This is a genomic window from Cupriavidus sp. 01L45, from assembly GCF_056399885.1.
Window position 1 is genome coordinate 1 of record NZ_JBFTSG010000042.1, and the last position, 57,671, is coordinate 57,671.

44 protein-coding genes (1 of these 44 running past the window's edge) are annotated in these 57,671 nt (G+C 65.6%); 24 read left to right on the forward strand and 20 right to left on the reverse strand.

What is annotated here, in order from left to right; genetic code table 11:
- The first annotated feature begins 157 nt into the window (after positions 1-157).
- The 9 genes from AC1DT6_RS26245 (at position 158) to acs (ending at position 11,816) form a co-directional block, all read left to right on the forward strand.
- Complete coding sequence (locus AC1DT6_RS26245) at positions 158-508, forward strand: hypothetical protein (RefSeq protein WP_441625929.1); 351 nt, start codon at positions 158-160, stop codon at positions 506-508.
- A gap of 538 nt (positions 509-1,046) precedes the next feature.
- Positions 1,047-1,352 (forward strand): DUF485 domain-containing protein, encoded by a 306-nt coding sequence (locus AC1DT6_RS26250; protein ID WP_441625931.1) that lies wholly within the window; start codon positions 1,047-1,049, stop codon positions 1,350-1,352.
- Positions 1,352-3,016, forward strand: a complete 1,665-nt coding sequence (locus tag AC1DT6_RS26255; protein WP_441625933.1) for a cation acetate symporter — start codon at positions 1,352-1,354, stop codon at positions 3,014-3,016. The genes AC1DT6_RS26250 and AC1DT6_RS26255 overlap by 1 nt, the downstream gene beginning before the upstream one ends.
- A 10-nt stretch (positions 3,017-3,026) precedes the next feature.
- Positions 3,027-3,275: a hypothetical protein gene (locus tag AC1DT6_RS26260; protein ID WP_441625935.1), complete on the forward strand. Its 249-nt coding sequence runs from the start codon at positions 3,027-3,029 to the stop codon at positions 3,273-3,275.
- Position 3,276: 1 nt separating this feature from the next.
- Complete coding sequence (locus tag AC1DT6_RS26265) at positions 3,277-6,018, forward strand: ATP-binding protein (protein WP_477111128.1); 2,742 nt, start codon at positions 3,277-3,279, stop codon at positions 6,016-6,018.
- Positions 6,015-6,401, forward strand: a complete 387-nt coding sequence (locus AC1DT6_RS26270) for a response regulator transcription factor (RefSeq protein ID WP_477111129.1) — start codon at positions 6,015-6,017, stop codon at positions 6,399-6,401. The genes AC1DT6_RS26265 and AC1DT6_RS26270 overlap by 4 nt, the downstream gene beginning before the upstream one ends.
- Positions 6,398-8,551, forward strand: a complete 2,154-nt coding sequence (locus AC1DT6_RS26275) for a 3'-5' exonuclease (protein ID WP_477115005.1) — start codon at positions 6,398-6,400, stop codon at positions 8,549-8,551. The genes AC1DT6_RS26270 and AC1DT6_RS26275 overlap by 4 nt, the downstream gene beginning before the upstream one ends.
- Before the next feature lie 14 nt (positions 8,552-8,565).
- Positions 8,566-9,684, forward strand: a complete 1,119-nt coding sequence (locus AC1DT6_RS26280; protein ID WP_441625943.1) for a DUF294 nucleotidyltransferase-like domain-containing protein — start codon at positions 8,566-8,568, stop codon at positions 9,682-9,684.
- Between the two features lie 158 nt (positions 9,685-9,842).
- Positions 9,843-11,816, forward strand: a complete 1,974-nt coding sequence (gene acs / locus AC1DT6_RS26285; protein ID WP_441625945.1) for an acetate--CoA ligase — start codon at positions 9,843-9,845, stop codon at positions 11,814-11,816.
- A 61-nt stretch (positions 11,817-11,877) separates the two neighbouring features.
- Here the strand turns inward: acs and AC1DT6_RS26290 are convergent, their stop codons facing one another.
- Positions 11,878-12,339, reverse strand: coding sequence for a PRC-barrel domain-containing protein (locus AC1DT6_RS26290; protein ID WP_477103993.1), 462 nt, complete (start codon positions 12,337-12,339; stop codon positions 11,878-11,880).
- Between the two features lie 440 nt (positions 12,340-12,779).
- Between AC1DT6_RS26290 and AC1DT6_RS26295 the strand changes: the two genes are divergently transcribed.
- From AC1DT6_RS26295 to AC1DT6_RS26305, 3 genes are all read left to right on the forward strand, one after another.
- Positions 12,780-13,730 carry a DnaJ C-terminal domain-containing protein gene (locus AC1DT6_RS26295; RefSeq protein WP_441625949.1) on the forward strand — a complete coding sequence of 317 codons (951 nt, stop codon included), beginning with the start codon at positions 12,780-12,782 and terminating at the stop codon, positions 13,728-13,730.
- Positions 13,731-13,734: 4 nt separating this feature from the next.
- Positions 13,735-14,052, forward strand: a complete 318-nt coding sequence (locus AC1DT6_RS26300) for a chaperone modulator CbpM (protein ID WP_441625951.1) — start codon at positions 13,735-13,737, stop codon at positions 14,050-14,052.
- A gap of 75 nt (positions 14,053-14,127) precedes the next feature.
- Positions 14,128-15,801 carry a PHA/PHB synthase family protein gene (locus tag AC1DT6_RS26305; RefSeq protein ID WP_441625953.1) on the forward strand — a complete coding sequence of 558 codons (1,674 nt, stop codon included), beginning with the start codon at positions 14,128-14,130 and terminating at the stop codon, positions 15,799-15,801.
- 75 nt (positions 15,802-15,876) lie between these two features.
- Here AC1DT6_RS26305 and AC1DT6_RS26310 read toward each other — a convergent pair whose 3' ends face one another.
- The 5 genes from AC1DT6_RS26310 to AC1DT6_RS26330 form a co-directional block, all read right to left on the reverse strand.
- A complete protein-coding gene (locus tag AC1DT6_RS26310; protein ID WP_441625955.1) occupies positions 15,877-16,029 on the reverse strand; it encodes a hypothetical protein in 153 nt (50 codons plus the stop codon).
- Between the two features lie 291 nt (positions 16,030-16,320).
- On the reverse strand, positions 16,321-17,751 hold the full coding sequence (locus AC1DT6_RS26315; RefSeq protein ID WP_441625957.1) for a C25 family cysteine peptidase: 1,431 nt from the start codon (positions 17,749-17,751) through the stop codon (positions 16,321-16,323).
- Between the two features lie 44 nt (positions 17,752-17,795).
- Positions 17,796-19,118: a hypothetical protein gene (locus tag AC1DT6_RS26320; RefSeq protein WP_441625959.1), complete on the reverse strand. Its 1,323-nt coding sequence runs from the start codon at positions 19,116-19,118 to the stop codon at positions 17,796-17,798.
- An 85-nt stretch (positions 19,119-19,203) separates the two neighbouring features.
- Positions 19,204-22,983, reverse strand: coding sequence for a WD40 repeat domain-containing protein (locus tag AC1DT6_RS26325; protein WP_477111130.1), 3,780 nt, complete (start codon positions 22,981-22,983; stop codon positions 19,204-19,206).
- A 1-nt stretch (position 22,984) separates the two neighbouring features.
- Positions 22,985-25,033, reverse strand: coding sequence for a CHAT domain-containing protein (locus tag AC1DT6_RS26330; protein WP_441625963.1), 2,049 nt, complete (start codon positions 25,031-25,033; stop codon positions 22,985-22,987).
- Positions 25,034-25,531: 498 nt separating this feature from the next.
- On the opposite strand from AC1DT6_RS26330, the gene AC1DT6_RS26335 reads away from it, so the two are divergent.
- Complete coding sequence (locus tag AC1DT6_RS26335) at positions 25,532-25,720, forward strand: hypothetical protein (protein ID WP_441625965.1); 189 nt, start codon at positions 25,532-25,534, stop codon at positions 25,718-25,720.
- Positions 25,721-25,723: 3 nt separating this feature from the next.
- Positions 25,724-25,918, forward strand: a complete 195-nt coding sequence (locus AC1DT6_RS26340; protein ID WP_441625967.1) for a hypothetical protein — start codon at positions 25,724-25,726, stop codon at positions 25,916-25,918.
- 68 nt (positions 25,919-25,986) lie between these two features.
- Here AC1DT6_RS26340 and AC1DT6_RS26345 read toward each other — a convergent pair whose 3' ends face one another.
- A complete protein-coding gene (locus tag AC1DT6_RS26345; RefSeq protein WP_441625969.1) occupies positions 25,987-26,889 on the reverse strand; it encodes an oxidoreductase in 903 nt (300 codons plus the stop codon).
- A 130-nt stretch (positions 26,890-27,019) separates the two neighbouring features.
- Here AC1DT6_RS26345 and AC1DT6_RS26350 point away from each other — a divergent pair, with 130 nt between their 5' ends.
- The gene (locus AC1DT6_RS26350; RefSeq protein WP_441625971.1) at positions 27,020-27,925 is read left to right on the forward strand and encodes a LysR family transcriptional regulator; all 906 of its coding nucleotides are present in this window, start codon (positions 27,020-27,022) and stop codon (positions 27,923-27,925) included.
- 46 nt (positions 27,926-27,971) lie between these two features.
- Here AC1DT6_RS26350 and AC1DT6_RS26355 read toward each other — a convergent pair whose 3' ends face one another.
- The gene (locus tag AC1DT6_RS26355) at positions 27,972-28,850 is read right to left on the reverse strand and encodes a LysR family transcriptional regulator (RefSeq protein ID WP_441625973.1); all 879 of its coding nucleotides are present in this window, start codon (positions 28,848-28,850) and stop codon (positions 27,972-27,974) included.
- A 337-nt stretch (positions 28,851-29,187) separates the two neighbouring features.
- On the opposite strand from AC1DT6_RS26355, the gene AC1DT6_RS26360 reads away from it, so the two are divergent.
- Together AC1DT6_RS26360 and AC1DT6_RS26365 are read left to right on the forward strand one after the other, a co-directional pair.
- A complete protein-coding gene (locus AC1DT6_RS26360) occupies positions 29,188-30,951 on the forward strand; it encodes a sensor domain-containing protein (RefSeq protein ID WP_441625975.1) in 1,764 nt (587 codons plus the stop codon).
- A gap of 70 nt (positions 30,952-31,021) precedes the next feature.
- Positions 31,022-32,596, forward strand: coding sequence for a methyl-accepting chemotaxis protein (locus AC1DT6_RS26365; RefSeq protein WP_441625977.1), 1,575 nt, complete (start codon positions 31,022-31,024; stop codon positions 32,594-32,596).
- A 45-nt stretch (positions 32,597-32,641) separates the two neighbouring features.
- Here AC1DT6_RS26365 and AC1DT6_RS26370 read toward each other — a convergent pair whose 3' ends face one another.
- Complete coding sequence (locus tag AC1DT6_RS26370; RefSeq protein ID WP_441625979.1) at positions 32,642-33,346, reverse strand: Crp/Fnr family transcriptional regulator; 705 nt, start codon at positions 33,344-33,346, stop codon at positions 32,642-32,644.
- 188 nt (positions 33,347-33,534) lie between these two features.
- Here AC1DT6_RS26370 and AC1DT6_RS26375 point away from each other — a divergent pair, with 188 nt between their 5' ends.
- A complete protein-coding gene (locus tag AC1DT6_RS26375) occupies positions 33,535-34,254 on the forward strand; it encodes a Coq4 family protein (protein WP_441625981.1) in 720 nt (239 codons plus the stop codon).
- 49 nt (positions 34,255-34,303) lie between these two features.
- Here AC1DT6_RS26375 and AC1DT6_RS26380 read toward each other — a convergent pair whose 3' ends face one another.
- Positions 34,304-35,725, reverse strand: a complete 1,422-nt coding sequence (locus AC1DT6_RS26380) for an aminotransferase-like domain-containing protein (protein WP_441625983.1) — start codon at positions 35,723-35,725, stop codon at positions 34,304-34,306.
- Between the two features lie 380 nt (positions 35,726-36,105).
- On the opposite strand from AC1DT6_RS26380, the gene AC1DT6_RS26385 reads away from it, so the two are divergent.
- The 5 genes from AC1DT6_RS26385 to AC1DT6_RS26405 all read left to right on the forward strand — a co-directional run bounded on the left by AC1DT6_RS26385 (position 36,106) and on the right by AC1DT6_RS26405 (position 41,182).
- Positions 36,106-37,461, forward strand: coding sequence for an amino acid permease (locus AC1DT6_RS26385; protein WP_441626078.1), 1,356 nt, complete (start codon positions 36,106-36,108; stop codon positions 37,459-37,461).
- Positions 37,461-38,693: an NAD(P)/FAD-dependent oxidoreductase gene (locus AC1DT6_RS26390; RefSeq protein ID WP_441625985.1), complete on the forward strand. Its 1,233-nt coding sequence runs from the start codon at positions 37,461-37,463 to the stop codon at positions 38,691-38,693. The genes AC1DT6_RS26385 and AC1DT6_RS26390 overlap by 1 nt, the downstream gene beginning before the upstream one ends.
- A 78-nt stretch (positions 38,694-38,771) precedes the next feature.
- Positions 38,772-39,926, forward strand: coding sequence for a branched-chain amino acid ABC transporter substrate-binding protein (locus tag AC1DT6_RS26395; RefSeq protein ID WP_441625987.1), 1,155 nt, complete (start codon positions 38,772-38,774; stop codon positions 39,924-39,926).
- A 238-nt stretch (positions 39,927-40,164) separates the two neighbouring features.
- Positions 40,165-40,560 (forward strand): nuclear transport factor 2 family protein, encoded by a 396-nt coding sequence (locus AC1DT6_RS26400; protein WP_045236895.1) that lies wholly within the window; start codon positions 40,165-40,167, stop codon positions 40,558-40,560.
- Between the two features lie 19 nt (positions 40,561-40,579).
- A complete protein-coding gene (locus AC1DT6_RS26405; RefSeq protein WP_441625989.1) occupies positions 40,580-41,182 on the forward strand; it encodes a hypothetical protein in 603 nt (200 codons plus the stop codon).
- Between the two features lie 84 nt (positions 41,183-41,266).
- Here AC1DT6_RS26405 and AC1DT6_RS26410 read toward each other — a convergent pair whose 3' ends face one another.
- The 7 genes from AC1DT6_RS26410 to AC1DT6_RS26440 form a co-directional block, all read right to left on the reverse strand.
- Positions 41,267-41,530 carry a hypothetical protein gene (locus tag AC1DT6_RS26410; RefSeq protein WP_441625991.1) on the reverse strand — a complete coding sequence of 88 codons (264 nt, stop codon included), beginning with the start codon at positions 41,528-41,530 and terminating at the stop codon, positions 41,267-41,269.
- 95 nt (positions 41,531-41,625) lie between these two features.
- Complete coding sequence (locus AC1DT6_RS26415) at positions 41,626-43,188, reverse strand: DHA2 family efflux MFS transporter permease subunit (protein ID WP_441625993.1); 1,563 nt, start codon at positions 43,186-43,188, stop codon at positions 41,626-41,628.
- A gap of 119 nt (positions 43,189-43,307) precedes the next feature.
- A complete protein-coding gene (locus AC1DT6_RS26420) occupies positions 43,308-44,591 on the reverse strand; it encodes an HlyD family secretion protein (RefSeq protein WP_441625995.1) in 1,284 nt (427 codons plus the stop codon).
- A 51-nt stretch (positions 44,592-44,642) separates the two neighbouring features.
- Positions 44,643-46,115 carry an efflux transporter outer membrane subunit gene (locus tag AC1DT6_RS26425; RefSeq protein ID WP_441625997.1) on the reverse strand — a complete coding sequence of 491 codons (1,473 nt, stop codon included), beginning with the start codon at positions 46,113-46,115 and terminating at the stop codon, positions 44,643-44,645.
- A gap of 37 nt (positions 46,116-46,152) precedes the next feature.
- Positions 46,153-46,590: a MarR family winged helix-turn-helix transcriptional regulator gene (locus AC1DT6_RS26430; RefSeq protein ID WP_441625999.1), complete on the reverse strand. Its 438-nt coding sequence runs from the start codon at positions 46,588-46,590 to the stop codon at positions 46,153-46,155.
- Positions 46,591-46,853: 263 nt separating this feature from the next.
- Complete coding sequence (locus tag AC1DT6_RS26435) at positions 46,854-47,084, reverse strand: hypothetical protein (protein WP_477115006.1); 231 nt, start codon at positions 47,082-47,084, stop codon at positions 46,854-46,856.
- A gap of 89 nt (positions 47,085-47,173) precedes the next feature.
- Complete coding sequence (locus AC1DT6_RS26440) at positions 47,174-47,428, reverse strand: hypothetical protein (RefSeq protein WP_441626002.1); 255 nt, start codon at positions 47,426-47,428, stop codon at positions 47,174-47,176.
- A 310-nt stretch (positions 47,429-47,738) separates the two neighbouring features.
- Here AC1DT6_RS26440 and AC1DT6_RS26445 point away from each other — a divergent pair, with 310 nt between their 5' ends.
- Positions 47,739-49,271 carry a CYTH and CHAD domain-containing protein gene (locus tag AC1DT6_RS26445; RefSeq protein ID WP_477115007.1) on the forward strand — a complete coding sequence of 511 codons (1,533 nt, stop codon included), beginning with the start codon at positions 47,739-47,741 and terminating at the stop codon, positions 49,269-49,271.
- Positions 49,272-49,521: 250 nt separating this feature from the next.
- Here AC1DT6_RS26445 and AC1DT6_RS26450 read toward each other — a convergent pair whose 3' ends face one another.
- The 3 genes from AC1DT6_RS26450 to AC1DT6_RS26460 all read right to left on the reverse strand — a co-directional run.
- The gene (locus AC1DT6_RS26450; RefSeq protein ID WP_441626006.1) at positions 49,522-50,160 is read right to left on the reverse strand and encodes an MFS transporter; all 639 of its coding nucleotides are present in this window, start codon (positions 50,158-50,160) and stop codon (positions 49,522-49,524) included.
- A 39-nt stretch (positions 50,161-50,199) separates the two neighbouring features.
- Positions 50,200-52,965 carry a UPF0182 family membrane protein gene (locus AC1DT6_RS26455; RefSeq protein WP_441626008.1) on the reverse strand — a complete coding sequence of 922 codons (2,766 nt, stop codon included), beginning with the start codon at positions 52,963-52,965 and terminating at the stop codon, positions 50,200-50,202.
- Between the two features lie 572 nt (positions 52,966-53,537).
- Positions 53,538-57,671: the 3' portion of an AAA domain-containing protein gene (locus AC1DT6_RS26460; protein WP_441626010.1), read on the reverse strand. 1,395 nt of this gene lie beyond the right edge of the window; 4,134 of the gene's 5,529 nt are visible here — the last part of the coding sequence; its start codon lies off the right edge, out of view; the stop codon is at positions 53,538-53,540.

Consider the following 57,671-nt stretch of genomic DNA (forward strand, 5'->3'; position numbering starts at 1 on the left):
GATTCAATCGTCAACGCGTCACCCAAAAAGGCAGAAGTAAACGCGAGACTCAGACAGTTTACAAGTGCCGCTTCAAGTCCTTGAATGTAAACACTTTTCCGGGGCGCCAGGATCGCTTCGGTGGGTCAACGATGTGTATAACCGCATGGGTAAGGGTATGTCAAAGGAAGTTTGTCGCGCCGTCGTCGTTGTCTATCGAAGTAGTCCGGCCAGCTGGTTCTTTGCTGAAGTGGATGGCAATGACATCTACCGGTTCGGGCCGTTCGAGAGTGAACGCATCGTTAGCGAAATCCTCCCCGTGATCTACCCTGCCGACCTGCAGCGTGAAACCATCACCGCGATGATCGATTGCGACGATGCCACCCTGCTATGCGCGGCGCGCGGAAACATCGCGCCGCCGCCTCCCGGCCCCAGGGCGAATGAAAAGCCGCAGGCGCAGGCATCCGTCTCCTCTGGCTCCGTCTGGCGAGCCTTCTTCAGTCGCCATATCCAGGGCCGGATGGCGTGAGGAACAGTCTCGCGCGCCGTCACGGGAAATTCCCGCGATGGGGGCACGGCCATTCCGCATGACACTACGTGAATGCCGGCACCGCGTCGGTACGCAAGCGGGCATGCCCGCTTGCGATTGCGGGACTTGGCTGATGAACCCATATCGCATTGCTGCCTCTGCCTCGCCAGCGAATGTGTCAGTCCTGCCGGGCAGCTTTGCTGCCGTCGCGCTTCAGCTGGAAACTGTCCGGCAAATGTCCGGAGAATGTCTGAAGAAGAAGTCTGAAATGCCGAAGCGCGGGCGCGCATCAAGCCGTAAGACAACCGGTACGGGACCGTACCGATTCTTATTTCAATCCCGGGCATGATGCCGCCGGTTGCCTTTTGACTTTCCGCGCATACCGGATGCCATGAACGAGACTGCAGCGAAGATCGGCTTTACGTCACTTGCCCATGGGCTGCATGCATATCGCCATTGATTGTTGCCGCTGTTCGACATAAGACTGAAGACAGCGCGTCGCATGCGCACCTCCTGCCCGAAGAACCGGAGATAAGACATGGAAGAAGATCTCGTTCAGCGGATACGGTCCAATCCCAACTATCAGCGGYTGGTATCGACCCGTTCTACCTACGGATGGGTGCTCGCCGGGATGATGATGGTCGTGTATTACGGCTACATTCTCCTGGTTGCCTTCGGCAAGACCCTGCTTTCCACCAGGATCGGCGACGGCGTGATGACCTGGGGTATTCCGATCGGACTCTTTGTGATCGTATTTACCGTGGCCATCACCGGCATCTACGTCTGGCGCGCCAATCGCGAATTCGACGACCTGACGGCTCAGATTCGCAAGGAGGTGCTGTAATGTCGACCCGGAACCGCATCCTGAGCACACTGACGCTGCTTGCCCTGTGCGGGGCGGTCTGGGGAGCCGGCGGCGACCTTGGCCAAATGCAGAAGCAGCCGACCAACTGGACTGCGATCTCCATGTTCGCTGTCTTTGTGGTGTTTACCCTGTTCATCACGAAATGGGCCGCCAGCAAAACCAAGTCCGCCGCGGATTTCTATACGGCCGGCGGCGGCATCACCGGCTTCCAGAACGGCCTGGCAATCGCGGGCGACTATATGTCCGCGGCATCTTTCCTCGGGATATCGGCCGCGGTTTATTCGAACGGCTATGACGGCCTGATTTATTCGATCGGCTTTCTGGTCGGCTGGCCCGTCATCACCTTCCTGATGGCCGAGCGGCTGCGTAACCTCGGCCGCTTCACCTTCGCCGACGTGGCTGCCTATCGCTTCGAGCAGACACCGATCCGCGTATTCGCGGCCTCGGGCACGCTGGTGGTGGTGGCGTTCTACCTGATTGCCCAGATGGTCGGCGCCGGACAGCTGATCAAGCTGCTGTTCGGCCTGGAGTACTGGCTTGCCGTGGTGATCGTCGGCACGCTGATGATGGTTTATGTTCTGTTCGGGGGCATGACGGCGACCACATGGGTCCAGATCATCAAGGCCGGCCTGCTGCTCGCGGGCGCGACGTTCATGGCAGTCATGGTGCTGGCGCAGTTCCATTTCAATCCCGAAGCGCTGTTTGCCAAGGCGGTCGACGTCCATGCCAAGAAGGATGCCATCATGGGTCCCGGCACCTTCATCAAGGATCCGATTTCCGCCATTTCATTCGGCATGGCGCTGATGTTCGGCACGGCAGGGCTGCCGCACATCCTGATGCGGTTCTTTACCGTGCCAAGCGCCAAGGAAGCGCGCAAGTCCGTGTTCTGGGCGACGACATGGATCGCCTACTTCTACCTGCTGACATTCATCATCGGCTTTGGCGCCATCGTGCTGGTCAGCACCAACCCGGTATATAAGGATGCGCTTGGCGGCTTGCTGGGCGGCAACAACATGGCTGCCATCCACCTTGCGAACGCCGTTGGCGGCAATGTGTTCCTCGGTTTTATCTCCGCGGTGGCCTTCGCCACGATTCTTGCCGTGGTCGCCGGGCTGACGCTGTCCGGCGCTACTGCGGTTTCGCATGACCTTTATGCGACCGTGTTCAAGAAAGGCAAGGCGGCCAGCGATAAGGAATTGCGCGTTTCGCGGTATACGACAGTCGCGCTGGGCGTCGTGGCGGTGATTCTCGGGATTGCGTTCGAGAAGCAGAACATCGCGTTCATGGTGTCCCTGGCCTTTGCCGTTGCGGCATCGGCTACCTTCCCCGTGCTGTTCATGGCTGTGCTCTGGAAAGACTGCACGACGCGCGGCGCGACCATCGGCGGCTTTCTCGGCCTGATCACCGCGGTCGGGCTGACCATTGTCTCCAAATCGGTCTGGGTGGATGTATTCGGCTACAAGGATGCGATCTTTCCGTACACATCGCCTGCCTTGTTTTCGATGACCGCAGGCTTTGTCGGCATCTGGCTGTTCTCGATTCTCGACAATAGCGATCGTGCCCGGGTTGACCGCGCAGGGTACGAGGCGCAGAGAGTCCGGTCGGAAACCGGCATTGGCGCGTCGGGCGCTTCCGGCCACTGAAGGACGTGCCGTGTTGCGCCGCAACCTTGTCGGACACCGCCTGATCGCGCTGTTTGCCCTGGGCTGGCTGCTGTTCAACTATCCGCTGCTGGCCCTGTTCAACAACACGCTCACCTGGTTCGGCATCCCGCTGTTGTACGCCTATCTGTTCGCCGCATGGGCGGTGCTTATCGTTCTGCTGGCAGTCACCGCGGAGCAGGAAGCACCGCGAAAAGGAAACCCTCAGTTCGCCCCGCCCGCACCTGCGCCGAGGGACTGACATGCTGCAGGGCTGGGTCGTTGCGCTGGCGTCGTTCACGTACCTTGGCATGCTGTTCGCCATTGCGTATTACGGCGACAAGCGCTCGGACGCGGGCGCCAGCGTCATCAACAACCCATACCTGTATGCGTTGTCGCTGGCCGTGTACGCCACCTCGTGGACATACTACGGCAGCGTCGGCCGCGCCGCCGTCAGCGGCATCGGCTTCTTGCCCATCTACCTCGGCCCTACACTGATGGCGGCGCTATGGTGGACCGTGCTGCGCAAGATCATCCGTATCAGCAAGAACAACCGCATCACGTCGATTGCCGATTTCCTGGCTTCGCGATACGGCAAGAGCGCGCTGCTTGGCGGCCTTGTCACGCTGGTGTCGGTGGTGGGCATCGTGCCTTATATCGCGCTGCAACTAAAGGCCGTCTCGGCGAGCGTGGCGGTACTGGTGCATTCCGCCGACATCGGCATCCGGCGCGGCACGGCAGGGCCGGTGTGGTCGGACACCACGCTGTACCTCGCGCTGATGCTGGCCATATTCACCATCCTGTTCGGCGCCCGCCATATCGATGCTGCGGAGCGCCATGAGGGCATGGTCGCCGCGATTGCGTTTGAATCGCTGGTAAAGCTGGCGGCCTTTCTCTCGGTAGGGATCTTCGTCACCTTTGGCCTGTACGATGGCTTCGGGGATCTGTTCGGGCGCGCGGGCGCGGTTCCCGCGCTGAAGGCGCTCCTGACATTGAATGGCGGTACCGTGACATTCGGCAGCTGGGCCGCGCTGGTATTCCTGTCGATGCTGTCGATCCTGCTCCTGCCGCGCCAGTTCCAGATCGCCGTGGTCGAGAACGTCGACGAGAATCACCTCAGGAAAGCCATCTGGATGCTGCCCTTGTACCTCCTGGCGATCAATCTCTTTGTGTTGCCGATCGCCTTCGCAGGCGTGCTGCGCTTTCCGGGCGGCCAGGTCGACCCGGATATGTTCGTGCTGGCGTTGCCGCTGCAGGAAGGCGCTCCGGCGCTGACGCTCCTTGTGTTCATCGGCGGGCTGTCGGCCGCGACCGGCATGGTCATCGTCGAAACCATCGCGCTCAGCACCATGGTCTGCAATGACCTGGTGATGCCCTTGCTGCTGCGCCTGAAGCCCCTGCGGTTCGGCCATCGCGCCGATATCAGCGCGATGCTGCTCGCGATCCGGCGCGCGGCCATCGTGCTGTTGATGATGCTGGGATACGCCTACTTCCGCCTGGCCGGCGAAGCGTACGCGCTGGTCTCGATCGGCCTGATCTCGTTCGCGGCCGTGGCGCAGTTCGCGCCCGCGATGCTGGGCGCCATCTATTGGAAGAACGGCACGCGGCGCGGCGCGCTGGCTGGCCTCGGCGCAGGCTTCCTGCTCTGGCTGTACACGCTCCTGCTGCCATCGTTCGCGCAGTCCGGCTGGCTGCCGGCCAGTTTTGTCGAATACGGGCCGTTCGGCATCGGGTGGCTGAAGCCGCAGCAACTGTTTGGCCTGGCCGGGCTGGACCCGGTCTCGCATGCGCTGTTCTGGAGCATGCTGGCGAACGTCGGCGGCTATGCCGGCGTGTCGCTCACCAGTCCGCAAAGCGCGGCGGAACGGGTGCAGGCCATCCTGTTCGTGGATGCCTATGCCCACGGCGGCAGCGCACTGGGTTCCCATGTGTGGCGCGGCAGCGCTTCGGCCGAAGCGGTACTTGCGTTGTTGCGGCGCTTCCTTGGCGGCGTACGGGCCGACGAAGCGTACGCGCGGTTCCACCGCGAGCGTGCCGGCGCCAGCCCGCTGGCCGCCGACGCCGCGCTGGTGCATTTCGCGGAAATCCAGCTGGCAGGTGCGATCGGCGCCGCATCGGCGCGCGCGATGATCGCCTCGGCGGTGAATGAAGAGCCGCTCGGCCTGGACGAAGTCATGGCAATACTGGATGAGACCTCGCAAGCGGTCGCCTACAGCCGGCAACTGGAACAGAAATCGCGAGAACTGGAGATGGTATCGGCCGGACTCAAGGCCGCCAACATGCGGCTCACCGAGCTTGATCACATGAAGGACGACTTTATTTCGACAGTGACGCACGAGTTGCGCACCCCGCTTACGTCAATCCGCGCGTTCTCCGAAATTCTTCGCGACCATCCCGATCTTGCCGCTGCCAGGCGCAGCGAATACCTTGACATTGTGATCAAGGAAAGCGAGCGCCTCACACGTCTCATCAACAACGTGCTCGACCTTGCCAAGATCGAATCCGGCAGCACCGAATGGCACCCCGTGCCACTAGACTTGAAACAAGTGATCGAGGATGCGGTAAGCGCCACCCGGCAACTGTTTGCGGACCAGCGCATTCAGCTTGAGCTGCACCTGCCGCCGCAGGTCCCGCTGATACTGGCCGACCCCGACCGGCTGATGCAGGTGATGCTCAACCTGCTGTCGAACGCGGCAAAGTTCTGCGACCGCGCGGACGGCCGGGTCGCGGTGAGCCTGGAGGCGGCGGGCGGCAATTTGCGCGTCGCGGTGCGCGACAACGGTTGCGGCGTGCGCCCGCAGGATCGGGAGCTGATCTTCGACAAGTTCCGCCAGGGCGGCGACAGGCTGGCGGGCAAGCCCCAGGGCACCGGGCTCGGATTGCCGATCAGCCGGGAAATCATCCGCCATTTCGGCGGTGCGCTGTGGCTGGAGACCACGCAGGACAACGGCGCGGTATTCGTATTCACGCTGCCGCTGCCGAACGCACCGGAGACAACGTCATGACCCACAAAGTCCTTATCGCCGACGACGAACCGAACATCGTGATCTCCCTGGAATTCCTGATGCAGCAGAGCGGCTACGAGGTGGGCATCGCGCGCGACGGGGAGGAAGCCCTGGCGCAGATGGCCGCGTTCCAGCCCGATCTTGTCCTGCTCGACATCATGCTGCCGCTGCGCAGCGGCTTCGAGGTCTGCCAGAAGATCCGCGAGAACAAGGCCTGGGATCGGGTCAGGGTGGTCATGCTATCGGCGAAGGGGCGGGACCTTGAGGTGAGCAAGGGCCTCGCGCTGGGCGCCGATGCGTACATCACCAAGCCGTTTTCCACCAAGGAGCTGGTTGAGAAGGTGGGCGCATTGCTCGCGAGCTGTCAGAGAGACCCCGAATGATTCGAACGTGGATCGCCGGGCACCGCTTCGGCGTGACATTGGCGCTGCTCTTCCTGGCGCAGTTGCTGCTCGCCGGCGCGATCCTCCTGCCGCTCGCGATCGACCTGCCGGACGCGCAGCGCACCTGGTTGCGCGCGTTGCTGCTGCAGCGCGGCGCGCTGTGGATTGCCCTCGCGTTGCTGCTGCTGCTTGGCCTGGGCATTGGCCTGAAAGCCCTGTTCGACGCCTACCTGACGCCGGTCGCGCGGCTGGCCGAAGACGCCGCGCTGCTTGCGGCCAACCCCGGTCATCGCATCGCGCCACAGGGCGCGCGCGATGTGCGCATCCTGGTCGACAAGCTTAACCTGCTGGCGGCGTCCCATCAGGCCGTGCACGACGACGTGCAGGCCAGGATCGAGCTGGCGAACCGCGCGCTGGCCGAGGAGAAGAACCGGCTCGCCGCGCTCATGGCGGAGCTTGCGCTGAGCGTGCTGGTCTGCAATATCGAAGGGCGAATATTGCTCTACAACGACAGCGCCAGGCAGTTGCTGGAAGCTGGCCGGGGCGGCGCGCCCGCGGCTGGCATTGCGGCAATCGGCCTGGGCCGCTCCGTGTTCGGCGTGATCGAGCGGGGTCTCATCCTGCACGCGCTGGAACAGCTGCAGCACCAGCTCCGCGAGGGCGGGGCCCGCGGGGCGCGGCCGGTATCCGGATTCGTCGCCACGCTGTCGCAGGGCCAGATCGTGCGCGCGCACATGGCACCCGTGTTCGACAGCGCGCATACCCTCAACGGCTTCGTGCTGACGCTGGAAGACATCACCCGCAACGTCGAGGCCGACAACCGCCGCGACGCGTTGCTGCAGTCGCTCACGCAAGATGCGCGCGCCACGCTGGCGAATCTCCTTACGGCGGTGGAAACCCTCCAGGCGTTCCCGGCAATGAACGCTGAGAAGCGAGCCCAGCTTACCGGCATCATCGACGACGAATCGCAGCGCCTGGTGGGCCAGATCGGCCGTGCCGTGGATCAGCGCGGCGCCGGGATGGACAGCCATCAGGAGCTTGAAGAGATGCGCGGCGCCGACCTGCTCGCGCTGCTGCTGCGGCGGATCGGCAGCCCGTCGCTCAGCGTAGCCGCCAGCGATGCGGTCGACGCCACGCTGTGGCTCAAGGTGGACAGCTATGCCTTGACCCAGGCGCTGGCTTATCTGGCGCAGCGGCTCGCTACCGAAGCCGGCGTCACCGAGTTGCGTTTCGGCCTGTGCCGTGCCGGCCGTCTGGCCTATCTCGACCTTACCTGGCGCGGCGCGCCGCCAACCGCCGACATGCTGCGGGCGTGGGAGAACGCACCATTGCAGGYCGGTGCGGCCCTCTCACTGAGCGCGCTGATGGCGCGTCAGGGCGGCGAGACCGTATGTTCGTCCGGCTCGTCGCCCGACATGGCCCGCTACCGTCTGATGCTGCCGGTCTCCGAGCCGCGGTCGGCGCTGGACAGCCTGCCGGCACAGCAAGGCCGCCCGGAGTTCTACGATTTCGACCTGTTCCACCAGCCGGGACAAAACGCCGAAATCGACCAGTGCCTGCTCGCGCAACTCAGCTACACGGTGTTCGATACCGAGACCACGGGGCTGGAGCCTGCCGCCGGCGATGAAATCATCTCCATCGGCGCCTTGCGCATCGTCAACGGCCGGCTGTTGCAGCGGGAGAGTTTCGAGCAGCTGATCCAGCCGCGGGGCGCGCTGAGCGCCGGGTCGATAGCGGTTCACGGCATCACGCACGCCATGCTCAATGGCCAGCCAATGATCGAAACCGTGTTGCCGCAGTTTCACCGTTTCGCCGCGGATACCGTGCTCGTCGCGCACAATGCCGCGTTCGACATGAAGTTCCTGCAAATGCTGGAGGAAAGAACCGGCACCGCCTTCACGCAACCCGTCCTCGATACGCTGCTGTTATCGCAGGTGATCCACCCCCATCAGACCGAGCACACACTGGAAGCGATCGCCAGCCGTCTCGGCGTGGCGGTGATTGGCCGCCATACCGCCCTGGGAGACGCGATCGTCACTGGCGAGGTCTTTCTCAAGATGACCCCGCTGCTCGCGGAAAAAGGCATTGTCACCCTGAAGGATGCCCGCGATGCCGCGCAACAGACCCTTTACGCGCGGCTCCGGTACTGAGGAACGTACAACCCATGAATGAGCCGCCCACGATCCATCCCGACGCCGTTTTCGACCCGCCCGATGCCCAGGCGGGCGCATTCATGCGAGACATGGAGGGCGCCCGCCGCCGCATCGCCGGCGCGCAGGACGGAGGCGGGCTGCAGCGGGCCGCCGCGGAGATCCGGGCGCTCTGGCATCGCGTGGCGGGCGAGACGGAAGCGGAGCCGCTTACGCGGCTGATCTCGACGCTGAACGATGCGTTGACACGGCGCGTGATAGACCTGGCCTGTGCGGGGCAGCAGTTGCAGGACGTACGCTGGTGCTGGATCGCGCTCGGCAGCGAAGGCCGCCAGGAACAGACGCTGTCGAGCGACCAGGACAACGGGCTCATCCTGGCTGGCAGCGGCGGCGCCCAGGCACTGCGCCAACGGATGCTGCCGCTGGCGCTACGCATCAACGAAGCGCTCGACGCCTGCGGGTTCCCGCTGTGCACCGGGCAAATCATGGCAAGCAATCCGCAGTGGTGCCTCGACCTGCACGAATGGCGGGAGCGCTTCGCGAGCTGGATCATCGAAGGCGATCCGCGGGCGCTGCTCAACGCCACCATCTTCTTCGACCTGAGGCCGCTTCATGGCGCGCACGATCTGGCACAGGCGTTGATCGACTGGCTCGCGGACATGGCGCCGGACAACCCGCGCTTTCTGTACCAGATGACCGAGAATGCGCTGCGGCGCAAAGCGCCGCTCGGCCTGCTGCGCGACTTCGCGGTGGCCAGGAGCGGGAAGTTCGCCGGTACGATCGATCTGAAACAGGATGCCGCCACGCTGTTCGTCGACGCGGCCCGCATCTACGGCCTGGCTTGCCGCGCCCGCGCCAGCAATACGGCCGATCGCCTCCGGCGCGCCGGCGAGGCGCGGCGCCTGGAGCCACAGGATGTGCAAGCGTGGATCGGCGCGTTCAATGGCATCCAGACGTTGCGCCTGAAGACACAGCAGCGCTGTTTCGCACGCGGCTCGGCCATGCACAATCGTGTGGACCCGAACGAACTGGACGCGGGCGAGCGGCGCGCCTTGCGCGACGCCTTGCGCCAGGCCCGCGCACTGCAGAAACACCTGGCGCTGGACTACCTCGGTTTTCGCCAGGGAATCTGATCCCGCCGGCACCGGGTACGGCAGCGTACCGACGTCCGGGCCGATTGCGCGCACCGTTTGCTGAATGCCTTGATCCACTTGTCGCAGGATGCCCGAACCCGCGGCGCGAGCAAGCGGATGGCGTGGCCCTATGCCCAACCTGCGCGCAGGAGTACGAAATGCAATCCATTGAATCGGTTCTCCAGGAACACCGCCTCTTTCCGCCGCCCGCTGATCTGGCGGCCCATGCGGCCATCTCAGGCATGGACGCGTACAAGACGCTGTTCGCTGAATCCGAACGCGACTACGACGGCTTCTGGGGGCGTCTCGCGCGCCAGGCGCTGACCTGGAAGACGCCGTTCTCCAAAGTGCTCGACGAGTCGAACGCACCTTTTTACACCTGGTTCGAGGATGGCGAGCTGAATGCCTCGTATAACTGCCTGGATCGCCATGTCGAGTCCGGCAGCGGCAACCGCATTGCCATTGTCTTCGAGGCCGACGATGGCACCGTGGCCGCCGTCACCTACCAGGACCTGCTGCAACGTGTGTGCCGCTTCGCGAATGCGCTCAGGAAGCGGGGCGTGAAGAAGGGCGACCGCGTGGTGATCTACCTGCCGATGTCGGTGGAAGGCGTGGTTGCCATGCAGGCGTGCGCGCGGATCGGCGCGACGCATTCGATTGTATTCGGCGGCTTCTCGGCAAAATCGCTGCACGAACGCCTTGTGGATGTGGGCGCCGTTGCACTTGTCACCGCGGATGAACAGATGCGCGGCGGCAAGGCACTACCGCTGAAGAATATCGCGGACGAAGCCCTGGCGCAGGGCGGCTGCGACGCGGTGAAGAGCGTGATCGTGTACAAACGCACGGGGGGCAAGGTGCAGTGGAACGCGGATCGCGACCTGTGGATGCACGAATTGACGCAGGCCGAAGCGGGCACCTGCGAGCCGGAGTGGGTCGGCGCCGAGCATCCGCTCTTTATCCTGTATACCTCCGGGTCGACCGGCAGGCCCAAGGGGGTCCAGCACAGCACCGGCGGCTTCTTGCTGTGGGCCGCGCAGACCATGAAGTGGACCTTCGACTGGAAGCCCGCGGATGTGTTCTGGTGTACCGCCGACATTGGCTGGATCACCGGCCACAGCTATATCGCCTATGGCCCGCTCGCGGTCGGCGGCACCCAGGTGATGTTCGAAGGCGTGCCGACTTACCCGAACGCGGGCCGCTTCTGGGACATGATCGCCAGGCACAAGGTCACGGTCTTCTACACCGCGCCAACGGCGATTCGTTCACTCATCAAGGCCGCGGCGGTCGACGCAAAGGTGCACCCGTCGAACTACGACCTGTCGTCGCTGCGCATCCTCGGCACCGTCGGCGAGCCAATCAATCCGGAAGGGTGGATCTGGTACTACACCAACGTCGGAGGATCACGCTGCCCGATTGTCGATACCTGGTGGCAGACCGAGACCGGCGGCCACATGATCTCGCCGCTGCCGGGCGCGACCCCGCTTGTGCCGGGCTCGTGCACGCTGCCGCTGCCAGGCATCATGGCGGCGGTCGTCGATGAAACCGGGCAGGACGTGCCTGCCGGCCAGGGCGGGATCCTGGTCATCAAGCGGCCGTGGCCCGCGATGCTGCGCACCATCTGGGGCGACCCGGAGCGCTATCGGACCAGCTACTTCCCGGAAGAGCTGGGCGGCAAGCTGTACCTTGCCGGCGATGGCGCGGTGCGCGATCCCGAGACGGGCTACTTCACCATCATGGGCCGCATCGACGATGTGCTCAATGTGTCCGGCCACCGGCTCGGCACGATGGAGATCGAGTCGGCACTGGCCGCGAACGCGCTGGTTGCCGAGGCTGCCGTGGTCGGGCGGCCGGACGAGGTCACAGGCGAAACCGTGATCGCGTTCGTGGTGTTGAAGGGAGCGCGCCCGGAGGGCGAGGCGGCGGAGAAGATCGCCAACGAGCTGCGCGCGTGGGTGAGCAAGGAGATCGGGCCGATTGCGAAACCCAAGGACATCCGGTTCGGCGACAACCTGCCCAAGACGCGTTCGGGCAAGATCATGCGCCGCCTGCTGCGCTCGCTGGCGAAGGGCGAAGAGATTACTCAAGACATATCGACGCTGGAGAATCCGGCGATCCTCGATCAGCTCCGCTGAGCCGGAGCGGCGCCGCCGCACGTCGCTTCGGGCTACCCCAGACGGTGGGAGACGCACGCGCTCAGCGCTGCGTCTCCCGCTCGTACCGGTCCTGCTCCCAGTACGGCGGCCGGCCATAGTATTCGTGGATGCTGGTGGCCCACTGCGGGTCCGCCATGCTTGGCCAATGGTCCTTGTCGAAACCGGGCGCGGCCTCCAGCACTTCCTTGTCGATGCCCAGCACGAAGCTCTTGCGCTGGATGTCGAGCGTCAGCGCGGACCAGGGGACGGCGAAGAGCTTTTCGCCCATGCCCAGGAAGCCGCCAAAGGACAGCACCGCATAGGCGATACGCCCGCCGGGCACGTCCAGCATGATGTGGTCGACCTTGCCGAGCTTGTCGCCGCCCGGGCCGATCACCGGGTTGCCTTCCAGCGTATCGGCAGCCATCAGGAAAGGCCCGGGCCCCGCGCCGTTCTTCTCGATGTTGCCGACGATGGCGGCACGCGGGCCGCTGCTGATGTGGTCAAGTTCATACGGATTCATGATTGGACTCCAGGGAGGGTGGTCATGCCATGCGCCAGACATTGGCCCGCGCATCCGCGCAGCCGCCGATCGCACCCGGCATTCGATAGACCGAGACTGACATCGACCGGCCATGGTGTCGGTACGATGGCGGACACGCAGATGTCTTTATTGGCACTTCGCGTGGGTTGGCCTCATGCGCGCATTGTCGCCAGCATGGCGCAGACAGCCGCCGCCATCAGCATGGTCACGACCATGCTCGGCACGGAGATCACGCCGTTGATGACGGCGCTCCAGTACAAGGCTTGCCACCAACATAGCCGGTTCCCGGACGCTTTCCCTCCCGCTCACCCGCGGCGTGCGTCTTGAGAGGCGCACGCCGCCCCCTTTGCCTATACTCAGTGACAAGTTGTTCGCAAGCGCCGTGCGCGTCCCGCACGCGAGCCGCCGGAGGGCCACTCATGGAGTTCAAGGACTACTACGCGATGCTGGGCGTGGAGCGCACGGCCACGCAGGATGACATCAAGCGTGCCTACCGCAAGCTCGCGCGCAAGTATCACCCTGACGTCAGCAAGGAGCCGGATGCGGAAGCCCGGTTCAAGGACGTGGCCGAAGCGTACGAGGCGCTGAAAGACGCGGAAAAGCGCGCGGCCTACGACGACGTGGGGGCGCGCTACAAGCACGGCCGCGAGTTCACTCCGCCGCCGGGATGGGATAGCGGCTTCGAGTTCAGCGGCGGCGATGCCGGTCGCGACCCGGAGATGGATCACAGCGATTTCTTCGAATCGCTGTTCGGGGCGAGGCCGGCGCAGGGCCGCGGCGCGCGCCATGCCGGCCGTATGGCCGGGGCGGATCATCACGCCAAGGTGCAGATCGATCTGAAGGACGCATACCGGGGAGGGCGCCGCACCATTTCGCTGCGCACGCCGCAGGTGGACGCCAACGGCCATGTCCGCTTGCAGGAGCGGCAACTGGACGTGAATATTCCCAAGGGCGTTCGCGGGGGACAGCATCTCCGGCTTGCCGGGCAAGGCGGCCCGGCGATTGGAGACGCGCCCGCCGGCGACCTGTACCTCGAGATCGAGATCGCGCCGCACCCGCGGTTCCGCGTCGACGATCGCGACGTCTACCTGGACCTGCCCGTCGCCCCTTGGGAAGCTACCCTGGGCGCCAGCGTCGACATACCCACGCCGGACGGCAGCGTGCTTCAACTCAGCGTGCCGCCGGGCTCGTCGGCTGGCCGCAAGCTGCGGCTCAGGGGCAAGGGCCTTCCCAGCACGCCGCCCGGCGACCTGTACGCGGTGCTCTCCATCGCCTTGCCGCCTGCCGACACGGAGCAGGCCAGGCAGGCGTACCGGGAGATGGCCAAGACCTTTAGCGGTTTTTCGCCGCGCCGTTCAACGGAGGCTTGATGCGATGAGCAATCAAAGCGGTTCGACGCTACAAGGCGTGCTTGTCGAGGAAGAGGTTCAGTTCACGCTGGTCGAACTGAGCGTGGCCTGTCACGCCGACATGGAGCAGGTGGTGGCCCTTGTCGAGGAAGGCGTGCTGACGCCGCGCGGCGAGGATGCGCAGGGCTGGCGCTTTGAGGGCGCCGCCCTGTCGCGCGCCCGCGCGGCGCTGCGTTTGACACGCGACCTGGAGCTGGGGCCCGCGGGCGTTGCACTCGTGCTTGACCTGCTGGACGAGATCGGGGCGCTCAAGGCGAAACTACGCCGCGCCAACCTGGCCTGAATGGCGTCCCTGTCCGGCCGCGCACAGATAATGCCACCGGAGGCCGCCGCGGGACCCGGGGCAATGGAGACAACGATGGCATTCCCCTACAACGTTCCTGACGAGTTTGTCCAGGGTTTCATCAAGTCGGGGCAAAGCCTGTGGCAGGCCATGGCGCCGACCGGCGCCGGCCCCTTCGCCGATCTGCAGTTGAACTACTTCCAGCAGCAGTTGGCGCTGTGGACACGGATGATGGTCAACATCGCGGGCGAACCGGCGGAGCCGGTGGTCGCACCCGAGCGCGGCGACCGCCGCTTCGGCGCCATCGAATGGCGCGACAATCCCGCCTACAGCCTGCTCAAGCAGAGCTACCTCCTCAACGCCAGGCTGGCCAGCGACATGGTGGAGGCCGCGGATCTGGACGAACCCGCCAGGCAACGGCTGCGCTTCTATACGCGCCAGTTCATCGACTCGATGAGCCCGGCCAACTATGCCGCCACCAACCCGGAGGTGATGCAGCTCGCATTCGAGACGCAAGGCGAGAGCCTGAAGGCCGGGCTCGGCAACCTGCTCGCGGACATGCGCAAGGGCGGGCTGTCGATCACCGATGAGTCCGCGTTCGAGATCGGCAAGAACGTGGCCGTGTCCGAAGGCGCGGTGGTGTTCGAAAACGCGCTGTTCCAGCTGATCCAGTACGCACCCCTGACCGGGCGGGTGGCAACGCGCCCGCTGCTGATCGTGCCGCCGTCCATCAACAAGTTCTACATCCTCGACCTGCAGCCCGAGAACTCGTTTGTGCGGTTCGCCGTCGGACAAGGCTACACAGTCTTCCTGGTGTCGTGGCGCAACCCCGATGCCAGTTGCGCCCACGTCACGTGGGACGACTACCTGAGCCTGGGGGTGATGAAAGCGATCGAGGTGGCGCTGGCCATCGGCGGTGCCGACAAGCTCAACGCGCTTGGCTGGTGCGTAGGTGGCACGATCCTCTCTTCCGCGCTCGCGGTGCTGCGCGCGCGCGGCGACACCTCCGTGGCCAGCCTGACCCTGCTGACCACCATGCTCGATTTCCGGGACCCCGGCGACCTTGGCGTATTCATCGACGAGCAGGGCGTAGCAGCGCGCGAGCGGGCGATCGGCCAGGGCGGCATCTACCCCGGATCGGAACTCGGCTTCGTGTTCCAGACGCTGCGCGCCAATGACCTGATCTGGCCGAATGTCATCAACCACTACCTGAAGGGCAAGTCGCCCGAAGCATTCGACCTGCTTTACTGGAATGCCGACAGCACCAACCTGCCGGGGCCGATGTATACCTGGTACCTGCGGAACATGTACCTGGAGAACAACCTGTGCGTGCCGAAGCGGCTGACAATGTGCGGCACGCCCGTGGACCTCGGCGCGATCGATCTGCCCAGCTATGTGCTGGCGACGCAGGACGACCACATCGTGCCCTGGAAGTCCGCCTACCGGACGACGCAACTGGTCGGTGGCGAGACGCAGTTTGTGCTTGGCGCGAGCGGGCACATCGCGGGTGTCATCAATCCGGCGTCGAAGAACAAGCGCAGCTACTGGGCTGGCGGCACCCTGGGGGATGACGCCGGGCAGTGGCTTGCCAGTGCCACGGCGACGCCGGGGAGCTGGTGGCCCCATTGGATCAAGTGGCTCGCGCCCAAGGCCGGGAAGGCCATCGACGCACCCCGCCAGGCCGGCAGCAAGACGTACCCCGTGATCGAACCGGCACCCGGGCGCTACGTCAAGGAACGGGCGGGCTGAGCGATGGCGCGCTGAATCGGGAAACTGCGTGACGTGAAGGAGCGCGCTCCCGCTCAGGGGAGCACGCGCCGCGTCTTAGCGAAGCTGCTCGTCGATATAGCAGAACACGGCCGTGCCACTGCCGTATTCGGTGTCGCGCGTGGTGAATGCCCCGGACAAGCAGATAAACACGGTCATGCATGCGACGGCGGCAAGCAGGCAGAGCGTCAGGATGGATAGCTTTTGCATGGCTAAGCCCTCCGGCAATCATTAGACGTCGATACCACGTTCATTCTCCTGACGAGGCCGCAAGCACCGGGGCCGGCGCTCACACGTCTATACGCATTTCTCATGCCTGCGTCCGGCAGGCGACACTGCCGCCGGATTATGCTTCACGGGATACGCGTGGAGGGGAAATCGTTGGGCCGCACCATACAGTCCTGGCGACTTGTGTGTGTCCGGGAGCGACAGTGCATGACGCCCCGGATGGCCGGTCAGGCCATTGGGCGACGCCTCGCCGGGCGAGGCGTGAGGCAATGGTCAGGCGATGTCGCGCACCCTCAGCCGTACCGCCGGATCGCCCAGCACCACGTAATTGCGCGCATCGTCCCGCGCCACCCAGCGTAGCGCGATCTCGGTATCGGAAACGGCGGCACCCGCGCCGCGGTCGCGCAGCAACTCGGCCAGTTCCGTGCTGAGCGCGGCCCAGCGGATGTTGAAGCGATCCGTGGCCTGCCCCACGCGCTCGCCCCGCAGCAGGCTGCCGATCACGTCGCGGAATCCCTGGGTCTGCGGGTCCGCGCGCTCTGACTGGAAGCCGTAAGCCCAGGCCCTGTCGACATGCCCGAGCACCGCCAGCGCGCCGCCGTGGGGATGCGCAAGCAGCCGCTGCGGCAGGCGGGCGGTGAAGGGGGCCGGCGCGAGCCGCGCGGGGGCGACGGCGTCGCGGCCGAAATTGTCGAACTCGGGGCAGCCGGCGCCATAGCAGGCAAAGCAGAACTGGATGAGGCCGTGGCACTGCGCGTCGTCGGGCACATCTTGCGCGGCGAACCAGTGCTCGGGGCCGATTGCGCCGTAGCCTGGCCAGTCCTGGCAGACGATGGCGCCCTGGGCGCCGGCAAGGCGCGCATCGTCCGCGCGAAAGCCCATGCCGTGGGAGCCGGTGAAGAGCAGGGCGGGCGGGCCGTCCGGGCCTTTGCCGCGCAAGACTTCGGCCAGGGCGGATTTGGTGGCCGCTTCCCCCAGCAAGGCTTGCATGGCAAAGCCCTGGCGCTCGCCGAGGGCTTTGGCTTGCGCGGTGCCAAGGCTGAGCGGGGTGGCCAGTTGCCGCGTGAGCAACTGCGTGGCGCGATCGAAGTCGTGGCAGGTGGCGAACAGCGCGATCCGGCGCCGGGCTGTCACGCTGGCCATGGTTTCGTAGGCCGTCACGCTGTCCGCGTAGCTGCGAAAATCAGCCAGCTGCGGAAAATCCAGCCGCCCCACCGCCCAGTACAGGTCGAGCGTGTATTGGAAGGCAAACGATATCTTGTCGGGCGGCCCGACCAGCACGAGGTAGTAGGGCACGCCCAGGGCCGGATCCACCACGTTGAGCGAGACCTTGTGCCGCGCCAGCCAGGTGGCGGCGCTCTCGCCGGGCAGGCAGCCGTCCGCGCCCTGGAATATCGTGACCTGTCCGGCCTCCCGGTGCCGCCAGGCGATCAGCGGCGCGAGGGCGTCCAGGTAAGGCGCGGGATCGACGTCGGAGGGAAACAGCAAGCCCCAGCCGGCCTCGTCCAGCTTGTCGCCGTCGACATCGCCCAGCACGGCGTAGGTCTCGGCCTGCCGGGCCTTCTCCGCGGCGCGTTCGGGCGCACGGCGTCCCGCGTGCTCGTGCGCGGTGAACGCGGCGACAGCCTGCGCGTCGATGTCCGCGAGCGGGCGTCCGGTGTCGGCCTGGATGCCGAGCGGGATGGGCATGGATTCGTCGGTCATGGTAGTGCTCCCGGTCGCGCTCGTCATCTCGCTCAGGTTCGGATTCAGGCCCCGGCCAGCGCGGCCTGCCAGATCAGGTGGGCGACTTCGGGGCCGTCGATGTCGTTGTGCGCGCCCGAGACGCCGCTCTTGTGGCAGATGTACTCGCTGGCCTCGATGTTCAGCACCTTGCCGCCAGTCATGGCGTAGTGGCCGTCGTAGGGCTGCAGGGGCGCGTCCGTGGCGCCGTCGATGCCCTGGATGCCGAACGCGCCGATGGCGCCGAAGGCGGGATAGGCCTGCGCGGGTTCGAAGGCGACCTGGCCGGCCACGCCGGCGGCCCACGGATACAGCGAGCCGACTGCCGTATCGTGCCGCGAGCGGGTCACCACCAGCGGCCCGCTGACCTTGCCGTCCGGCAGCACCTGGTGGCAGTAGCCCGCCGTGCCGGGCCGCACGGGGATATCCGGCGCGTAGGCCCATAGCGACATCGCGCCCTGTACCAGCACGCACGACGCCACGGGGCGCCGCAGCGCCGCCGTGCCGCCCGGCCCGCCCAGCGCGGCGGACATGACGACGGCGCCGAAGCTGTGGCCCATCAGGTGGATGCGCGCCGCCGGCAAGGCATCGCCGATGCGGTTGACCAGGGGATGCACGCCGCTTTCTCCCACGGTCTGGGCGCGCTTCTTCATATTCCAGAAGGACAGCTGCCGCAGCGGTGCCAGCAAGCCGCCCAGCACGGAGCCGCCGAACGTGGCGCCCAGCTGGGTGGCTTCGGCGAAGGAGGCATCGGGATCGAACGGCAGGCGGTCGGCGCCGGCATCGCCTCCCACCCCCTCGCTGCCGAGCGCGAGCGCCTGGTCGAGTTGCAGGTAGGCCAGGCGCGCGGCTTCCGGCAGGCTGGCGGCATCCGCCTGGGTGCGCGCGGCCTCGAAGATGGCCGCCAGCGCGGCACGCACTGGCGGCGTGTCGCCCAGACGCTGCGCATAAGCATCGACCATGGCTTGCGCGCCCGCCCCTGCGAACGGCGCAAAGCTGGTATCGCCGCCCAGTTCCTCGTCGCCCCACGGCAGGCTGGGCCAGTGCACGCCGATATGGGCAACGGCGAAATCCGGGTGTCGCGCGCGCATCTCCTGCTCGTCGCCGACGCTGCGCGCGAAGGCGCCGATCCAGCGGTCGTACTGGTTGCGCGCCGCGGGCAGGTCGCCCTGCCAGCCGTGGCTCCAGAGAAAGACATCGGTGGGCGCGCTGTCCCGCCATTGCGGCAGCAGACGCTCGGACAAATGTCCGCCGACGCCGTCCGGGTCGTCGTTGCGTTCGTTGCCGGCGGCGTCCAGTGCCAGCAGCGCATAGCTGGCGCTGGTACCCGCAATGGTCTGGATGGGCATGGCGTGCTCCTCTTCCGGTCAACTCAGTCGATAAAGGCGTCGATAAAGGCGTCGATCAACCTGTTGATCAACGCATTCACCGTATTCAACGTGCTTCACATGCGGTCGGCGATGGCGTATCGCCCTTGAAGAAATCGGCTTTCTGCCGGGCCGTAAAGCCACCGCCGGCAATGGCGCAGGCCTGCTTGCGCCATTGCTCCATATCGAGATCCCAGATCGCGGCAAGCCCGGTGCCCGCCGCATACAGCCAACGGCCGTCGTCGCTGACGGAGAGGGCGGCCACGGGTTGCCGCGGGTCGCGATAGAGCGTTTGCGGGATCGGCAGTGGCCGGTCGGTCTCGCGGTCGAGCAGGAAGAGATTGCCATGGTCGTCCCCGGCGACGACAAACGGCGCGTCTGGCGCGGCCAGCGCGGTGATGACGCCCGCGGCATCTTGTTTGAGGATGGTGGCCCGGGCGCGCACCGGCTGGCCCGGCGAGGCCGGGGACTTCGGCAATGCCAGGCGGTACACCTTGCCCAGATAGTTGCCGGCCACCAGCGTGTCGCCGCGCGCGCCGAAGGCAAGACTGGTGATCTGGCCGCGCGGCAGGTCTTCGAAACGCTGGACCATGACCGCCCTGGCGTCGGCGCAATCGGTCCCGGCGAGCTCGATCCGCCACAGGCCGATGCTGTCGTCCTCGGCCACGGCGAGTTCGCTGGCGCCGGGCCGGAAGGTGGCATAGGCCGCGCGCGCCAGCGGCTCGGGCAGCGGGATCCGGCAGGCGTCGGCTTCTGCGGTGGCTTCGGTGGCGGATGCAGCGGCCGCGGCAGGCGTGGCCGCGCCGGCGTCGGGCGGCAGACGCCATAGTTCCAGGCGCCGGGCTTCGGCRGGTTCGCCCGAACGGATCGCCAGCAGGCGCGCATCGTCGCTGAGTGTCAGGCGCGCGCTGGTGCCCGCCATTACGCCAGGCAGGATCGCATTGCCGGTGCCATCGGCCGCAAGCATCCAGACCTGGCCGTTGTCATCCGCCACCACAAGGCGCCGCGCGCCACGCGCCCAGTCCAGCGCGCGCACCGGCGCGGCCGGCATGGAAACCGGCCGCCGGCTCGCTGGATTGCCGGCCTCCGCCTGCAATATGACCAGCCTGCCGCTTTCGGTCGCGGCGGCCACCGGCGGGGTGACGCCCGTCAGCGCCAGCAGTAGCGGCGGCGCGCCATCCTGCCCGCGCGAGAGGATCCGTGCCATCGGATGGCGCGGCGCGTCGAAGCGCATCTGCAGCAGCTCGCCCTGTTCGGTGGAGGCAAACAGGCGCTGGTCGCGGCCGGCCAGCGCCAGTCCGGTGATCTGGCTCGGCAGGTCCAGCAGCTCGTTGCGCGTGAACTGCATACGCTCGGGGTCGAGCCGCCAGCGGATCACGCGGCCATCCCAGCCGCCGGAGAGCAATTGCTTGTCGTCGGTGAAGACCAGCCGCACCACGGCATCGTCGTGGCCCAGCAGCGCGCGCGGCCACAGCACGCCATCGGCGGTGCGCCACACGCTGATGCGGCCGCCGCGCGTGCCGGCCACGGCCAGGCTGCCGTCCGGACTGACGGCGATGCTGTGGTAGCCCGCGAACCAGTCGGTATTGTCCGCGGGCGCCGACAGTTCCTGTGCGGGGGTCTTCAACACAGCGGGGTCCGCCCCGGAGTCGGACGGCAGGCGCCACAGCCGGGCCTTGCCGTCGCGCGACGCGGTGGCGAGCTGCCGGCCTTGATCGAACAGCGCCACGTCGGTGATGCGCAGGGCGTGTGCGCGCCCGCTTGCCACCGGGCGCCGCCACGTGTCGCCGCCCTTGGCGAGATCCCACACAACGACGCGGCCGCCGTCGTAGCCCGCGGCCAGGCGCCGGCCGTCGCCGGACAGGGCCGAGACCGGACCCCATCCGCTTGCGCGGCTCGCCCCCGGCGGCTGCAGCACCGTGGCACGCGCGGGCTGCGCGATGTTCCACAACGCCACGCTGCCGTCCTGGCCGCCCGTGGCCAGCGTGCCGGCGCCGGTCAGCGCCAGCACGCGCATGCCGTCGGGATGCTGGTTGCGCAGCGCGGCCTCGTCCAGCCGCACCGTGCGGGCGCCGGGACCGAGCCCGGTGACGTCCACGATCCAGTGATTCGCGCCGAGCCTGGCGCTGACCCGATAGCCGGCATCGGCCTGCACCTCCAGGGTTTGCTCATCCGCGCGCGCCAGGTAGGCTTCGATATGGCGGGCACGATTCATGGTGCTGACCAGGGAGCGCCGGAAATCGAAGCCCGCCGGCGGGGAGTGGCCATGCAGGTCGCGCGTGCCCTCCACGGCCGCCAGCAGCGCGGCGTCCGGCGCGGGCCGCGAGCCGAGCAGCGAGAAAAGGGCGTTTTGCCGGGCGATGTCTTGCTTGGTGGCGCGCAGTTGCCAGGCCAGGATCGCAACGCCGATCAGAACCACGAACGTGACGAACGCCAGCGAATAGCCAAGGATATGCCAGCGCCGCGCGCGCTCCTGCTCCGCGCGATAGCGCTGGTAGGCCGCCAGGAAACGGTTTTCCGCTTCGCTGTGCCGGTCCTCGGCTTCGAGCAAGGTGTCGTCGAGTTCCTCGGTGGAGCTGAGCTTGCCGAAGACGCCGGGATTCTCGCCGGACAGGGCCCAGGCGCGCGCCAGCTGTTTCCAGTGCGGCAGGTACTGGGTGCGCCATTGCGCGTTGCTGGCGCGCACCGGTTCGATCAGCCGGTCGTGCGCAAGCTCGAGCCACTGCGCGTCCTGGCGGCTTTGCGCGCGCACCAGGTGATATTGCTGCAAGAGGTCGAGCTCGGCCGCCGTGGGTGCGCTGCGCGAGCCGGCGTCCAGCGTTGCCTGGGCGCGCATGTTGGTGGCGGTGATCAGGCGGCTCTCGACCCAGTCGCGTACCACGCGCTGCCGTGGGCGCGTGGCGGCGGCCGTGTCGAACACCGTATTGCAGTACGAAGCCAGCGCCGCGCCGGTGTCCAGGCGCCGAACCTGCTCGAGCGTGATCGCGCCCCCGCCGGCCGCCGGCCCGTCCTGGCCGAAGCAGGCTTGCCACAGGCTCAGGCCGACCACCTGCAATTGCACCGGCTCGACAAAGCGCCCCTCGCGCAGGCTTACCTGGCCGGCCGCATCGCGCGTGCGCACCTGGGCCAGATCCTTCACCAGTTGCCGCGCCGCGTCCTCGCGAAAATCCACGCCCGCCGCCAGCGCCGGTCCACGCAGCGCCTCCAGCGCCTGTTCGCGCGACAGCAGGTCGATCCGCATGGTGTTCATCAGGTGCGTCGGCACCAGGTCGCGATAGGCATCGAGCCACGAGAAGTATTCCTCGCGCATCGCCACCAGGGCCCATACCGGGCTGCCGCTGCGATCCAGCAGCTCGCCCAGCTGCGTGAAGAACACCTGCTTGGCGCCGGTGTCGGTGCTGTCGAGCGTGAAGATCTCCTCGAACTGGTCGAGCACGATCAGCAGCCGCCGCGTGCGGCCACCCGGATTGTGGTCTTCCAGGCGGGACAGGCAGGACAGCAGCGTATCGTCCGCGCGCGGCTTCAGTTCGGCGCGCGCAGCCCAGCAGTGCAGCACGCTGGTGACATAGCGGTTGCTGCCTTCATACGGCACGCTGACCCGCGCGGTGGGCAGCACGTCGAAGCGATCCGCCAGGCGCGGACGCAGGCCGGCCTCGATCAGCGACGTCTTGCCCGCGCCCGAGGGCGAATACAGGAGGACGACGCGGTCGGCTATCAGGCGGTCGCGCAGTTCCTCGATCTCGGCATCGCGGCCGAAGATGGGGTCCGTCTCGTCCAGCGGCATGGGGCCGATGTACGGGCCGTGGGCGTTGCGTGTCGTGTCCGGAAGTTCGGGATTGGCCGCCATCTCACCCCTCCAGGCGTCGCAGCAGTTCGGCGGTGAACATGCCGACGTCGCCCCAGTACAGCTTGAGCCGGGCCTTGTCCTGGAAGTAGCGCTCCAGGTAGCGGCGCGCGCTCACCGGGTCGACGATGCTGTTGGGATCGAGCTGCGCGGAAAGGTGCTGGTATTCCTGGCGCAGGTCCGCGCCCTCCAGGTTGAGGATGCTGCGGAACAGGATGCGGAATTCCCACGACTGCACGTCGAAGCCGACGAACAGCAGCGCACTGTCGTTGAGCCGCGCCCGCACGGCCAGCGGGATGGCGTTGCGGTTCATCGACACGCTGGTGAGGTAATCGAAATACTGGTCCTCGGTCAGCACCAGCGAGCCGGGCTCGCGCAGGTCGCCGAACAGCTTGAGCACCATCGGCGCCTGCGCGGTGGGATTCGCGCGCTTGCGGCCTTCGGACAGCGCGTCGTCGCAAGCTTCGGCCTGGCGGTTCCAGCGGCACAGCCGGATGCCGGGATCGGCGCCGCCCTCGCGCAGGGCATCGGCAAGCAGGTCGCTGGGATCCGTCGTCAGGTACACCGGCAACTTGAGCCGCGCCATCGCGCGGTAGGGGCTGGCGGGATCCTGCTGGCGCTGCGCGCGGCCCACGGTGCAAACCACCTCGCCAAGCTGCGCGATGATGTCTTCGTTGCGCAGCGCCGACAGTGCGGGTGGCAGGATGTCGCGGTACTGCTGGCTCAGGTGCTGGTACGCGAACTTGAAGAAAAGCCGCCGCGGGAACACCCCTTGCTGGGACACGGCCAGGTACTGTGCCACCTGCGGCAGCTCATCGCGTTCGTGCGCCGCCATCGGGAAGTGATAGGCCTCGGCCCACATCTGCGCCAGTTGCAGGCGCGAGCCGAAGACCGTCTCGCTCATGGCCGGTCCGAGGATCGGCGTGGTCTCGCCATGCTGGATGTTCTCGATGACGGCGCGCCAGGCATCGGCGCCATCGCCTTCGTCGGGTCCGAAGCCCGGCGGATAAAAGATGCGGCCGCTGTCGAGCCGCGTGAACACCGCCGGCATCCACCAGTCGGGCTGCTGGCTGACCGCCGCGCGCGCGATGCCCGCGGCGCGGTCCACCTCGCCGTGGTCGCGCAGTTCGGTAAAGAACACCGGCATGAAGGCGTCCATGGTGGCCACGCTCACATTGCCCTGCATGGCGAGGACTGCCGGTACGCCGGCCTGCGCCAGCAGCGGGCCGAGCGCCATCAGCGTGCTGCCGCCGCGCGCCGCGCCCGCGCTCTGGCAGGAACAAAGCACCACCAGGCTGGGCGGGCGCTCCAGCGTGCCGATGCGGTCCACCAGCACGCTGCCGGCCACCAGGTCGCGCGTGCCGTCGGTGCGTTCGAGCCACAACATGGGCGTGTCATCCACCAGCGCGCCGTGGCACACGATATAGAGCACGTCCACGCCGTCGCGCAAGGCGGCGAGGATTCGTTCCACGGTGGCGTGTCCCGGCTCGGCCAGCGTGGTCACCGGGACCGGGGCGAGCGCGGCAGCCGCGCGCGCGGCTTCCCCGGCGGCATCGATCGCCGCCATCTCCGGGCCGAGCCCGCTTGGGTTTGCCACCACCACCAGCGCTGTCACATCGCTCTTTGCACGCAGCTTGGGCAGGCGCATCTCCCGCGCGAACAGGTAGCGCGAAAAAAAGCAGTGTTGCCCGATAAAGAGGGGATGCTCGCCGGCGGGGTCGAACAAGGTCTCCCATGGCAGCGCATGCAGTTCGCGCGCATCGATGCTGATGCGCAGGCGCACGCGCAGGTCCAGGCGGCGCTCCTGCGCCGCGGTCTGCGCGGCGACAAAGGCATCGCGCACAGCCGGCGCCGCGAACAGGCTGGCCGCCAGCGCGCGCCCGCACACCCGCGGGTCCGCATCGCGCAGGGCCGGGTCATCCGGTGACAGCGCCAGCGGCACGCGCGGCGTAATGGCGTCCCCTTCAGGCACCCGATGACGGGCTTCCACCTCGTACCTGCCGCCGCCATCGTTGTCGATGACGATTTCTAGCTCGGAGTAGTTGCGTGGCATAGGCCGTCTCGCGGAGTCCGTGACGCGGGGCCGGAATGCGTTGCCGGCGACGGGTGTCCCGATGGAGACGCGCCCGTCCAAGAACTAATGAATATGATATTTGCGAAAAATGCAATTTGCGTCGCTGCCGCACGGATCTGGAACGATGCCTGCGGTGATGCAAGCTGCATCCGGCGCCGCCCGCCACGGCGAGAAGCCGCCATGGCGCAACTGTTGGCCGGGACGCCACATCTCGCATTTCTGTTGCCGGAAAGCCAACATCGCATCTCGCCGCACGAGCCGGCGTCGGACACGGAATAGGCCGCTTCAGCCGCATTGGGCGGGTTTGCCCGGGAAGCAGCGAAGCAGTGTGCCCCATGCGTGGCGCAGACAGCCCACGCGCGCGAATGGCACGCTCCATGCTCACCTGACATCAAGCCTCGTAACAGGCCCGATACGGATCCCCCGATCCGACACGTCAACATCCCGACCTGTTTTACCGACTATTAGGAGACTGTAATGAACACGCTAGACATTAAAGACCTGCCGGTGTCCGAAGTGCTGGACGAGAAAGCGATGGCGGAACTGCGCGGCGGCATTGGAAGAACGCCCGTCCAGATCCTTGCATGGGAGTTGTCGGGCAAGCCGGCCACCTGGCAAGGCATGATCCTCGGCGACGATGGCCGCCTGCATCCCGGACCGGTCTGAGCCATGACGTCGACCCCAGTGGGAGACGCCGAGCCGGGCGCGAGCCGCCCCGCCTGCCCGATCGCGCTGTCCGCCGGGCAGCGCATGCTGGCGTTTGTGGACGCTTGCCGGTGCGAGACGCGCCAGCTTGCCTGGTGGCCGCAGCCGCGTACGCGGATCGTCAGGCAATGGCGGCTCGCGCCAACAGGCAGGCCTTGAACGCGAGCCCGATGCGGCTGACGTGGCGCGGCGCCGCGCCACGTCAGCCGCATTCGAGCCGCACGCACTCAGGCCGGGAAGTCAGTCGACCGTGACAGCGCTTCCCACGCCTGCAGTTCTTGCTCCACCAGCGCATGTTTTTCGCGCACGCGGTTCACCGCGTCGGTGCCGAACTGAAGGCGCTGCGGAGGCTGCTGTGCCGCTACCAGCGCAAGCAATACCTGCGCGAGTTTCCTGGGGTCGCCGGGCTGCTGGTGGTTATAGGCCTTGGCCGTGCTGCGCACCTTGCCTGCCGTCCCGGCGTAATCGCCGATCACCGTGGCGGACTCCACTACCGAGGCAGCATCCAGGAAGTCGGTGCGGAAGTAGCCAGGCTCGATCACGGTGACGTGGATGCCAAGCGGTGCAAGCTCGTCATGCAGCGCTTCCGACAGGCCTTCGACGGCAAACTTGGTCGAGCTATAGACCCCGAAACCGGCGGCTGCCCGGTAACCGCCCAGTGACGACACATTGATCACGTGCCCCGCGCGCTGGCTGCGCATCTGCGGCAGCACGGCGCGCGTCACGTTGAGCAGGCCCATCACATTGGTTTCGAAGAGGTTCCGGACTTCGGCCGCGCTGGCCTCCTCCACCGCGCCGGCCATGCCAAAACCCGCGTTGTTGACGAGCACGTCGATACGGCCGAATCGTTTCACCGCCAGCTTTACCGCTTCCCGTGCGGACGCTTCGTCGGTGACATCGAGGTCCACCGCCAGCAGGCCGGGCAAGGCGCCGAACTTGCCGGCCACGGTCTTCGAATTCCGCGCGGTCGCCACGACGGCGTCGCCGTGGGCGAGCGCCGCCGAAACGATCTCCGCGCCGATGCCGCGCGATGCGCCCGTGATCAGCCAGACGCGCTTGAATCGGGTTTGCGTTTGTTGAGTCTGATGAGTCTGTTGCGTGTGTTGCGTGTGTTGCTTGCTCATATTCATTGCTCCTTGGTCGGGTTCGGCAACCGGAAGAGCCGGTGCCGATGAAGCAAATCCTACGCATCCGATTGCCCGGCAAAAAGCGGATCGAGGTACATTCGTCATGAACCAGAGGTTCATAATGGAGTGAGCAATGGACAAGGACGCCTTCGACGGTATCGCCATGTTCCTGGCGGTGGCGGAACACAAGAGCTTTACGGTTGCCGGCAGCCGGCTGCAGGTCTCGCCGACTGCCGTCAGCAAGGCGATCCGGCTGTTGGAGCGGCGGCACGGCGTGCCGCTGTTCCAGCGCACCACCCGCAGGGTGGCCCTGACCGAGGCCGGCGCCGCGCTGTACGCGCGGCTACGTCCCGCGGCGGAGGAAATCGGCGGCGCGCTGGAAGCGCTCGGCGGCTTCAGTACCCATGCCTCGGGCACCTTGCGCATCACCATGACCCGCGCGGCCTGCGCGCTGCTGGTTGAACCGATGATCGAGCGTTTTCGCCTGCTGCATCCCGAGGTACACCTGGACCTGACGCTGGACGAAGGTGTCGTCGACCTGGTGGAAAGCGGCTTCGATGCCGGGATACGCCTGGGCGAGACGCTGGCCAAGGACATGGTTGCGCTGCGGCTCACGCCGGACGTCACCTGGTGCGTGGTCGGCAGCCCCGCCTATTTCGCCAGGGCAGGGCGGCCGAAGGCGCCGGCGGACCTGATGCGCCACCAGGGCATCCAGTATCGCTTCGTCAAATCGGGCCTGATCCATCGCTGGGATTTCCAGGTGGGCCGCCGCAAGGTATGGGTCGATATCGACAGCAAGGTCACGGTGAACGATCGCAACACGCTGGTCGATCTTGCCCGCAGGGGGCTTGGGCTGGCTTACGTCGCGGAGTTCGAGGCCGGGCGGGAACTCGCGGCGGGCGAGTTGGAGGCCGTGCTGGCGCCGTATGTGCCGCGCAGCGATGGCTTGTACCTGTATTTCCCGGTGCGCACGCAGTCGCAGGCGAAGCTGCGCGCGTTTATCGATATGCTCAAGACGGTGCTGCCGCCGGCAGGTTGAGCGGTTTTGCGAAATGCAATGCAAGGATGGCGGCGATGGATTCCTGCTATTCGGCCGCTGCAGCCACTGCTTTCCAGCGTTGGGCAGCCTGTCTCAGCACTTCACCAAATTGCCTCGCCTCGGGCGGGGCGACGGTATTGCTGGTCGCCATGACAATGTCTAGCCGCTCGATATCCACCAATCCATCGTCGCGGTCAAGAATCCGCAGGTGCTCACGGGCGGCTTGCGAGGGTACTGCCGCCACCACCATGCCAGCGTTCACCCCTGCCAGGATGCCGGGTACGGATGTACTCTCATATACGCAGCTATAGTCGGCTTCGGCATGCTCCAACGCGGCCAGGATATGGGCGCGGACCGTGCTCCCAAGCTCGTACAGCCCAATGGGGATTGGATTCTGCTGCCAGATGTGAGGCCCGTCCGGGTGCGCAACCCAGCGTAGCTCCTGGGTGAACAAGGGGTCTCCATCCATATGGGCCCCTCGCACGCCAATGGCAAGGTCCACCTGGCCGCTCTGCAGCTTTCCGTTCAGGTGCGCGGTCGACGCGCAAACCAGCTCAATGAGGACGGTCGGGTGGGTAGCATGAAAGTTCCGGATTGCAATGGGAAGCAGTTCGTTCGCATAGAACTCGGGAGCCCCGACTCGCAGACGGTGCTTTGCGCTGCCGCGAATCGCCACCCAGGCTTCTTCCTCCAGCGCAACCACACGCATCGCGTACGCGTAAAGCGCTTCCCCGGAAGCGGTCAGCTTTAGCTGTCTATTCTCCCGACAGAACAACTTGGCCTCGGCCATTTGCTCCAGTTGGCGCATCTGCATGCTCACAGCAGCTTGCGTCTTGTGACAAGCCCGCGCTGCAAGCGTAAAACTCTGACGGTCTGCGGCTGCCAGAAAAACCCGAAGTTGCTCGATGCTAGGTCTACGGCCCATAAGCGAAGTTTGTCCACCCCATCAATTTTTCTTGCTTTATTCGTCGGCGCAGTCTACGCCATACTTGGGGCGCGCCGGGATGACCTACGTCAAAAAAGGATCGTCTTTACGATAGCGTTGTAAATCGAAGTGTGTAGAGAACATGCAAATCGACCCAAGAGTCGGCTGCATAGGGCCAGAGGCTGCTGAATTAGTTGCGGGGTTATGCTACCCCTGGTCCGTTCGTGACTCGCTCATACCCGGCGCATCCGGTAAAAAAATAGGCCTCAATTGTCGGGGCTTTCGGGTGCAGGCGTCGTCGTCACGGCGACGCGGGCTTTACGGGGGGTGCAACAGGATGGTCGATTTGTGCGGCGATGCGGTGGAGCGAATCGAGTCAACATGGGGTGTGGACAATTTGTCCTTGTACGCATTTGCGATGGAGCAAGTGGCCGATTCCATCGTCATTACGGACTCGATGGGAAAAATCACCTACGTCAACAAGGCGTTCGAAGCCCAGACGGGTTATGACCGTTCGATGGCGCTTGGCAATACGCCCGGCATAGTGAAGTCGGGGAAGATGGCGGAGGCATTCTACGAGAGACTATGGGCGATTCTAGGCGCGGGTGAGACATTCAAAGGGATTTTTGTAAACAGAAGAATAGATGGCGTGCTCTTCTCCGAGGAGAAGGTCATCACGCCGCTTCGCGATCTGAACGGCGCGATTACCCACTTCATCTCGGCGGGAAGGGACGTCACCTCGCGCCTGGAATCCGAGCGCAGACTGCGAGAGCTGGCGTGCTTCGACGATTTGACGAAGCTATACAACAGGGTTTCTTTCTTCGAGCAGCTTGACGTACTGATCTCAGCCAGCAGCGAACGCTGCAACGGGGTCACGCTCCTGCTGATCGACCTTGACCGCTTCAAAGGCATCAATGACGCGTTGGGGCATGACATCGGGGACCAGGTCCTGATCAAGGTGGCGGAGCGCCTGGTCGATGCCACCCGGCTTGGCGATATCGTTGCGAGGCTCGGGGGCGATGAATTCACGGTGGCTCTTGCCGGCCCGCTGACGGATACCGACAGGGAGTCGATTCTCCAGCGCATTTGCGCCACGGTCGAGGTTCCGATCGTGGTATCCGGAACGCCGCTCTATGTAGGCGCCAGCATTGGCGTAAGCCGGTTTCCCGACGACGGCGGCGATAGCAAGGCGCTCTTCAAGCAGGCCGACATTTCGCTGTATGAGGCCAAGCGTGAAGGGCGCGGCAGGGCGAAGCACTACTCCCCTGCGCTAAGAAAGAATGCCGAGCGATATCACCAGATCTACCAGGCGATGCGGCATGCCTTTGGCGCCAGGGAACTGTGGGTTGCCTACCAGCCGGTCTTTGATCTGAAGACCAGGAAGGTAGTCGGGGTGGAAGCCCTCGTCAGGTGGAATTCCCAGACCCTGGGTACGATCATGCCTGCCGAGTTTCTCCCGGTGGTCTGTGACCTGGGGCTCGGCCACAAGCTCACGGACTTCGTTCTCGAGAAAGCATCCTCCGATATCGCTCGCGCCAACGCGGAACTTGGCGTGTCCCTGACCGTGGCGGTAAATGTCCCGGCCGAAGAGCTGCATGCTTCCGGATTTGCGGGCAAGGTCGAAGCGGCGCTGCGCAGGAGCGCGCTTGCGCCGACCTCGCTGAAGGTCGAGATTACAGAAAGTGCGCTCATCCCACAGGGGGAGTCTTCCACCTCCGCGCTGGAGGCGCTCGCGAACGCCGGCGTCGAGATCGTGATCGATGACTTCGGAACGGGGTACTCGAATCTCGGCTACCTAAGTACCCTTCCCGTAAGCTCACTGAAGATCGCGCGCTCATTCATTGAGAAAAGCGGACGAAGCGAGAATTCAAAAAAGATAATCCGGGCAATCATGATGCTCGCCTCGAATTTCGGCGTTGGCGTGATAGCCGAGGGTGTCGAAACTTCAAGTGAACTGGAATTCCTGGAGGAAGAAGGCTGTCGTCTTATACAAGGATTCCTGATTGCCCGTCCTATGCCGATAGGAGATCTGATTAACTATATGAATTCATATGGAAGGGAAGCAGACTGGACGAGAGGCGGCACTGGAAAGGAGAAGTAAGAAGTGTCAAAAAACATGATCTTATTTCTGCGTATTTTTTATGCAACGGGATACTTGTCGGGGAAACGGAATGCGCGGGAATTTTCCAGTCAAAAATGAAGAGTACGTGCTGCCGGATGGTGAGGTCATCATTACGCGCACGGATATTTTCAGCCGCATTACCTATGCTAACGAAGCGTTTGTCAGGAGCAGCGGATTCTCCAGGGCTGAAATCATCGGCGAGCCGCAGAACATCGTCCGCCATCCGGACATGCCGGCGAAGGCGTTCGAGGATATGTGGGCAACGCTGCAGGATGACCGTCCGTGGACAGGGGTCGTCAAGAACCGGCGCAGGGACGGCGGGTTCTATTGGGTGGTCGCAAATGTCACGCCCGTCTTCAAATCGGGGCAGAAGGTCGGCTATATGTCAGTGCGGACCAAGCCTTCCAGGGAGCAGGTGGCAACCGCAACCGAGCTCTACCGGCGGATTCGGGAGGGGGAGGACAAGCGTTTCCGGTTGCATCATGGTGAAGTCAAGCGCGTAGGAATCGCTGGCCTCTCGAGCCGGATTCTGGGACTGCCTGTCGGCATCCGCCTCTGGGCCGTCATGCTTGTGCTCGTAGGCATTCTGTTGGCACAAGCCATCGGCGTCAGCCTCCTGAAAGCGGAGGCTGGCATCTTCGTGGAAGGGATATGGATGCTCACCGCATCCGGCGTGGTGATTGGCCTCGGGGCGGCGTTCTATCTTTCGCGGCAGGTGCTGGAGCCACTCAAGAGGCTGAATGAGACGGCCTTTGCCGTTTCTTCGGGGCAGGTACAGGCCCGGTTCCCGGAGCGCGGCGACGTTCAGGCAAAGATGCTGGGACGCGTATTGAACCAGATGAACGCCAAGCTGGTAGGCGTCTTGCTGGACGCGAGGGTGGCCGTCGATACCATCCGGGTGGCGGCGGCAAACCAGGAGCGCGGCAATGCGGATCTCTCCCGGCGCAATGAGGAAACGGCGAGTTCAATCGAAGAAACGACAGGAAGCCTGTCCCAGATCACTGAAACGGCGCGGCGGAACGCATTGGGCGCGGAACACGTCAACGAGGCGGCACAGGCGGCTTCCAGCGCGGCGATGTCTGCGGCAAGCGATGTTCGCAAGCTGGCGAACCTCATGGGCGACCTGGACCGTCAGTCCAGGAAGATCGCTGAAATCACGTCGATGATTGACGGCATTGCGTTTCAAACGAACATTCTTGCGCTGAACGCCGCCGTCGAAGCCGCCAGGGCTGGCGAAAGCGGCAGGAGTTTCTCTGTCGTGGCTACCGAGGTTCGAGGCTTGTCGACCAGGACGGCAAGCGCAGCCAAGGAGATCAAGCTCCTGATCGACGATTCAAATCAAGCCATATCCCAGGCCGGGGCAGTGGCCGTATGCGCAGGCGGGGCGATGGCGGGCGTCGAAGAGAAGGTGAGGGCGCTGATGGACTCTGTGTCGATCATCGCCAGCGCCAGCAGGGAGCAGAGCCAGGAGATCGGGCATATTGATCTGGCGGTAGGGCAAGTGGCGCAGCTGACGCAACGAAATGCGGGTCTCGTCGAGCAGGCCGCGGAGTCAGCATCCAGGTTGGGTCAGCAGGCGCAGCATCTGGAGGACTGCGTCAATGTATTCATGCTGACCGAATGAGCTGCCGCGCAGGGATCGGGCGCTCAGTGTTCCAGGCCCGGGACATTAGCCCGCATTCGCAAACGCGCGCAACTGCTCGATATCCAGGATCTCGATCGCGCCTCGCGTGCGGTGCAACACGCCCCGCAGTTCGAGATCCTTGAGGATCTGGTTCACCGTCTGCCGGGAGACGGAGAGCATCAGCCCGAGTTCCTCCTGCTGCACGTGGATGACCCGCTTGCTGCGGCCATGCCGCTCGCCGTAGCCGCCGGCTATGGCCAGGAGCCGGTGGGCCAGCCTGACCGGCGCCGGCAGCAATGCCGACGCTTCGATGGCGTTTAGCGTCAGTCTCAGCTTTTGTGTGAGCAGGAGCCCGAACGCTCTCCAGTGCGATGGGTTTTGCGCAAGAAAGTGAAGCAGATCCGACTGGGGTGTGTGCAGCAGCAACGCATCGCTTTGCACCCAAGCATCGTGGGTGCGCGGCAAGCCGTCGAACAGGGAAATTTCCCCGAACCATTGCGGCGCCTCGGCAAAGGCAAGCAGCGCCTCCTTGCCCTGCTCGGAGGTTCTTGTCATCCGGACCGCGCCATCCACCACGAAGTAGAGGCCGTCCGGCGCATCGCCGCGGCGGAACAGGGGCTCGCCGGCGGCCAGGGCCCTGACCCGTGAATGCTCGGCGATCCACCCTTGAAGCCCGGCAGTCAGGCCTGCAAACCAGGCACTGGATTTCAGGGCGGCCAGGCGGTCGTCGATGGTAAATGGCTTTGACACAGCGACATTCTTGGCTTTATGTCAGGAAGACGACATTGTATTCGGCCATTTCCGGCAAAGATCCTCACTTGTCGTGACGACCCCTAGATGAAAACCCTCGTAAACGAGGGCGCAAGCATGAAAACCGCAACGTCAGCGGCTGGCGGCGTCGCGGTCCCGGCAATGACGTCATCAACAGGAACGAGGCAATGGCCACCCAGACCGCCCCCGATCTCTACAAGCGTGATTTACCCGCCGCATTTCGCGCGATCCGCAAGCTGCTCGCGAACGGCGACGATACGACGCAGGTGTTCCTCATCATGCGCGCGCTCAACGGGCCCGCCGCGGCGAAGAATTTCGACCGGCTCATGAAGACGCCGCAGGGGCGCAAGCAGGCCTATCGGCGCGTCGAGCTGGCGGAGCGGTTCTCCGATCCGGCGTTTATCGCGAGCTTCGCGCCGGGCACGCTCGGCGCTGCCTACCGCGCGTTTCTCGAGGAAACGGGATACAGCGCCGCCGGCCTCGCCGAAGTCTCGAACATCAACCGGGAGCCGCTCATCGAGAGTCCCTACGCCTGGAGCGCCAGGCGAACCCGCGACGTTCACGACATCTGGCATGCGCTGACCGGCTACAAGGCCGACGAGAACCTGGGCGAGGCGGCGCTGGTGGCGTTCAGCTACGCGCAGACCGGCGGCCTTGGCTGGGCGTTCATTGCGGCAGCCGCCGCGCTGAAGAGCCTGCGCAAGACTGGCACCACCGCCTATGCGCGTGCCGTGATCGAGGGGTATCGCAACGGCCGCAAGGCAACGTGGCTGCTCGGCGAGGATTATGAGGCGCTCTTGCACGAGCCGCTCGACGCGGCGCGCGCACGGCTCGGCATCGCCGAGCCCATTGCGTACCTGGATTGTCCCGAGAAGCAATGGGCCTGACCGGGCCGGTGGGACCGGCCAAGGGCCGCGCCATGCCGGGCGGCCAGCCTCAGATGGTTCCGAACAGCGCGCGCGGCCGGTCGCGCAGCGTCTGCGCCACGATCCGCAATGCGCTCACCAACTGATCGCGCGAGGCGGCGCAGGCGAGGTTGATCCGCACGCCGTGCTCGCTGGTTGAGCGGTCCACAGCGAATGCCGAGGCCGGCATGGTGTTGACGCCGCGCGCCAGCGCATTCGCCGCGAAGTCGTCCGAGCGCCACGGCGCCGGCACGCGCAGCCAGACGAACATGCAGGCCGGATCGCTCTTCAGATGCGCCTTGGGCAACAGTTCGCGCGCAAGCTCCTGCCGCACCGCGAGCTCCGCGCGCTGGGCATCGAGAATGCACTGCGCCGTGCCGTCCTCGATCCAGCGCGTGGCGATCAGCGTCGATAGCGGCGCGGGCATCCACGCCGTGGTACGCACCGCTTCGGCCGCCAGCGCGGCGCCGTTGGGCGGCGTCAGCACATAGCCCACCCGCAGTCCCGGCGCGAGGACCTTCGATGTCGACGTGACATGGAAGGTCAGCTCCGGACACAGGCTGGCAATCGTGGGCAGGCGCGTGCGCAACAGCGGGCCGTAGACATCGTCCTCGATGATGGCGATGTGGTGCCGGCGCGCAATGTCGACCAGCGCCGCGCGCCGCGCCAGGCTCATCGTCACTACCGTTGGGTTCTGCAGGTTGGGCACGGTGAAGATGGCCTTGACGCGCAGGCGCCGGCACGCATCTTCGAGTTGCTCGGGCAACAGGCCTTCGTCGTCGCTGGGAATGCCGACGAGTTCAAACTGGAACACCGGTGCGAGCGCCTTCAGCCCGTAGTAGGTGAGCTGGTCGGAGAGGATCACGCCGTCGTGGCCCATCAGGCTGCTCAGCACCGCGTAGAGACCATGCTGCGCGCCACTGGTAACGACCACGTTCTCCGGCGCGGGCGTGAAACCCGGCGCCGCCATCCATCGCGCGCCGGCGGCGCGCGCCCAGTCCGGTCCCTGCGGCGGCTGGTACTCCTGCGTTTCCGGATAGCGCGGATCGCGCGGGACGGCGCCCATCGTCCGCGCAAGCTGCGCCAGGAACTCGCCCGTTGCCGGCCGGTTGACCGTGAGGTCGATGACGGTATTCGACGCTTCGCCGGTCGCGCTGCGCGCCGGCCTGGCCTGGACGGACGGCATCGCACCCCCGGTGACGATGGACCCGCGCCGCTTGCTGGCCACGATCAGACCGCGGGCCTGCAATTCCTTGTAGGCCCGCGATACGGTCGAGACATTGATGCCCAGCTCCACGGCCAGGTCGCGCTGGGCGGGCAGCCGGCTGCCAGTGGGGTAGACGCCGCTGCGCACCTTCTCTTCCAGCGCACGCGAGACTTCCAGGTATGGCGCCTGACGTACTTTTGTCTGGAGATCGTCGCCGTCGTTTGTGTGGTGTGTCTCAGTATTCATCCCGTTTTGATCTCCATACAAATACCCTTTGGCTTGCGGTCGCGCCGCGCGGAGAGTCAGATCCACTCGCTAGCCACATATTAACCTGTCGCGTCGCTATCCGGCCAGCGGCAGGCTTTCCACGCAACAATTCCACTGGGCTCAGGGAAAATACCGACGTCCACACAAAGACAAACAAATTGCACTCAAAAAAGTTTTGTGTGACGATATTTGTGTCGTTTGTATGCCCTCAGTCCGGCAGCACGACCCGAACTGTATTACAGGAGGAGACACCCGTGGCAGATCAAGCATTATCGCGACCGGCACGCCCGACGCCGGCCCCATCCAACCCCCCGGCCCCGGCCGACCTTGGCAAGTCCCTGCGGCAGCGGCATGTGACGATGATTTCGCTCGGCGGCATCATCGGCGCGGGGCTGTTCGTCGGCAGCAGCGCCACGATCAGCGCGATGGGGCCGGCGGCATGCCTGAGCTACCTGCTGGCCGGCATCGTCGTGCTGTTCGTCATGCGGATGCTTGGCGAAATGGCGCTCGCCAACCCCGGCATCGGTTCGTTCACCGAATACACGCGCCTCGGGCTGGGCAACTGGGCCGGCTTCACCAATGGCTGGCTGTACTGGTATTTCTGGGTCATCGTGGTCGCCGTGGAGGCGGTGGCCGGCGCCGCCATCCTGCAGCGCTGGATACCCGCGCCGGTGTGGGCGATCGGCCTCGTGCTGCTGTCGGTGATGACCGTCATCAACCTGATGTCGGTGAAGTCATATGGCGAGTTCGAGTACTGGTTCGCATCGATCAAGGTAGCGGCGATCATCGTGTTTATCGCGATCGGCGCGGGCTATCTGCTTGGCTTTTCGTCGTGGCACGAAACGGCCGCGCACCTGACCGGCGACCGCGGCTTCCTGCCCTTCGGCGCCATGTCGATCTTTGCCGGGGTGCCGACCGTGATCTTCGCCGTGGGTGGCGCGGAAATCGCAACCATTGCCGCCGCCGAATCCGACGACCCCGGCAAGAGCGTTGCGGCGATGACGCGCTCCGTGATCCTGCGCGTGATCACGTTCTACGTTGGCTCGATGTTCGTCATTGCCTGCATCGTGCCGTGGGCGCAGATCAAGGTCGGCTATTCGCCCTTCGTCGCCGCGCTGGAAACGATGCACGTGCCCGGCGCCGCGGACATCATGAACGCGATCGTGCTGGTCGCCGTGCTGTCGGCGCTGAATTCCGGGCTGTATGTGTCGTCGCGCATCCTGTTCCGCCTGGCCGAGCGCGGCGATGCGCCGGGCCGCCTGCTGAAGCTTTCGGCGCACAAGGTACCGCGCCTGGGCGTGCTGCTGAGCAGCATGGTCGGCTATGTTGCCATCGTCGCGGCCATTGTCTCGCCGCAAGGCGTGTTCCTCTATCTCGTCAATGCGTCGGGTGCGATCATGCTCTTCGTCTACCTGGCGATCGCGGTCTCGCAGATACGCCTGCGCAGGCGCATCGAGGCCGCCGCGCCCCAGCGCCTGACGCTCAAGATGTGGCTGTTCCCGTGGTTGTCGTACGCTGTGGTAGCGGCCATCGCCGGCGTGCTGCTGGCGATGGCCGCCGATGCGGAGCTGCGGCCGCAACTGCTGGCCAGCGTCGCGAGTCTTGCGGTTGCGCTGGCGGCCTACTGGCTGTGTGCGAAGCGCCGCACCGACGACGCGACGGCAACCGGCTACCGTTCGGCCATCGGTGTGCCCATACTGCAAGGGAGAAAGTAATGGCGAAAGTCGCCATCATCGGCGCCGGCTTCATCGGGCTTGCCAGCGCCGCCTGGCTGATGCGCGACGGGCACGACGTGACCCTGTTCGACCCGTCCGGTGTGGGGCAAGGCGCGTCGTACGGCAACGCGGGCACGTTCGCGCACTATGGGTGCATTCCCGTGAACAACCCATCCGTGTTCCGGGACCTGCCGCGCTTCCTGCTGTCGAGCCAGAGCCCGCTCCGGCTGCGCTGGGGCTACCTGCCGCAGCTCGCGCCCTGGCTCGGCCGCTTCATGATGAGTTCGCTGCCGCGCCGCTATGAGGCCAGCGCCGGCGCCCTGGCCGCTTTGCTGAGTCATGCGCAGGACGGATATGCGCCGCTGCTGGCCGATCCCGGCCTTGCGCAATTCGTGCGGGCGCGGGAATGCCTGTACCTCTACTCCAGTGCATCGTCGTTTGACGGGGCACGGCCCGCGCTGGATCTGCGGCGCAAACTTGGCGTGAAATTCGACGTTGTCGGCGCGGGAGATATCCAACAGCTCGAACCCGCGCTTGCGCCGATCTTCGAGCGCGGCGTTCTCTTCAGCGACAGCTGGCACTTCTCCGATCCGCATGCCTTCCTGCTGGCGCTCCACGCGCAATTGGCCGCGCGCGGATTGAAACTCGAACATGCCGGGGTAAGCGCCGTGCAACCCACGGCGGGCGGCGTGACGGTGGTTGCCGAAGGCATGGCGCAGCGTGGCTACGATCATGTGGTGATCGCCACCGGCGCGCGTTCGGCGAAGTTCGCAAAGCAGTGCGGCGACAGGGTGCCGCTCGATACGGAGCGCGGCTATCACGTGCGCTATGCCGGCGCGGCGCAACTGATCTCGCGGCCGGTCGGCTGGGCCGAACGCGGCTTCTACATGACACCGATGCGCGACGGTATCCGGGTGGCGGGCACGGTCGAACTGGGCGGATTCAGCGACACGCGTAGTCGCTCGCTGCTGGACCTGCTGACATTTTCCTCGCGGCGCGCCTTGCCCGCGCTCAGGGAGCCGGACAGCAGCTGGCTGGGCTTTCGCCCGACGCTGCCCGATGGCGTGCCGGTGCTGGGGCATTCACGCGCCAGCGACCGCGTGATCTACGCATTCGGCCACCAGCACCTGGGCCTGACGCTGGCGGGCATCAGCGGCCGCGTGGTCGCGGACCTGGTCGCGCGGCGCAGCCCCGTGCTCGATCTTGCGCCGTATGCGGCAACCCGTTTCTAGCCATACGACTCCGACATGTCGCGCATCGGCCGGTCGCTTATCCCCAGGCGCGACACCATATCTCGCAAGGAGCGCATCATGAATCGCCGCCATTGTCTGTTGAGCCTGGCAGTTTGCGCACTGTCCGCGCAAGCGCCGCTGACCCGGGCCGCCGAGCCCAAGGTCGTGAAAATCGGTTTTGTCGCGCCGCTGACCGGCTCGGTCGCGCGGGTCGGCAAGGATCTGCAGTATGGCGCGCAACTGGCGCTCGACGAGGAGAACGCCAGGAGCCCGACGGTCGGCGGCGCGCCGGTCAAGTTCGTGCTGGATGTGCAGGACGACCAGGCGGACCCGCGCGTGGCCATGCAGGTTGCGCAGAAACTGGACGACGACGGCGTCGTCGGTGTGATCGGCCACTACAACTCGGGATGCAGCATCCCCGCATCGGCGGTGTATCACCAGGCCAGTATCGCCATGATCACGCCCGGCTCGACCAATCCGCAACTGACCAAGCAAGGCTTCAGGAATGTGTTCCGCACGATGGGGCATGACGGCGTGGGCGGCGTCGTTGCCGGGCGTTTCGTGGTCGAACAGGTCAAGGCCCGGCGGATCGGCATCATCGATGACAGCACGGCCTTCGGACAAGGCCTCGCGGATGCCTTCGAGAGGGGCGTGAAGGAAGCCAAGGGCAGCATCGTCCGCCGCGAGTTCACCAGCGACAAGGCCGTCGATTTCCGCCCGATCCTGACCACGCTCAAGGGCCGGAATGTCGACGTGATCTTCTTCGGCGGCCTGGATGCGCAAGGCGCGATGGTGGTCAAGCAGATGCGCTCGCTGGGCATGCAGGCGCAATTGTTCGGCGCCGGCGCGCTCAAGAGCAATGCCTTCCTGCAGATCGCCGGCACGGCCGGCGAGGGCACGCAGGACCTGGAGCCCGGACCCGCGCTGGACAAGCTGCCCGCGGCGCAGGAGTTCGGCAAGCGCTACAAGGCGCGCTTCAACCAGGATGTCGAACTGTACGCGCCGTTTGCCTACGACGCGGCGCTCGCGATGATCAAGGCGATCCACGATGCCAACTCGCTCGACCGGAAGAAGATCGTCGACAGCCTGGCGAAGGTGACTGTGACTGGCGTCACCGGCAAGATCGCATTCGATCCCTACGGTGACCTGATCAAGCCGCCCTATACGCTGTTCGAAGTCCGGCAGGGGCAGTGGAAGAGCGTCAGGACGCTGGGCGGCGAAGGCGGGAACTGACCGCGCCTGGTCCCGGACCGGCGGCGGGGAAGAGAGTCCCGATAGCGTCAAGGTGGGATGGAGCGGGCAAATGCCTTTATTTGACGGTCCGTTTCCCACGCTTGCTGCCAAGAGCCGCCAGCCAATAAAAGAGGCGCCATCGCCGTTGTTTTTGTATGCAAAAATAGAATACAATCAACCGCAGTAAAGAGCGCGGCGCGGGCATCGGCCCAAGCTGATCATGGGTTCGGAGGACAATATGACATTTTGTGAAGCAGGCCTGACGTCACCACATGTACCGGCTCTCGAGCCGATCGAGAACTACCTGAAAGCCCATATCACCGGCAAGGCCGAATATATGCGCCTGGCTTTCCATCCGGACGCGAGGATTGTCTCGTTTCGCGATGGCGTGCTGCACTCCCTGAGCGTCGATGAATTCTCCGCTCGCTTTCAGGGCCAACCCGCACCTGATGAAGCTCAGCGCAAACGCTTCATCACGCATTTCGACGTCGTCGGCAATGCCGGCAGCGCCAAGGTTGTACTGCAATATCCGGAAGTGACATTCACGGACTACATGACGCTGCTGGAGATCGACGGCGTGTGGAAGATTTCCAACAAGACGTTCAGCGCAGCGCCGCAAGAAAAAACCAGATAAGCGGCGGCGGGTGCGGCTTGTGACCTTCCGCAGGCAGAACCCGGATGCTAGCTGGTCCACCGACGCGTGCATCCGAGCCTGGTCGCCGGGGCACCGGCTGCACCGCACCGGCGAACTCGAACCGGCGCGGCGCGGGAAGTCGCCGATAAACGGTATATACTGTTTATTCCGTTTTTCATTCAAATCTGCCGTGAACTCACCGATCATCAAGCCGCCCACGAAAAAGGCATTTCATTTTCCGAAGAGCGCGGACGTGGCCACTAGTGCCGCATCCGCAACCAAGGGCAAAGCGCCGCGGGGCTTGGATAGCAAGAAGTCAGTGACGAGGGCCGACAAGAGCAAGGCACCAAAGGTGGAAGCTCGCGCCGGCTCGGCCGTGCCGAAAAAGGCGCCGGGTGCCAAGAAGGAAAAGGTGCTGCGTGACAGCTTCACGATGCCAAAGTCCGACTACGCAAGAATCGATGAACTCAAGCAGCGATGCCTCGATGCGGGTGTGCACATCAAGAAGAGCGAGCTTCTGCGAGCAGGCTTGCTGCTTCTTGCCGCGACGTCGCCAAAGCAATTGCTGGCTGCGGTCTCGAAAGTCGAAGCCGTCAAGACCGGGCGTCCACCGAAGGCCTAGGCGCTTGTAGCGTGCCTGCGCGGCTCGCCGCGGTTGGCTGGCCTCGCATGTGTCCTGGCGTCGAAAGACGCGCAAGTCCTGGCGTTAAGGGCTTTCATTGACGGCCGCGACGAGCGGGGAGGAGCGCGAGTAGCGCAGGACGCCGCCCACATGTCCCAGTCCCATTCCGATGGCGTACAACGAGCACGCCAGTGTCATCAGCAGCAGGGCGCCGACCATCGAAGCGGTCATCGTTTGCGTTGCCATCACCAACAGGAAGGACGCGCTGCGCCAGCTAGCGGCGGCAAGGCGGTACGACGCACGGCCGATTCGCTTGCCGGCGGCAATGCGGAAAGTGCGTTGCATCATCGATGGCTCCGGCTTATCAGTGGATGGTCCTTGCTGGGAGGCAATCCGTCCTTGCGACGCGCAAAGTCAGATTGACCTCATGCGAAACGGACGCTTCAGTGCGCGGCCGCGGCGGCCTCCGATACCTGGCCCTTGACCGGCTTGGTTAGCCAGATCAGCGGCACGATCATGATGAAGATCACACCCGAGATCCAGAAGATGTCGTTCAGGCCCAGCATGATGGCTTGCGTGTTCAGGCTGCGCTCGAAATACGCGACGGCCTGGCCCGGCGTGAAGCCCAGTGTCGACTGGATCGACTGGAGGGCGGCACCGTACAGCGGGTTGTTCGGACTGGCTTGCTCGGCCAGTTGGGCGTGGTGCAGCACGGCGCGGTTGTTCCAGCCGGTCGTGGCCAGCGACGTACCTACCGCCCCGCAGAAGACGCGGGCGAAGTTGGACAGGCCGGCGGCGGCGGGAATCTTCTCTGGCGGCTGGCCCGAGAGGATGATCGCGGTCAGCGGGACGAAGAAGAGCGCGGTCGGAATGCCTTGCAGCAGGGTGGGCAGCACCAGGGTGAAGGTATCCACGCCGGTGGTGTAGTGGGAACGCATGAAGAAGACAGCCGCGAAGCCGACGAAGGAGAGCGTGGCGAGCACGCGCAATTCCGCCTTGGGCATCAGCTTGCCCAGCACCGGCGTGAGCAGCACGGCGAAGATCCCCAGCGGTGCGGTCGCCAGGCCGGCGTTGACGGCCGGGTAGGCCAGGTACTGTTGCATCCATTGCGGCAACACGACCAGGTTGGCAAAGAAGACCGCGAAGGCAACCGAGATGGCGACGGTGCCGGCCAGGAAGTTGCGGCCCTTGAACAGGCGCAGGTCGATGATCGGATTCTCTTCGGTCAACTCCCAGATCACGAAGAAGAGGAAACTGAGCAGCGCCACCACGGCCAGGATGATGATGACCGGGGAGTTGAACCAGTCCAGGTCCTTGCCTTTGTCGAGCATGATCTGCAACGAGGCGACCCAGGTAATCAGCGAGGCCAGGCCCACCAGGTCGATCGGCAGCTTGCGGGCCGGCGTCTCGCGGTCGCGGTAGACGGCCCACGTAACGGCCGCGGCAAACAGGCCGACCGGCACGTTGATGTAGAAGATCCAGGACCACGAGTAGCTGTCGGTCATCCAGCCGCCCAGCGCGGGGCCGGCGATCGGGCCCACGGTGGCGGTCATGGCCCACAGCGCCAGCGCCATGGCGCTCTTCTCCTTGGGATACGAGCCCAGCAGGATGGATTGCGACAACGGGATCAGAGGTCCTGCCACCGCGCCTTGCAGGATCCGCGCGGCGAGCAGCACGGTCAGGTTGGGGGCAATGCCACACAGCCAGGACGACAGCACGAACAGGAGGATCGCGGTGACGAACAGGCGGATCTGACCCACACGCTGGGTCAGCCAACCCGTCAACGGAATCGCGACGGCGTTGGCCGCGGCGAACAATGTGATCACCCAGGTGCCTTCGTCGATCGACACACCGAGGTTGCCGGAGATGGTCGGGATCGCGACGTTGGCGATCGACGAGTCCAGCACGTTCATAAAGGTGGCCAGGGCCACGGCGAAGCTTCCCAGCACGAGCTTGCCGCCGGTGAGCGGGGCGGGTGCGGTCTGGGTCTGGGCTGGGGATTGCATGGGGGCGTTCCGAAAGAGATTCGCTCTGGGGCAGCCGCCGCACGATCTGCGGCAGCGGTCCGGCTAGTAATCTGATATGTCAGATAAATGGACGAGAGAGGGCTGGTGCATTGCGGTGCTCAGGCCCCGGCCGCTTGCATGAGCGGCTGAGGCTTCGCGCCTTGCGCCGTACGCTGCGCCGGCAGCTTCGCCACGTCCGTGCCGGACTTGCCGTTGCTGTTCTGTGCAATGATCCGCGTGATCTCGCGGTCGGCCTCTTCGCCATAGCGCTGGAACACATCGGTGCGATAGGTCGTGCGATATGGCGTTTCGCCGCCGGTGGCGAGCTGCGAGCCGGTGGCCGTGTGGGTTGCCACGTCGACCTGCATCGACAGGCCGATCTGCAGCGGGTGCGCGCGCAGTTCCGCCGGATCGAGCAGGATACGCACGGGCAGGCGCTGCACGACCTTGATCCAGTTGCCGGTGGCGTTCTGCGCGGGCAGCGCGGAGAAGGCGCTGCCGGTGCCGGCCGAGAAGCCCACCACCTTGCCGTGGTAGGTCACGCTGCCGCCGTACAGGTCGGCATGCAGTTCGACCGGCTGGCCCATGCGGATGTGCTTGAGCTGGACTTCCTTGAAATTGGCGTCCACCCAAACGCCGTCGAGCGGCACGATGGCCATTAGCGGCGTGCCGGGGGCAACGCGTTGGCCTACCTGCACCGAACGCCGCGCCACGTATCCCGTGACCGGGGCGGGAAGCGTGTTGCGGGCATTGGCCAGATACGCGTCACGCACCTTGGCCGCGGAGGCGAGCACGCCGGGGTGGTCGGCAACGGACGCCTGGTCCGTCAACGCATGGTTCGAGGCCAGTTGCTGACGAGCGCTATCAAGCGCGGCTTCGGCGGCCTTGACCGCATCGCGGGCGTGCGCCACGTCTTCGGCGGCTACGGCGCCGGCTTCGCCCACCTCGGTACGGCGGCGCAGGTCGTCCCTGGCGCGGGCGAGGTCCGCCTGGCGTTGCCGCACCGTGGCGTCGAGCACGTTGTTGTTGACATAAAGGGCGCTGACCTGGCGTACGGTCTGGCCCAGCGCGGCCTCGGCGCTGGCGAGCGCAACCCTGGCATCGGCGGCGTCGAGGGATACCACCGGCTCGCCGGCCTTCACGATCTGCGTATCGTCGGCATTGACCGCGATCACCGTGCCGATGACTTGCGGCGTGAGCTGGACCAGGTTGCCGTTGACATAGGCGTCATCGGTTTCCTCGTGAAAGCGCGCCACGCTGTAGTAGTAGGCGCCGTAGCCGGCCACGGCGAGCGCGCTGGCCAGGCCGAGCAAGGCAAGCAGCCGCTTGCGGGTGTTTTGCGTGGAGGACTTGGCGGGTTGGGCTTCGGCGGTAGCCTGGTCGGTCTTGGTCGTTTCGTTCATGGTGTCACCTGTTCGTTTTCGCGTTCGTGTTTGTTTTCGTTGAGAGCGGAGTTAGCGGGACTGTGCCGCCTGTCTGGTTGAGTCAGAGGCATCCGTGTAGCCGCCACCCAGCGCCGCGGCGAGGGCAATCTGCCGGTCGCGGCGATTCATGCGCAGGTTGGCTACCGCCTGGCTGCTGGAGAGTGCATTGGTCTGCGCGTTCAGAACGGTGAGCTGGTTGGTCAGGCCTGCCTTGTACTGCGCCAGAGCCAGGGTCAGCGCGCGCTGCGCGGCGGTGTCGCTGCGCAGCGCGCTGTCGATCTGCGTGTCGAAGGCGCGAATATCGGAGAGCTGGGTCGCAACATCGGTCAGGGCGTTCACCAGGGTCTCGTTGTAGTTCGCGACGGCAAAGTCGAAATCGGCGTAGCGGCCCTTGAGCTGCGCGCGCAGCGCGCCGCCATCGAAGATCGGCAGGTGAATCGCGGGACCGGCCGAGGCCGTGCGGCTGGCAGCGCGCAGGAAGCGGCCCCAGCCAAAGGCGTCGAGGCCGATCGCGGCGGACAGGTTGATGTCCGGATAGAACTCCGCCTTGGCCACCTTGATGTCATGCAGGGTGGCATCGACGCGCCAGCGAGCGGCGACGATGTCGGGACGGCGCGAGACCAGATCGGCCGGCAGGTTGTCGGGCAGGCGGACTTCGTCGCCGGTGGCCAGGGCAGGGCGGCTGATCGCCAGGCCACGGTCCGGACCCTGGCCGAGCAGCGCGCCCAGTTGGTAGCGCGTGCGCTGGATATTGCCGTCGAGCGAGGAGAGCGCGACTTCGCTGGCGGCCAGGTTGGCTTCGGCGGTGCGCTTCTCGACCTCGGTCTCCAGTCCCATGGTCACGCGCCCGTTAGTCACGCGCAGCACGCCACGGCGCTGCTTCACTTCGTCCTGCGCAATGTCGTGCAGCGCGTAGAGGCGGGCCAGTTCGTTGTAGGCCCGGGCAATCGCGCTGCTTAGCGTCAGCTTCACCTGTTCCGCCTCGGCCTCGCTGGCGTGCACCGCGGATACGGCGGACTTCAGGGCTTCGCGGTTCTTGCCCCACAGATCGAGTTCATAAGAGGCGTTGATGACAGCCTTGTTCTCCGACTGCCAGGACCCGGCGAACGGGGGCGGCACGAGCGTGCTTTCCGAGAAACGTTGCCGCGTCCAGGAATAGCCGGCGCCTACCTGCGGCAGCGTATTGGCATTGGCTCCCTCGCTGAGCGCCGTGGCGGCCGCCACGCGAGCCCGGGCCTTTTCCAGCGACGGGCTGCCTTGCAGCGCTTCGCCGATCAGCGTCATGAGCTGGGCATCGCCGAACTGGTCGGTCCAGTCCGCCGAAGGCCAGCGGCCTTGCTCGGCGGGGATGCTCTGCGTGGTGGCGTAGGCAGTGGCTTCGGCGATGTGCTTGTCGCTGTGGATGCCGGCATAGTTGGCGCAGCCGGCCAGGACCGCCGCCATCAACACCGAGAGCGCGGGGCCGGCAAAGCGGCGTGTCGAGGAGGTAATCTGATTGTACATTATCTGACCTGTCAGTTAAATAAGCAAAAAAAAGCGATCAAATATTCGCAAATTTGGCAAGGAGCCGGCGAAATTCAGTGAATTCCTCCGGGCTGAACATCTTCAGTCGGGCATTGAGCACCTTCGGCGCCACTTCCGGAATGCGCTCTGCGACGGCCATGCCCTTCTCCGTCAGCGTCAGGTTGACCATCCTGCGATCGTCGACGCTACGGCTGCGCGCCAGCAGGCCCTTGCTTTCCAGTTTGTCCAGCATGCGGGTCATCAGGCCGCTGTCGATGCAGAGCAGCTTGCTCATCTCGAACGGCGTGTGGGCCTCGCCACGCGTCAGGAGGAGCAGAATCCCCATATGCTGGGCAGTGATGTCCAGGTCTCTCAGAGCCGCATCCATTTCGATCAGGAGGCCGTCGCGGGCACGGTTGAGAAAGAACCCTACGCTCTGCATGAGCTGATAGTTCTCCTTCGAGTAATGATCCACGGTGAGACCTCATCGATGTTATTGACGAAACAGTAGTTGATAAGTCAGATATATGCAAGATGGATTTTTGGCCTGCAGCGCTGCGCGACGGTTGAGCTCGTCCAAGCCGCCGATTTGTATGGTGAGCTTTCAGCAGCATGAAGCCCGGAACCTCATCGCGCGGGAGAAGAGGCCGTGGGATAAGCAAAAAGGGAACTAGTCTACGGCCCGGGTTGCATTTGCGTCATGGCGTCGACGCGGCCTGCCRTCGCCGGAATATCTGCCTATCCGCGCTTTGCCGAATCCTCGAACCTGGCGAATACGCGAGCCTGGACCGCGTCCATGACTGCGAGGACCTGCTCATCGGCGGGCGCGCTTGCTGTCACGCCGGTCGCCYTTTTCGGCTTTGAGCCCACTGGATAGAAGACAAACACCGTGTCGAACCGGCCTGCCGATTCCTTCTTCAGGCGTCGGTTGAGCGCCTTCAGGTACTGCTTCTTGATGGTCTTGGACATAGGTTCCGGGGCTCTCAGTGCTGCTGTAAATGGGGGCTCGAATTTCAACTGGCGTAGCGACCACTTCCACGGCGTTCGTCCCAAGGCAGCTAGCCGGGATGCGCCCGCGAAGACGGGGGCAGCCGACCGCTGCCGATCAGTTCAATGAGATCGGCGACCCGCGTCTCGGCCATGGCAAAGGCCTCGGTTTCTTCCATGGAAGGCCGTCCCGCGCGAAACACCGTCTGCAGTGTCCCGGCAAGTGTGTGATGGCGGACAAGAACGAATCCCTGGTGCTTTCCATTCGTAAGTGGCTCGGTGTAGGCCTTAAATTCGTAATAGCCGGCGCGCTTGTTACTTTCCATGCACTCTCGCTGTTATGGTGTGCACGGAGTCCGCCAGCGCGCAGTGGCGAACTCCGGCTCAACTTTCTTGCGGCTCCACCCGCCGTGTTGGCTGGATGTGCATACGCGGGCGAACGGATGTCTTCCCGACGCAATGTGCGACCCTCCAGGCATTAACGAGGGTCTAACCTTAGGATATCAATTCGCAGGCTAGCGTTCCTCAGGGAATTTCCCGGAGACCGCTTGCGCGGCATGGGTGGCGGCCCGCCCGCCGGAAAATCCCGTAGCACCTTTCAAACGCACGTTCGTGGTTCAGGCGGGGAGACATGCCATGGAGAGGGCACTGAAGTTCGAGCTTGCGCAGGAACAGTCTCACGTGCTGCGCGACCTTCCCCTGCTCCCGACATTGCAGGTGGAACCGCCGCGCGAGGAAGCGTTGCGTAGCGACTATTTCGACACACCGGATCTGCTGCTCTGGCGGCAGGCCGCATCGCTCCGGGTTCGTCAGGCGGCCGGTCACTATGTGCAGACCTTGAAGTCAGCGGGCGCACGCCGTGCGGGCCTGTTCGAGCGAGAAGAGTACGAAACGCCGGTTGCCGGTAACGCGCCCGATATCGCTGCATTGCTGGCGATCGTGCCTGAGACATCGCCACTCTCACCGGTGATGAAGACGCACCAGCTACAGGAGCAACTGGCACCGGCGTTCTGTACGGACGTTTGTCGCACTGTGTGGCTGCTAGGGCTTCCCGAGGGAGATGAAGTCGAGCTCGCGATCGATACCTGTACCGTGGTTGCCGGCGAATCAAGCCAGTCATTTTCCGAACTGGAGCTGGAACTCAAGCGTGGCAAGGCGGACCACCTCTATGCACTGGCGCTGAATCTGGCCGACACGGTGCCGGTGCGCCTTAGCCTGGCGAGCAAAGGCGATCGCGGCTACGGCCTGCTTGTCTGCGAGAAGCCGAAAGCCGTGCGTGCGAAGCCGCTCGTGCTGGAGCGGCAGGGCTCCGTGGGGGATGCTTTCCGGGAGATCGCGCGGAACTGCCTTGCGCAAGTCCACGCCAACGAAGCTGTAGTCGCGAGCGCGCAGTCGCCGGAGGGCGTACATCAGATGCGCGTCGGGCTACGCCGTTTTCGCTCTGCGCTCGATATGTTCTCCGGCGTGGTCACGCTGCCCGCCGAGCTGCAGGACGAAATCAAATGGATTGCAGGCGAGTTGGGCAAGTCCAGGGACTGGGAGGTGCTTGCCCATTCGACGCTGCCTCAGGTTTCGGCGGGGGAGGAGGACCTCCCTGGTCTTCGGCGTGTCAGCGAGGCCGCCGCGGAGATTGCGAGTGCTCGACGGCATGATGCCGCCGAAGCGGTTCGTTCCGCGCGCTATGCGCGGCTGGTTCTCGCGCTGGGACACTGGATGGCGGTTGCGTCCTGGCAGGGGGATGCGGAACCGTCAAAGCAAATGCTGCTGGCCATGCCGGCAAGCGAGCTGGCTCGCGATGTGCTGCGCGCGCGCCATCGCAAGCTTGTCCGTCGCGGGCGAGGGCTGCACAAGCTCGACGCGCCACGGCGGCATCGCGCTCGTATTGCCGCAAAGAAGCTGCGCTATGCAACCGAATTTTTCGCGTCGCTGTTCCGGCGGAAGTCGCTGGACAATTTTCGCGGCGTGCTCGCCAGGCTGCAGGATGACCTTGGCTGGGGCAATGACATGGCCGTGGCTGGCCACCTCCTCGGTTGTCTTCAGCAGGCCAACGAAAGTGTCTCAGGCGGCGCAATCTATGCCAGAGGATTCCTGTCGGCACGCCTCGTCGCTGATCGGGAAAATCAGCGACGGCTCTGGAAGCGGTTCCGCCGCACGGAACGGCCACAGTAAGGCGCATCTTCTCCCGGGCATGGTTGCCGGTTTGGCGGCGGGTGGCATGGCGCACCACCTTGAAATCCGCACAGATCGTGATTGCTTGCCTTTTGATCTGAAGGACCGCACGCCGGGCGACGCGGTGAGCTACCCCGCCGGCGATCCGCATGCCGCCATGCGCGACGACGGGAAGCGGCGCTTCACCCGCAAGGACGGAGCGCAGACTACCCGGCGGCTTTCCCGTTCGATGTCCGCCCGGCCCGTTGACTCATCCTGCATCCAGGCCGCTTGCCTGCCGTGCCTCATGCGCTTGCAAGGCAAGCGCCGCCGCCAGGCCGGCGCCGCACATGGCCGAAGTCAGCAGGAAGGCGCGTCCGCCGACGCTGGCGAAGAGGAAGCTGCCCAGCAGTACACAGCTGGCTGTCAGCAGGCCAGCGCAGGCTGCGTAAAGCCCGGTGCCGCTGGAGATGACTTGCTCCGGTACGCGGGTGCGGATGTATTGCGCTGCGCCAAGCTGGGTGAAGCCGAGCGTGGCGCCTTGCAGCAATTGCGCAAGCATGGCTACGCTGGCCGTTTCGGCCAGGCCGATCATCGACCAGCGCAGGATGCCCGCCGCGCAGGCCAGCGCGATCAGCGCCGGTGCCGATATCCGCGCAGTGCCTGGCGGGGGATCGCCGCATAGACGGCCTGGACCGCACTGGCGAACGTCTCCGGCGATTCGATGGTCCTGCGATGGTTCGATCCGAACCGCTTTGCCAGCGATGGTATCCGGGTGGTCTCCCGAGGTGGCCTTGCGTATCACTTCGGCAAAGCGGGCGGCGTCGCGCAGCGCGCTGTTCATGCCGCCGCTGGCCATTTCAGTGCCCAGCTGGCCTACCTGGATATGGGCCTCATCCTCGGATGCCATTAGTTACCAGTCACCAGTTGCCAGTGGCATAGCCGGCCGTCATTTTTGTTCATTGGAACGCCCGGCGCCGAGCGCTTCGAGCAGTGGCCGGAGGGCATCGAGTTCCGCGCCAAAACCGGTCCAGTCGCCCGCTTTCAACCGCTCCATGGCGCGGTCATAGTGGGCAAGTGCCTCGCGGGCGCGGCTGTCCGACGTGCCCTGGCGCTGCGCCGCCGCGGGGGCGGCTTCCTTGAAGAGCGCCGCCAGTGCGGCGCCCAAGGTCTCCTCCATGACCACATGGTCGCCGTAGGCGGCGATCACCCGCTTCAGCTCGGGCAATTGCCCGGACTCCGCGCGCAGGTAGAGCGGGGAGACGTAGAGTATCGCGTTCTCGATGGGCACGACCTGGAGATGGCCGCGGATGACGCGCGAACCCATCTGGTTCCACAGGGAAATCTGCTGGGAGATCTCGGTGTTCTGCTGGATGCGCGCTTCGATCTGGAACGGCCCGTAGATCAGCTTGTCCTTGGGAAACGCGTAGACGACGAGCTTGCCGTAGTCGGGAGGATCGCAGCGTGCCGCCAGCCACGCAATCATGTTCTCGCGCCGGCTGGGCACCATCGGCAGCATCAGAACGAACTCGGCGCGCGGCTCCGCCGGGAGCCGAACAATCATGTAGTAGGGCGACATCGGCGCGCCGGCGCCAGTCCCGGCCCCGGTCCCGGCGTCAATGTCGGCCAGCTTGCGGGGGAACTGCCAGAGATCCTCCCGGTTGTAAAAGACTTCCGGCGCTTCCATGTGGTAGGCACGGTAGATCTGCGCCTGGATCAGGAACAGGTCCTCGGGATAGCGGATATGTTGCTGCAGGTCCTGCGGCATCGTGCCCAGTGCCTTGAACAGGCCCGGGAAAATGCGCTGGTACGTCCGCACGATGGGATCGGCGGGATCGCTGACATAGAAGTCGACAGTCCCGTTGTACGCATCGATCACTACCTTGACCGCATTGCGTATGTAGTTGTCGCCGTCTTCGCTGGCCGGCTGGGAGTACGGGAACCAGCGGCTGGTGGTATAGGCATCCTGGATCCAGTAAAGCCGCCCGCCGCTTGCGACGATGTAGGGGTCATGGTCGAGGCCGAGGAACGGGGCGATCGTGCGTACCCGGTCCTGGATGTTGCGATGGAGCAGGATCCGGCTTGAGGGTGTGATGTAGCCGGTCACCAGGATGTTGGGATCGTCGAACTGCCAGGCGAAGAGGGCCTGCAGCGCCAGGCTGCCGATGCCGATGCCGTCGCGCCCGCTGTAGTTTGTATAGACGTTCTCGTCGCCCTTGGGATAGTCGAACTCTGGCGCGTTGCCGTTGACGATAACGTAGCCCTTGCCGCCTTCGCCGAAGTACAGGCGCGGCTCGCGGATGGCGGGGCCGCCGTTGGAGACGGGCGGAATATCCTTCAGGTAAAGGGAGGGCAAGCCCTCCGCGGATTTCTCCGTGACCGGCGACATCACGACGCCGTTGCCGTGGGTGAACAGCAGATGCAGGTTGACCCAGGTCTGGGCATTTGCCGGCAGCAGCGACGGCTCCAGTTCCCGCGCCGAAAGCATGACTTGCTGATAGCCGGCGGCAAACCGGTAGCGGTCGATGTCCGTCGCCAGGAATTTGTAATAGGTCCTGATCTCCTGCAACTGCGCATAGGTATCCCGCAACGGCTGCAAGTCCCACAGGCGGATGTTGTCGATGGTCGGGCGATTGGCCTGGAGCGTGGCGAGATTCAGGTTCTGTTGGGCCGGAAACGGCTTTACCGCGATCTGCGCCAGGCCATAGGCCTCCCGCGTCAGCGCAATATTGTGCTGGATATAGGGCGTTTCCAGCTGTAGCTCGTTCGGCTTGACATAGAAGCGCTGGAACAGCGCCGGGTAGGCCACGGCGAATACGAATGCGCCGCCGAACACGATCAGCGCCGACGCCGCGGGAATCCGATAGCTCCGCCAGCGTATATTGGCCAATGAGGCGACCGCGGCAGCGGTGGCCAGGCCGATCAGCGGCCACAGGACCGGCAGCCCGACATGGACATCGGTATAGCCGGCGCCCACCACGACGCCGTTGTCGCCGTAGAGCAGCAGGAAGCGGTCGAGCCAGTAAGACCAGGCCTGCAGCAGGAAGAACAGTCCCAGCAGCACAGAGCCGTGGGTGGCGGCTGCTGGCGAAAGCCCGCGCGGCGACTGCAGGAATGCGATGTCGCCGCGCAGTCCGTACACCACCGCGGCGACGACCGCGCTGCAGCCGAGCAGCAATAGCAGCCAGTTCCTGAGCGCGATATAGGCGGGCAGCGAGAAGAGGTAGAAGCCGATGTCCTTGCCAAAGATCGGATCGCCTTTGCCAAAGGGCACCTGATTGACATAGCGCAGCGCGATGTCCCAGTCCGAGGCTTCGCTGACGGCGAGGAACAGGCCCACGAGGACGGCGGCCCCGGCGATGGCGGTGCGCCAGTGGACGTGGGGCGCGACGTCGCCGACCAGTTCGCTCAGGACCTCCGGCATCCCGGGCGGAGATGCCGACTCCAGCTTCCAGGCGCCAGGGCTCGCGTAGCGGTGCGCCAGCCATCCCGACGCCCATATCGCGCCCGCCGAAGCCACGAAGACGGCGGCGAAAAGAAGCGCCTGGGTAAAGAGGATCGTCCAGAAGACGTCCGCGTAGCCGACGGAGGAAAACCACAGCCAGTCAACCAGCATGCCGGTGACGCGGCTGACGACGATCAGCACGGCGACGACCGCCACGATCCTGGCGGCAATGCCTCTCAGCCGCGTGCCGGATCCGCCTGGCGATCGCATCGATCGTGCTCCTTTGCCGGAACGTCATCCATGGCCTGCTGTGACCGGACCTAGGTACGCTGCCGGTCTGCCCGAAACCTGGCCGAACGGGTTGGCGGGGCGACCGCGATAGCCGGCTCCCAACAAAGCAAAGGTCCGCGCCGGATCGCCCCGGATAATCAATTGTAGGTGGGGAATCACCGCGCAGCACGCTTGCCGGGGCGCGTCCGATACCGCCCCCGCCCAAGTACATGAAGCGGCACCGCGGTGAAGACGGGATTTACGAAAGCTCTATGGCAGGGCAATACCTCTTTACGCCATTTGCACGGGCCAGTTCCTAACCTTGTAAGGCCCGGCAATTCGGTGGCGCCGCGGAGCTTGAGTGCTCGCGGGCCCGAAGCGCGCATTGCCTGTGCTTCCCCTGGCCAACCTACCTGGTAAGCAATATGACGCCGCACTTCACCAAAGCACCGCGCACAAGCGAACCCCGCCACGGCGGCAGCTATTACCTGAAGCTTGCCGGATGCCTGCTCGTGCTTGGCCTGTTGTACGCCTTGTGAATGAGGGGGCGGGGCCCCCCGCAGCCGTCCCTCCTACTCCTCTACGTAGCCTTTGCGCAGCTTCTCCGCCACCAGCTTGTCCATCTCGCGACGGGCCCGCTCGGCAGTGTCGAACTGCTTGAGATTGACCTGCCCGCTGCTGCCGATGCGGCCGTAGCTGACGCTCAGCTCGGTGCCGCTAAGGCTGGCGCGCCAGAACTTGCGCGAACTGCCCTGCTCGAAGCGCAGCGCCCGCACCAGTTCCGCTTGCCTGGCGCCGCTTGCGGAGGTGCCGGTGCTGGCGTCGTTGGCCGAACCTGAATCCGAAGCCGGCGCCAGCGGTTGCGCTGGTGGTGTCACCACCGGCGCCAGCGGCTCGACTTCCGCATCCAGCGCGCGGTCCTCGCCGTCGGCCAGCATGGCTTCGATGCGGGCCAGTACCGCGCCGGCATCGTGCAGCCAGTCCTTGCCGGGAATGTCGAGCACCCGCCAGCCGAAGCTGCGCAGGATGCCGGGACGGAACACGTAGCGCTCGGCGGTGTCCGCCACGGCCTCGGCCGGCGCATCGAGCAGGATCGCCAGCGCATAGCCCTGCGCGGACGGATCGGCGATGGCCAGGTCGCAGCGGAACTGGGAGCGGCCGACATTGACGTGCACCTGGTGGCCGCGCGAGCGCAGCGCCTCGGCCATCGCGTCGCGGATGCTGTCGGACGCGGCCTGGCGCGTGAAGGCATCGCGCGCGCCCAGGTTCAGGGCGCCGAGCACCGCCTGCGCGCGTTCGAACTGGCCGCGCGCGCTGGCTTGCGCGAACTGCAGGAAAGCGCGCAGCGCGGCAGCGCCATCGTTGTGCACATTGGTGATGGCTTCCGCCTGGATCGTCGACACCACCGCCATGCGGTGGCGCGCGCGGCTGAAAATCACGTTGAGGCGCTTCTCGCCGCCGCGCTGGTTGATCGGGCCGAAGTTCATCAGCATCTTGCCGTCGGGGCCAGGCGCGTAGCAGATGCTCAGGATGATCACGTCGCGCTCGTCGCCCTGGACGTTCTCCAGGTTCTTGACGAACAGGCCGTTGAACTGGTCGTCGTCCTCGCGCACGTACTCGCGCTCCAGGCGCATGGCAAAGTCCGCGTCCTCGCTGGCCAGCGCCTCCAGCGCGGACTCGATGGCGGTTTGCTGCGCCTCCGAGAAGGCGACAATGCCCAGGCTCAGCCCGGTCTCGCGGCGCAGCATCTCGCGCACGGTCTGGGCGATATAGCGCGCTTCCGGCGCGTTGCGCCGGTCGAGGTAGACGCCATCGCCCAGCCGGTGGAAGCTGACCGGCCGTGCCAGCAGCGCGTCGGCCCCGGCGATGCCGGCGTCTTCCTGGTCCGAGCGCAGCGGCGCTGCCTCGTCCTCGGCCTGCTCCAGCAGACGGTCGGGAATGGTCACTAGGCGGCCGTCGTAGAAGGCGGCGTTGGAGAAGCTGATCAGCGATTCGTGGCGGCTGCGGTAGTGCCACGCCAGCAGGGTGGCGGGCAGGTTGCGCGCGGCCTGGTTCAGCAGGCTGTCCGAGTCCAGGTTGATGGCGATGCGCTCTCCTTCCTCCTCCACCACGATCTCGTCGTCGCCCTCGGCGCCGCTGGCCGAGAAGAAGCTGGTCGGCGGCAGCTGCATCTCGTCGCCGACCACCACCACCTGGCGCGCCCGGCTCAGCGCAGGCACCGCTTCCTCCGTGGGAATCTGGCTGGCCTCGTCGAATATCACCACGTCGAACAGGTCCGGCGACAGCGGCAGCGTGTCGGACACCGACAGCGGGCTCATCAGCCAGATCGGCTTCAGGTCGTTGATGACCAGCCCGGTCTCGTCGTCGCTGAGGTCGCGGATGGAGCGGTGGCGCATGCTCTTGCCGAACTCGTGTTCCAGTTCGCGCCGGCCGGTGGCATAGCGCTTCTTGAATGCCTTGCCGTCGGCATCCAGTTGCGTCGCCGACAGCGAGGACTGGCGCACGTGCTCGGCAAACTGCCGGTGCAACGTTGCGCGTATCACCTGGGCGTTGAGCGCGAGCAGCTCGCGCTGGCCCTGCGCTACCGCGCGCGCGGCCTGCGCCAGCGCCGCCCCGCTGAAGTGCGCCAGCGCCGGGCTCTCGCGCTCCAGGCGGCGCAACGCCTCGTCGGCGACCAGCGCCTCCAGTTGCGCCGGTGCGTGGTCCAGCAACTGCAGCGTGGCGGCGCAGGCCGGATCGGCGGCATGGACGGCGCGCAGCAGCGGCAGCAGGTCGGGCAGGTCATCCAGCGCTTCGCGCAGGTCGCGCAGCAACTCGGCAATGTCGCCCAGGCGCGCGTCCGGGGCCAGGGTCAGTCCGTCGCGCACGCGCAGGGCCAGCTTGTCCAGCGCCTCGCGCGCGCCGGCTTGCGCGCGCGCCGTGGCGGCCGGATCGACAGCCTGGCGCAGATGGGCAACCAGTTCGCGCGGACCGCTGGCTGACTGCGCGCGCTGCTCCAGTTCGGCCAGCGCGCGCAGGAAGTCCTGCATCGCGACGACGCCATAGCGTTTGCGGCTGTCGGCATCGCACGCGGCCAGCGCGGCGCCGGCCGCGTGCTCGGCGGCCAGCGCCTCCAGCACTTTGCCGAAGCCCGGATGCACGGCATGCTTGCCGAAGTCATAGCGGCGCTTCAGCTCGCCGCGCAGGCGCCACCAGGCTGGCTGCAGCCAGCGCGCCAGCGACGGCTCCAGGCGCCGGACCAGCGCCAGCGCCGACTCGGTGTCGCCGGAGCTGAGCTTGTCGCGCCAGTTGGACGTCGCTGCCTGGGCGGCGGTGAGCGCCTGGGCGCGCGTTTCAAGTTCGGCCCGCACCTGGCGCAGCGCGCCTTGTGCCGGCGATGCCGGATCGAGCAGATCCAGGTGCGCGGCCAGGCCGGTGTCGAGCAGCCATTGGCAATCGGCGGCGATCGCACGGGCCTGTTCCAGCGCGGTGTCGTGGCCGATCAGGCTGGCGGTGCTGTCCAGCAGCGGGTCCAGCGCGTCGAACAGCGCCTCGGTATCGCTGCACAACTGCTCGGCGCGGCCGAAAGCGCGCTCGTCGGCCAGTAGCTCCCGCGGCAGCCGGGCGAACGGGTGCGCGGCAAGCGCGTCCATGCCGAAGCGCTCGCGCATGGCGCGATGCACGCGCTGGGTGAGTTCGCGCTGGCGATCCCAGCTGGCCAGCGCCGGCAAGCGCTCCCGCATGGCCGGGCCGGTCTCGGGCGCCGCGGGCAGTCCGGCCACGCGGCGCAGCAGCACGCGCACGCTATCGCCCAGCGCCTCGGGCGCGGCCGCCATCGCCGACTCGAAGCGGTCGATACGCTGCTGCTGCCCCGCCAGGGCCCCGGCCACCTGTGCCCGGCGCGCCGCGGCCGCGTCGCCGTCGTGCGGCTGGGCGATCCACTGCTCATAGCAGGCGCGCAGATCGGCGATAAAGGCCTTCTTGTCGGTCTGCGAGTCATGGATCAGGCAGCACAGCGGATCCAGCCCGCTTTGCTTGAGCCGGTGGAACACCACGTCCAGCGCGGCGCGCTTCTCGCAGACGAACAGCACGCGCTTGCCGCGTCCGGCGTAGTCGGCGATCAGGTTGGTGATGGTCTGCGACTTGCCGGTGCCGGGCGGGCCCTGGATGATGAAGCTGCGCTGGCTGCGCGCCAGGCCGACGGCGGCGTTCTGCGTGGCGTCGGACGCCACCACGCTCCACTGCTCGCCCGGCGCCAGTGGTGCCGGCGCCTGCGTCTCGATGTCACGCGGCTCGATCGAGAACACGCGGTCGAAGGCGGGGTTGGGCCCGGGTTCGTCCAGCAGTTGCGCGTAGTCGCGCACCAGCGACATCTTCTTGTAGTTGAAGTTGGCCAGCGTCACCTGGGTCAGGTCCAGGTCCCAGGCATAGCGGTGGCCTTCGGATTCCTGCAGCACAAAGCCCTTGCGGTCGCCGGCATCGGCAGCATCGGCGGTGCCGGCAGCAGGCTGGGCGATATTCGGCTGGCGTGGGCCGGCGCTGGGCGCGGCGCCCGCCTCGAAGCGCTGTGGCAGCTCGCTCGGCCGGACCCAGTGCTCGAACAGCGCCCGCCCCAGCGGGCGGTAGTCGTCCTGCGCATAGCTGTAAGGCGGCAGCCAGCCACCGCCGCTTGCGCGCGCGGCGGCCACGCCCGGCTTGCGGCGCTGGAACTGCTGCATGCGCTGCAG

Bases quoted from the DNA above. Each gene is read 5' to 3' on its own strand.
- AC1DT6_RS26245 (WP_441625929.1), top strand. From the start codon at position 158: ATGTCAAAGGAAGTTTGTCGCGCCGTCGTCGTTGTCTATCGAAGTAGT.
- AC1DT6_RS26255 (WP_441625933.1), top strand. From the start codon at position 1,352: ATGTCGACCCGGAACCGCATCCTGAGCACACTGACGCTGCTTGCCCTG.
- AC1DT6_RS26265 (WP_477111128.1), top strand. From the start codon at position 3,277: ATGCTGCAGGGCTGGGTCGTTGCGCTGGCGTCGTTCACGTACCTTGGC.
- AC1DT6_RS26270 (WP_477111129.1), top strand. From the start codon at position 6,015: ATGACCCACAAAGTCCTTATCGCCGACGACGAACCGAACATCGTGATC.
- AC1DT6_RS26280 (WP_441625943.1), top strand. From the start codon at position 8,566: ATGAATGAGCCGCCCACGATCCATCCCGACGCCGTTTTCGACCCGCCC.
- acs (WP_441625945.1), top strand. From the start codon at position 9,843: ATGCAATCCATTGAATCGGTTCTCCAGGAACACCGCCTCTTTCCGCCG.
- AC1DT6_RS26290 (WP_477103993.1), bottom strand. From the start codon at position 12,339: ATGAATCCGTATGAACTTGACCACATCAGCAGCGGCCCGCGTGCCGCC.
- AC1DT6_RS26295 (WP_441625949.1), top strand. From the start codon at position 12,780: ATGGAGTTCAAGGACTACTACGCGATGCTGGGCGTGGAGCGCACGGCC.
- AC1DT6_RS26300 (WP_441625951.1), top strand. From the start codon at position 13,735: ATGAGCAATCAAAGCGGTTCGACGCTACAAGGCGTGCTTGTCGAGGAA.
- AC1DT6_RS26305 (WP_441625953.1), top strand. From the start codon at position 14,128: ATGGCATTCCCCTACAACGTTCCTGACGAGTTTGTCCAGGGTTTCATC.
- AC1DT6_RS26310 (WP_441625955.1), bottom strand. From the start codon at position 16,029: ATGCAAAAGCTATCCATCCTGACGCTCTGCCTGCTTGCCGCCGTCGCA.
- AC1DT6_RS26315 (WP_441625957.1), bottom strand. From the start codon at position 17,751: ATGACCGACGAATCCATGCCCATCCCGCTCGGCATCCAGGCCGACACC.
- AC1DT6_RS26320 (WP_441625959.1), bottom strand. From the start codon at position 19,118: ATGCCCATCCAGACCATTGCGGGTACCAGCGCCAGCTATGCGCTGCTG.
- AC1DT6_RS26330 (WP_441625963.1), bottom strand. From the start codon at position 25,033: ATGCCACGCAACTACTCCGAGCTAGAAATCGTCATCGACAACGATGGC.
- AC1DT6_RS26335 (WP_441625965.1), top strand. From the start codon at position 25,532: ATGAACACGCTAGACATTAAAGACCTGCCGGTGTCCGAAGTGCTGGAC.
- AC1DT6_RS26340 (WP_441625967.1), top strand. From the start codon at position 25,724: ATGACGTCGACCCCAGTGGGAGACGCCGAGCCGGGCGCGAGCCGCCCC.
- AC1DT6_RS26345 (WP_441625969.1), bottom strand. From the start codon at position 26,889: ATGAATATGAGCAAGCAACACACGCAACACACGCAACAGACTCATCAG.
- AC1DT6_RS26350 (WP_441625971.1), top strand. From the start codon at position 27,020: ATGGACAAGGACGCCTTCGACGGTATCGCCATGTTCCTGGCGGTGGCG.
- AC1DT6_RS26355 (WP_441625973.1), bottom strand. From the start codon at position 28,850: ATGGGCCGTAGACCTAGCATCGAGCAACTTCGGGTTTTTCTGGCAGCC.
- AC1DT6_RS26360 (WP_441625975.1), top strand. From the start codon at position 29,188: ATGGTCGATTTGTGCGGCGATGCGGTGGAGCGAATCGAGTCAACATGG.
- AC1DT6_RS26365 (WP_441625977.1), top strand. From the start codon at position 31,022: ATGCGCGGGAATTTTCCAGTCAAAAATGAAGAGTACGTGCTGCCGGAT.
- AC1DT6_RS26375 (WP_441625981.1), top strand. From the start codon at position 33,535: ATGGCCACCCAGACCGCCCCCGATCTCTACAAGCGTGATTTACCCGCC.
- AC1DT6_RS26380 (WP_441625983.1), bottom strand. From the start codon at position 35,725: ATGAATACTGAGACACACCACACAAACGACGGCGACGATCTCCAGACA.
- AC1DT6_RS26385 (WP_441626078.1), top strand. From the start codon at position 36,106: ATGATTTCGCTCGGCGGCATCATCGGCGCGGGGCTGTTCGTCGGCAGC.
- AC1DT6_RS26390 (WP_441625985.1), top strand. From the start codon at position 37,461: ATGGCGAAAGTCGCCATCATCGGCGCCGGCTTCATCGGGCTTGCCAGC.
- AC1DT6_RS26395 (WP_441625987.1), top strand. From the start codon at position 38,772: ATGAATCGCCGCCATTGTCTGTTGAGCCTGGCAGTTTGCGCACTGTCC.
- AC1DT6_RS26400 (WP_045236895.1), top strand. From the start codon at position 40,165: ATGACATTTTGTGAAGCAGGCCTGACGTCACCACATGTACCGGCTCTC.
- AC1DT6_RS26410 (WP_441625991.1), bottom strand. From the start codon at position 41,530: ATGATGCAACGCACTTTCCGCATTGCCGCCGGCAAGCGAATCGGCCGT.
- AC1DT6_RS26415 (WP_441625993.1), bottom strand. From the start codon at position 43,188: ATGCAATCCCCAGCCCAGACCCAGACCGCACCCGCCCCGCTCACCGGC.
- AC1DT6_RS26420 (WP_441625995.1), bottom strand. From the start codon at position 44,591: ATGAACGAAACGACCAAGACCGACCAGGCTACCGCCGAAGCCCAACCC.
- AC1DT6_RS26425 (WP_441625997.1), bottom strand. From the start codon at position 46,115: ATGTACAATCAGATTACCTCCTCGACACGCCGCTTTGCCGGCCCCGCG.
- AC1DT6_RS26440 (WP_441626002.1), bottom strand. From the start codon at position 47,428: ATGGAAAGTAACAAGCGCGCCGGCTATTACGAATTTAAGGCCTACACC.
- AC1DT6_RS26445 (WP_477115007.1), top strand. From the start codon at position 47,739: ATGGAGAGGGCACTGAAGTTCGAGCTTGCGCAGGAACAGTCTCACGTG.
- AC1DT6_RS26450 (WP_441626006.1), bottom strand. From the start codon at position 50,160: ATGGCATCCGAGGATGAGGCCCATATCCAGGTAGGCCAGCTGGGCACT.
- AC1DT6_RS26455 (WP_441626008.1), bottom strand. From the start codon at position 52,965: ATGCGATCGCCAGGCGGATCCGGCACGCGGCTGAGAGGCATTGCCGCC.